We start from the raw sequence: 57,671 nt of genomic DNA on the forward strand, positions 1-57,671 counted from the left end.
TGGCCTGAGGCTGATTTATGCAACAACGCCCATTCACGGTTGCAAACCGTAATTCTGGCGGAAAGCAGCTGGAGTCGAACCAACCCAGGAGTGACTGACACCCCTCACCGGGTTTGAAGCCCGGCCGCGCCACCGGGCACGATTGCCTTCCTTTGAGTCAAGAGTGGCGACTGCCACTCTTGTAGAAGATAGGACCGTGATTGTAGCCAGCAATCCGGCATCCGATGACAAAAGCACGTCAAGGCCGCATATCCCGCTCTACTCTGATTTGATAGCTTGTTGCGCAAGCGGGATAAGGAACCTGGACTGATTTCAGCTGGCATTCCTTGCAGGCTCAGCGTGGCGTGCTATTCCAATGCACGTCAGGGCGCAGCAGATGGGCGTCGCGCACGCGGCGCGTGTAGCCGGTGCGGTCGAAGAATTCGAGAATCTGGATGGCGCGCTTGCGGCCCAGACCAGTTGCGTCGCGGAATGCGCTGGCTTCCACTTCCCCCCTGGCGTGCCGACTGGCGATGTCGGCAACCAGGGCGGCGAGCTCATCCATGCGCGCCGGTGCATAGAACAAATCCTTGACGACCTGGAACAGCTGGCCCTGGCGCGAAAGCTTTTTGAGCAGCTGGCGCACCAGCTCTTCGCCTGCCGCATGGTCGTGCGCCAGATCGCGCACCCAGGGCGGGTCATAGCGGCCTGCAGTGATGGCGGGCAGTAGTTTTTCGGCCAGCGTCTGCTCGGCAGCGCTCAGTTGCACGCTGTGTTGCGGCAAATGCAGCCAGGCGCCGGTGCTGGCTAGCAGCTGGCTGCTGAGCAGGGCATCGACCAGGCCTTGATAGAGCGCGTCGTAGCTGCCTTGCTGCAGGCCGGGCAAGGCCATGCGCCGCAGTCTGGCCGCGTTGACGCCGGGCTCGTCGGGCGATTTTTCGTGAAAACGCGCCAGGCTGTCGATGACCTGGGTCTGCAGCTGCTGCCAGCGCTGCAGGCCCAGCACCAGGGCATCGCCGCCGGCGATGGGCAGCGGGATGGTGTCGGCAAGGCTGGACTCTGAGAGGGTATGGCCGCTCAGACGCACCAGCTGCGAGCGCGCAATGCCGTGCGGAGCCTGTGCAATCAGTGGCCCGAAGTCGCTGCGGGCTATGAGCTGCTCCATGGCGTCGAGGTAGGCCATGCGCTCTGCGCTGCGGCGCTTGCGGCTCGGGGCATAGGGGTCGAGCACCATGCCGCCAGCGATGGTGCGGCTGGCCTGGGCGTTGCGCAGAATCAGGCGATCGCCGGGCAGGGCGAAGACCGGTGCGTCCAGCACCAGTTGCACGCGGGCTTCGGTGCCGGGCTCTATGCCTTGATCCTGCAGCAGTGCCACATGGCCCGTGGTGCGCTTGGTGCCCAGATGCACATGCACTGGAGTCCATTGCTCGAGCGAGGGCGCTTCGCTGAGCAGGTGCAGATGAATATCGAGGCGGTCCGTGGCTTGTAGCAGGCGCGGGTCCATGATACAGTCGCCGCGCTCGATCTCGTCTTTGCCTATGCCTGCCAGATTCAGTGCGCAGCGCTGGCCGGCGACGCCGCTGTCGCTGCTCTGGTTCTGCGCATGAATGCTGCGCACGCGCACGGCCTGCCCGCTGGCCGAGTGCGCCAGCGTGTCGCCCACCCGGACCTGGCCATTGAAGACCGTGCCCGTGACCACCGTGCCCTGGCCCGGCAGCGTGAAGACGCGGTCCACGGCGAGCCGGAACAGGCCGTCCCGGGGACGTGCCTGCATCATCTGGGCCTGCACTTGCAGATGCTCGCGCAGGGCCTGTACGCCGGCGTTGCCGGGTTCTGCGGCATTGGTCTCGAAGATGGGGCTGCCCGCCAGCGCAGTGACGCCGAGAATGGCGTTGATTTCGCGGTGCACGTCGGCAATGCGCTGCGGCAGCACGCGATCGACCTTGGTCAGCGCCACGCTGCCACGCCTGACACCCAGCAGCTGCAGAATTTCCAGATGCTCTATGGTCTGGGGCATGACGCCGTCGTCGGCAGCCACGACCAGCAGGGCGTGATCAATGCCCACGGCACCGGCGGCCATGGTGTGGACGAATTTCTCGTGGCCCGGCACGTCGATGATGCCCAGCACATCGCCGTTGGGCAGCGGGCTGTAGGCGTAACCGAGTTCTATGGAAATGCCGCGGGCTTTCTCTTCCTTGAGGCGATCGGTTTCCACCCCCGTGAGCGCACGCACCAGCGTGGTTTTGCCGTGGTCGATATGGCCTGCGGTTCCGATGATCATGGTGTGCTTATAGTCTTGATAGCTGCTGGCGCTTGTGTCTCAAGCGATGCAAGGTGTTTTTTATGTAAATTCCAGGGGCGGGGCCATGGTGCTGGCTCAGGCCAACTGCGGCAGTTGCGCGGCAAACAGGGCCTGCGCCGGGTTTTCTAGGCAGCGCAGATCCAGCCACAGAGCGTCGTCATGCAGGCGTCCGATCACCGGCCGGGGCAGGCCACGAAAGCGCGCTTCGAGCCGGGTCAGCTGGCGACCCGCCTGCTTGCCGCTGGCCGGATAAATCCTGAGGCCGAAGCTGGGCAGATTTTCCACGGGCAGGGCGCCGCTGCCGATCTGGCTGTTCATGGCAGCGGTCTCCACCACATAGTCCTGGCCCAGTGCCTGCTGAAGCAGAGGCTGCAACTGCTCGGCCTGGGCCTGCATGTCGGCGGCCTTGCGCGTGAACAGGCGCAGCGTGGTCAGCTCCTGGGCGAGCCTTTCGGGGTTCAGATACAGGCGCAGCGTGGGCTCCAGCGCCGCCAGCGTGATCTTGCCCACGCGCAGCGCGCGCTTGAGCGGGTTCTTCTTGATTTGGGCAATCAGCTCCCGCTTGCCGACGATGATGCCGGCCTGCGGGCCGCCCAGGAGCTTGTCGCCGCTGAAGGTGACGATGTCGGCGCCGGACTCGACCGTCTCGCGCACCGTGACTTCATAGGGCAGGCCCCAGTCGCGCATGTCGATCAGTGTGCCGCTGCCCAGGTCGACGATCATGGGCAGATTGCTGTCGTGCGCAATGCGGGCGACATCGGCGTCGCTTACCGCCTTGGTGAAGCCGGTGATGGCGTAGTTGCTGCAATGCACCTTCATGAGTGCGGCTGTGTTCTCGCCTATGGCCGCTGCATAGTCTTTCTCGTGGGTGCGGTTGGTGGTGCCGACTTCGACCAGCCGGGCGCCGGCACGGGTCATGACATCGGGGATGCGGAAGGCTCCGCCAATTTCCACCAGCTCGCCTCGCGAGACCACCACTTCCCGGCCCGTGGCCATGGTGGACAGCACCAGCAGCACGGCAGCGGCGTTGTTGTTGACAACGGTCGCGGCTTCGGCGCCGGTCAGCTCGCAGATCAGCGACTCGACCAGGTCGTCGCGATCGCCGCGGCTGCCGTCCTCAAGGTCATATTCCAGATTGGCCGGGGAGCTCATGGCCTGGACCACGGCATCGATGGCGGCCTGCGGCAGCAATGCACGGCCCAGATTGGTGTGCAGCACCGTGCCGGTGAGATTGAAGACGGCTTGCAGGCGTGGCGCAAACCGGGCTTGAAGCTGGCGTTGTGCAGCTTGCACGATGCTGCCGATGTCGGCCTGCACACTCTGGCCGGGCTGATCGGCAAAACCAAGGAGCTGCTGGCGCAGCCCCGTCAGCACATCGCGTACTGCTTTGGTGCAGGCGTCCAGGCCATAGGACTCGCGCAGCACCTGCATCTCGATCGCGAGCAAGACCTTGTCCACGGCGGGAAGCTGAGATGGGTGCGAAATTTCAGGGGCGGTCGCTGCGGTATTGCTCATGGCCAAGGTGTGTCTGGTCGTCGAAAAAATGAAAAAGGCGGCAGGAGTTCCTGCCGCCTTCATTATGGTGGCGGTTGGAGCCGGCAGGTTTACGCCGCAGGGTCCACCAGCTCGTGATCGGCCTCGCCTTGCTGCTCTTCGGCCACGGCCACAAACAACAGAGGATTGGCGCTGGCGCGCTGAAACTGGGTCTCGCTCATCAGCAGATCCAGCATCAGGCTGGCCAGATCGTCGACGAGGGGCTCGACCATGGGGTTCTTTTCCTGATTCACGACCTTGCGGTAGCTGCCGCATTCGTCGCAGGTCTCGGCCAGAACTTCTTCGCCCGCACCGTCAATGCCCTGGTAGTGGATGCCCTTGGTCGATTCGCAGTGCGTGCACTTGATGCGAACCATATGCCATTCGCAGGCACAGGTGCCGCAATGAGCGTAACGGTGACCGGCCACTTTGCCGCCAATGCGGATGACGCTGGCCACAGGCTCGCTGGCGCAGACGGGGCAGATGCTGGCGGGGTCTGTGTATGGAACGTCTCTGGGGCTGAGTTTGGACGAACGCTTGGCGAAAGCCACCTGCAATGCTGCCATGATGAAAGGAGCCAGGCCCACATGGCGTGCGGCTACTTCTTTTTGCAGCAGCTTTTTGGCGATGTCTTCTCGGATTTCTGGTTCGAGCGCGCGTAGTTCCTTGAGCAGGGGCTGCAGGGGCTCGGGTAGGCCCTCGCTGCCTTGCAGCGTGTCGAGCATATTGTCCAGCACTGTCTGCCAGATGGGATCGATGTTGTCCACAGCAGGCAGCAGGGGCATGGAATGCTCCTGGGCACGTGCCATCAGGGCGGCATCGGCGGGCTCGACCTCCACAGCGCTCACGGCCTTGTGCTGTGCGTCCATGATCTGGGCCACAAACAGCAGATAGTCTGCAATGGGATTGCCGTTGGCCAGCTGGCGCAGGCGTGCAGCGCGTTCGGCGAACAGACTGCTTACCTGGGGCAGCAAGATGCGGGGAAAGCTGGTGTGATCCAGTGCTTCGATTTCACCGGGTTGAAGAATGCGTTGCATTGACAGGGTTTCCAAATGAATCAGCCGCCGAGCGCCGAAAAACGCTTGGCGGCTGGGTTGTTAGGGGAGAGGACTAAAAACCTTAGTCGTTGTCACCCGTCATCTTGCGGTACCAGCCGCGGTGGTGTTGCTTGGCCCAGGCTCGCGTTACTGTGCCATAAAGCATGGCGCGAATGGTGCCCCGGGTCCAGATGGCGGCATACACGTGCATGATGATCAGACCGATCATCCACACGGCAGCGATGGCGTGAACCACCGAAGCGGCTCGCACCACGTTGACCGGCAATGTCCACCAAGCGCGCCACATCAGAAAGCCGGTGATCACGATCAGCAGCATGCCGATTACCAGGCCCCAGAACAACAGCTTCTGACCACCGTTGTACTTGCCCTGTTCGGGCATGTCGTGGTCGTCGCCATCGATCATCTTGTTGACGTTCTTGAGCCATTCGATGTCGCGCGGCTCAACGATGTTGAGCTTGGCGAAACGGCAGGCCATGATGACGAAGAATGCGCCCATGACAACCCCGATGTAGGGGTGCAGGATGCGCGTCCAGGGGCCGCCACCGAACAGATTGGTCAACCAGAAGAAGGCCGGGTGAAAGAACGCCAGACCGGACAGGGCCAGCAAGATGAAGCAAATGCCTACCACCCAGTGGTTGGCGCGCTCCGATGCGTTGTAGCGCACGAGGTCGCGAGGATTGCGTTTCATTTGCCGTTCTCCTTGTTCAGCGCTTCGGCGTCCTTGCGCTCCATTTCATCCTCAAGGTCCTTGGACACGTCGTTGGGTCCCTTGGTGATGTAGTGGAACAGGCTGCCGATTGCGGCTGCACCCAGTGCGGCCATGGCCAGAGGCTTGGCTACACCCTTCCACAGCGACACCATGGGGCTGATGGATGGATCGTCCGGCAGGCCCTTGTACAGCGAAGGCTTGTCCGCGTGATGCAGCACGTACATCACGTGCGTGCCGCCCACGCCCTGCGGGTCGTAGAGACCTGCCTTTTCGTAGCCGCGTTCCTTGAGGTCCACGACACGGCGGGACGCTTGCTCCTGCATGGCTTCCTTGGTGCCAAACTGGATGGCGCCGGTGGGGCAGGTCTTGACGCAGGCGGGCTCCTGGCCAACAGCCACGCGGTCCGAACACAAGGTGCACTTATACGCCTTGTTGTCCTTCTTGGAGATGCGCGGAATGTTGAACGGGCAGCCCGTGATGCAGTAGCCGCAGCCCACGCACTGGTCTTGCTGGAAGTCCACGATGCCGTTGGCATATTGGACGATGGCACCAGGCGAGGGGCAGGCCTTCAGGCAGCCTGGGTCTTCGCAGTGCATGCAGCCGTCCTTGCGGATCAGCCATTCCAGGTTGCCTGTGGCTTCGTTTTCGTATTCGGCAAAGCGCATCACGGTCCACGACTCCGACGTCAGATCCGTCGGGTTGTCGTAGACGCCTGCGGCAACTGTGCCGATTTCGTCGCGAAGGTCGTTCCACTCCATGCAGGCGGTCTGGCAAGCCTTGCAGCCAATGCATTTGGAGACGTCGATCAGCTTGGCGACTTCCCCCGCGTGCGCACCGCGTGCGCTGGGTGCGGGGGTCGTCGTGGCAGAACGGCGTTTGATATCGAGAGACATGGTTGAGGACATCAGCGTGGCTCCTTAGATCTTTTCCACCTTCACGAGGAAGGTCTTGGATTCAGGGGTCAAGCTGTTACCGTCACCCACGGAGGCTGTCAGGTTGTTCGCCAGATAGCCCTTGCGTCCCGTCGTGGAGAAGCCCCAGTGAATAGGCACACCCACATGATGGATGGTCTTGCCATCGATCTTCATGGGCTTGATGCGCTTGGTCACCACGGCAACCGCCTTCACGAAACCGCGCTTGGACGAAACCTTGACCTTCTGGCCGGTCTCTATGCCCAGTTCCTTGCCCAGTGCCTCGCCGATTTCCACGAACTGCTCGGGCTGAACGATGTTGTTCAGCTGAACGTGCTTGGTCCAGTAGTGGAAGTGCTCGGTCAGGCGGTAGGTCGTGCCCACGTGCGGGTAGTCCTTGGGATCGCCCTGGGTGCCCTTGGCGGTTTCCAGGATGCGTATCACGGGGCTGATGACGGCCAGCTTGTTGTTGGGGTACATGGGGTTGTAGCCCAGCGGGTTGTCAAACGCCTCGTAATGCGTGGGGAACGGACCTTCTGCCATACCCTTGCGGGCAAACAGGCGTGCTACCCCTTCGGGGTTCATGATGAAGGGGTTGATCACCTCGGGATCCAGGCCCACGGCCACGTCCGGCACGTCCGCACCGCCCCATTGCTTGCCGTTCCACTTGATCAGCACGCGTTCGGGGTTGAAGGGCTTGCCCTGGCGGTCGCAGGATGCGCGGTTGTACAGCACACGGCGGTTGGCAGGCCAGGCCCAGGCCCAGTTCAGCGTGTTGCCTATGCCTGTCGGGTCGCTGTTGTCGCGGCGCGCCATCTGGTTGCCGGACGAGGTCCAGCTGCCAGCCCATATCCAGCAGCCGCCAAGGGTGGTGCCGTCATCGCGCATTTCGCCGAAGCCCGCCAGTTGCTCGCCGGCCTTGCGGATGAGCTTGGTGGGGTCCTTGGGGTCGAACAGATCCACCAGCGCACGGCCGTTGTATTCCTTGGCCACTTCCTCGGAGGAGGGGTGATCGGCTTCGGCATAAGGCCAGTACAGATTGGTGATGGGCTCGAAGAACTTGCCGCCGTCCTTCTGATAGAGAGCCTTCAGGCGCAGGTGCAGACCGGACATGATGGCAATGTCGGTCTTGGCCTCTCCTGGGGGCTCGGCTGCCTTCCAGTGCCACTGCAGCACGCGCGAGGAGCTGACCACGGCGCCATCTTCTTCGGCGAAGCAGGTGGTTGGCAGGCGGAACACTTCGGTCTGGATGGAAGCGGAGTCCACGTCGTTGAATTCGCCGTGGTTTTTCCAGAACTCGGAAGTTTCTGTGACCAGCGGATCCATGATGACCAGGAACTTCAGCTTCTTGAGACCTTCGCGCACGCTGTTGCTGTTGGCCAGAGCCGCCAAGGGGTTGAAGCCTTGAGCGATGTAGCCGTTGACCTTGCCCTGCGTCATCATCTCGAAGATCTGCAGCATGTCGTACTGCTTGTCCAGCTTGGGCAGATAGTCGAACGCCCAGTTGTTTTCAGCAGTTGCAGCCGCTCCCCACCACGCCTTCATCAGGCTGACATGGAACTTGGGCGTGTTCGACCAGTAATTCATCTGGCCAGGGCGCAGCAGCTTGGGCGTGCGGGTGGCGATGTACTGGTTGTAGTCCTGTTCGGCTTCGTTTGGCAGCGTCAGGTACCCGGGAAGCGAAGCAGACAGGATGCCCAGGTCCGTCAGGCCCTGGATGTTGGAGTGGCCGCGCAGCGCGTTCATGCCGCCGCCAGCGATACCGATATTGCCCAGCAGCAGCTGGATCATGGCACCGGTACGCAGAATCTGCGCACCTGTGGTGTGCTGAGTCCAGCCCAGAGCGTACAGGATGGTGGCAACACGGCCGGCTTCGGCGGTCGAAGCAAGCTTCTCGCACACGTGCAGGAATTTTTCCTTGGGTGTGCCGCAGATGGATTCCACCTTCTCGGGGGTATAGCCTGCGTAGTGCTTCTTGAGCCATTGATAGACGCAGCGAGGGTGTTCCAGCGTGGGATCGACCTTCACAAAGCCATCGTCACCGAGCTCATAGTCCCAGGAGGCCTTGTCGTACGTGCGCTTTTCGGGGTCGTAGCCCGAGAAAATACCTTCGTCGAACGCAAAGTCCTCGCGCACGATGAATGAGAAGTCCGTGTAGTTCTTCACATACTCGTGGTGAATCCTGTCGTTTGTTAGCAGGTAATTGATCACGCCACCGAGGAAGACGATGTCCGAGCCGGAACGGATCGGCGCATAGAAGTCAGCCACGGATGCCGAGCGGTTGAAGCGCGGATCGACCACCATGAAGTGAGCCTTGTTGTGCTCCTTCGCTTCGGTCACCCACTTGAAGCCGCAGGGGTGTGCTTCGGCGGCATTACCGCCCATGATCAAAATAACGTCCGCGTTCTTGATGTCGACCCAATGGTTCGTCATCGCTCCACGGCCAAACGTCGGGGCAAGACCTGCCACCGTCGGGCCGTGTCAGACACGTGCTTGGTTATCGAGTGCAAGAAGGCCCCAGGAGCGGGCCACTTTGTGCGTGATGTAGCCGGCTTCGTTGCTGGAGGCCGAAGCGGCCAGCATGCCGGTGGTCAGCCAGCGGTTGACCTTCTGGCCTTTTTCGTTGGTTTCAACGAAATTGGCGTCGCGGTCTTCCTTGAGCAGCTTGGCGATGCGGTTCAGTGCCTCGTCCCAGGACATGCGCTTCCACTCGGACGAGCCGGGGGCGCGGTATTCGGGGTACTTGAGGCGGCTGGGGCTGTGGACGAAGTCCAGCAGCGATGCACCCTTGGGACACAGCGTGCCGCGATTGACCGGATGATCCGGGTCGCCTTCCACGTGCATCACGGACAGGCGGGAGTTTTTTCCGCCGTCGCCCAGGGCGTACATGAGGATGCCGCAACCTACGGAGCAGTAGGTGCAGGTTTGACGGGTTACGGTGGTGGCTGACAGTTTGTACTGTCGCACCTCAGCAAGGGCGGCTGTGGGTGAGAAGCCCATCAGCGCCAAGCTTGAACCCGCCAGAGTCGAACCAGTCACTTTCATGAACTGGCGTCTGGAGAATTGGTCCATTGTGGGGTACCTTTTCGTATGAACGCTTATGTGAAAGCAAATTTTACGACCCCCCTCATTTTTGATAGCAGTTACAAACCCTTAATTCTTGAGTAACGTTGAGCGACTTTGAGTTTTATGTTTCGTTTTTGTTTTTCTCAATGGCGGCGATAGCTTTCAACCTACGCCTCTCAAGCTATCAACTTTCAGCTCGAAAAGCCATCGGTCAGCAGGCCGAATTGAACAGGAAATTCCTAGTCTGTGTCGCTTTTCCGTGTTTCGATAGGCGGGGGGGCGACGGTGGGGGCAGGGCCTTCTGCAGGCTGTTGCGGATCGGCCGTTGTGCGTTTTTGCGCGATTGCCCGACTCAGCAGCTTCTCTTCCTGCTCCTGCATGGTGGCAAACAGCTCCCAGGCCGCCATGAACAAGGCGGCAATGGCCGGACCGAGCACAAAGCCCGAAAGACCGAACAAGGCCATGCCCCCCAGAGTGGAGATCAGCACCACATAGTCAGGCATCTTGGTGTCCTTGCCGACCAGCAGGGGACGCAGCACGTTATCCACCAGGCCGATGACCAGCACGCCATAGGCCGCCAGGATCAAACCCTTGGTGACGGCGCCTGTGGCCAGGAAGTAGATCGCAACCGGTCCCCAGACCAGGCCCGCCCCCACTGCGGGCAGCAAGGACAGAAAAGCCATCACCACGGCCCAGAGTACCGCGCCCTGAATGCCCAGAATCCAGAAAATCAGGCCCCCCAGCGCACCCTGAGCCGCAGCGACGGCCAGATTGCCCTTGACCGTGGCCCGGATGACGGTGATGAACTTGGTGGCCAGCTCGCGCTTGTGTTCGGCGGCGAGCGGCGTGGCAGCCCAGATGCGTGCGACCAGCTCCTTGCCGTCACGCAGCAGAAAGAAGATGAGATAGAGCATGACGCCGAAGCCCACGACAAAGCCCAGGGTGTTCTGTCCCAGCCCCACGGCCTTGGTGGCCGCGAGCTTGCTGGCCTGCAGCGCGATGTTGGAGAGCTTGGCCTGGATTTCATCCAGAGTGCCCAGGTGCAGCTTTTCCATCCATGGCGTCAGCCAGGAGGGAAGTGCATTGAAGACTTGCTCCACATAGCTGCCGGCGGAGAGGTTGCCGCTGCTGACCTGGTCATAGATGGCCGAGGTCTCCTTGATGAGCGACAGCCCTATCAGAGACAGCGGCAAAATGACCATTACCAGACTAATTAGCAAGGTTGCCAGTGCGGCCAGGGTCGGCCTGTTGGGCATGCGCATCAGCAGCTTGCGGTGCAGGGGGGCGAAGACGATGGCAAATACCACGCCCCAGAAGATGGCAACGGCATATTCCTCGAGAACCAAGCCAAATCCGGCGGTTACTGCTATCAAAAGAAGAATGAATGCACGTTTGTGAAGCGGCAAAAGCGGCATGCGAATCCTTGTTTATGGAGTTCCCGCAATGTAAGCGACTCCCAGGGGTGTAAACATCTTGTCTTTTATAAGACCAAGACTTTGAACAGTGGCACAATGGCTGCCGCAACTTCAGGCCCTTCCCCAGCCACAGTCGCATCCGCCAATCGGTACAGCCGTGTCGCGGGAGGTTCTACAAACCAGCTAATGCTTTCCGAAGGAAAGCGGAGGTCAGCGAGATATGAGCGATCAGTCAACGATCTATCAAGCCTATCAAGGCAACACCTATCTGTTCGGCGGCAATGCGCCCTATGTCGAAGAGATGTACGAGAACTACCTGGCCAACCCCGGCAGCGTTCCCGATTCCTGGCGTGAATACTTCGATGCCCTGCAGCATGTGCCTGCAGTGGATGGCACCGACAACAAGGACGTTCCCCACCTGCCCGTGATCAATGCTTTCGCAGAGCGCGCAAAGCAGGGTGGCACCAAGGTGGTGGTGGCTTCCGGCGCTGACTCCGAACTGGGTCGCAAGCGCACGGCCGTGCAGCAGTTGATTGCAGCCTACCGCAACGTGGGTCAGCGCTGGGCCGATCTGGATCCCCTCAAGCGCACCGAGCGCCCCGAAATTCCCGAGCTGGAGCCTGCCTTCTACGGCTTCACCGACGCCGACCAGGAAGTGGTGTTCAACACCAGCAACACCTTCTTCGGCAAGGAAAGCATGACGCTGCGCGAGCTGATGAATGCTCTGCGCGAAACCTACTGCGGCACCCTGGGCGCCGAGTACATGTATGCCACCAATCAGAATCAAAAGCGCTGGTGGCAGCAACGCCTGGAATCGATCCGCTCCAAGCCCGTCTTCAATGCGGACGAGAAAAAGCGCATCCTGGACCGCCTGACCGCTGCCGAAGGCCTGGAGCGCTATCTGCACACCAAGTATGTGGGCCAGAAGCGCTTCTCGCTGGAAGGTGGCGAGTCCTTCATTGCCGCCATGGACGAGCTGATCAACTCCGCCAGCGCCAAGGGCGTGCAGGAAGTCGTGATCGGCATGGCTCACCGTGGCCGTCTGAACGTGCTGGTCAACACCCTGGGCAAGGCGCCCAAGGATCTGTTTGCCGAGTTCGACCACACCGCTCCCGAAGATCTGCCTGCCGGTGACGTGAAGTATCACCAGGGCTTCAGCTCCGACGTGTCTGCCAAGGGCGGCCCCGTTCACCTGTCGCTGGCCTTCAACCCCTCGCACCTGGAAATCGTCAACCCCGTGGTGGAAGGTTCGGTGCGCTCGCGCATGGATCGTCGCGACGACCCCATGGGCAAGCAAGTGCTGCCCGTGCTGGTGCACGGTGACGCAGCCTTCGCCGGCCAGGGCGTGAACCAGGAAACCCTGGCGCTGTCCGAAACCCGTGGCTACACCACCGGCGGTACGGTTCACATCATCATCAACAACCAGATCGGTTTCACCACCTCTGATCCCCGCGACCTGCGCTCCACGCTGTATTGCACCGACATCGTCAAGATGATCGAGTCGCCCGTGCTGCACGTGAATGGCGATGATCCCGAAGCCGTGTGCCTGGCCATGCAACTGGCGCTGGAGTTCCGTATGGAGTTCTCCAAGGACGTGGTGGTCGATATCATCTGCTTCCGCAAGCTGGGTCACAACGAGCAGGACACACCTGCACTGACACAGCCTCTGATGTACAAGAAGATCGCTGCCCACCCCGGCACGCGCAAGCTGTACGCAGACAAGCTGGCCACTCAAGGCCTGGGCGACACGCTGGGCGACGATATGGTCAAGGCCTATCGCGCCGCCATGGACGAAGGTCGTCACACCCAGGACGTGGTGCTGACCAACTTCAAGAGCAAGTACGCCGTGGACTGGAGCCCCTTCGTGGGCAAGACCTGGACCGACGCTGGCGACACAGCTATTCCCTTGACTGAGTGGAAGCGCCTGGCCGAGAAGATCACGACTTTGCCTGCCAGCGTGAACCCTCATGCTCTGGTCAAGAAGGTGTACGACGATCGCGCAGCCATGGGCCGCGGCGATGTGAACGTGGACTGGGGCATGGGTGAAACCATGGCCTTCGGCTCCCTGGTCGCTTCGGGCTATCCCGTGCGTCTGTCGGGTGAAGACTCGGGTCGCGGCACCTTCACGCACCGTCACGCCGTGGTTCATGACCAGAAGCGTGAAAAGTGGGACGAGGGCACATATATTCCCTTGCAGAACGCTGCAGAGAATCAGGCTCCGTTCGTCGTGATCGACTCCATCCTGTCCGAAGAGGCAGTGCTGGGCTTCGAATACGGCTATGCATCGAACGATCCCAACACCCTGGTGGTGTGGGAAGCCCAGTTCGGCGACTTCGCCAACGGCGCCCAGGTGGTGATCGACCAGTTCATCGCATCCGGTGAAGTGAAGTGGGGCCGTGTCAACGGCCTGACACTGATGCTGCCTCACGGCTATGAAGGCCAGGGCCCCGAGCACAGCTCGGCGCGTCTGGAGCGCTTCATGCAGTTGGCTGCCGACACCAATATGCAGATCGTGCAGCCCACAACGGCCAGCCAGATCTTCCACGTGCTGCGTCGCCAGATGGTTCGTGGCCTGCGCAAGCCGCTGGTCATCATGACTCCCAAGTCGCTGCTGCGTAACAAGGACGCCACGTCGCCTCTGTCCGAATTCACCTCTGGTGGTTTCCAGACCGTGATCCCCGAGCAGGACGAAACCATCGTCAAGAACGCTGCCAAGGTCAAGCGCATCATCGCCTGCTCGGGCAAGGTGTACTACGATCTGGTCAAGAAGCGTGCCGAGAAGGAATCCAAGGACGTCGCCATCATCCGCGTCGAGCAGCTGTATCCCTTCCCCCACAAGGCGTTCGCAGCCGAAGTGAAGAAGTACGCCAACGCTACTGACATCGTGTGGTGCCAGGATGAGCCTCAGAACCAGGGTGCCTGGTTCTTCATCCAGCACAACATCCACGAGAACATGCGTGAAGGCCAGAAGCTGGGCTACTCCGGTCGCGCCGCGTCCGCTTCGCCCGCCGTTGGCTACGCGCATCTGCACCAAGAGCAACAAAAGGCACTGGTGGAAGGCGCATTCGCCAAGCTCAAGGGCTTTGTCCTGACCAAGTAATACAGGCGACACCCCCTGTCCGAGGACAGGGGGCACAAGAAACATCTTTGGAAAGAATTCAAAATGGCAATCGTTGAAGTTAAAGTCCCCCAGCTGTCCGAATCCATCACTGAAGCCACCATGCTGACCTGGAAGAAAAAGGTCGGCGAGGCAGTGGCCATCGATGAAATCCTCATCGAAATCGAAACCGACAAGGTCGTGCTGGAAGTGCCTGCTCCTTCGGCTGGCGTGATCACCGAAATCCTGCAAGGCGACGGCGCAACCGTGGCGGCCGAGCAAGTGATCGCCAAGATCGACTCCGAAGCCGTCGCTGGTGCTGCTGCTCCTGCTGCCGCCCCCGCTGCTGCTGCGACTCCCGCTGCTGCCCCCGTGGCCGCCGCTCCTGCCGGCGCCGACAAGAGCGGCGTGGCCATGCCTGCTGCTGCCAAGATCCTGGCCGACAACAACCTGTCCGCTGCCAACGTGGCTGGCACAGGCAAGGACGGCCGCGTGACCAAGGGTGATGCACTGGGTGCCATCAAGGCCGGCGCAGCCATCCCCACCGGCGCTCCCAAGGCGGCTTTGCCTCAGGTTGCGGCTCCCGTGACCAAGGAAAACCTGGGTGACCGTCCCGAGCAGCGCGTGCCCATGACACGTCTGCGCGCCCGTATTGCCGAGCGTCTGCTGCAATCCCAGGCGACCAACGCCATCCTGACCACGTTCAACGAAGTGAACATGGCTCCCGTGATGGAACTGCGCAAGAAGTTCCAGGACCAGTTCACCAAGGAACATGGCGTGAAGCTGGGCTTCATGTCCTTCTTCGTCAAGGCTGCAGTGCATGCCCTGAAGAAGTTCCCCGCAGTGAACGCCTCCATTGACGGCAACGACATCGTCTACCACGGCTACTTCGACATCGGTATCGCTGTGAGCTCGCCTCGCGGTCTGGTGGTGCCCATCCTGCGCAATGCAGACCAGATGAGCTTCGCCGACATCGAAAAGAAGATTGTCGAATTCGGTCAGAAGGCCAAGGAAGGCAAGCTGGGCATTGAAGAGATGACCGGCGGTACCTTCTCCATCTCCAATGGCGGCACCTTCGGCTCGATGATGTCCACCCCCATCATCAACCCCCCTCAGTCCGCCATTCTGGGCGTGCACGCCACCAAGGATCGCGCCGTGGTCGAGAACGGTCAGATCGTGATCCGTCCCATGAACTACCTGGCCATGTCCTATGACCACCGCATCATCGACGGCCGCGAAGCCGTGCTGAGCCTGGTGGCCATGAAGGACGCGCTGGAAGATCCTTCTCGCCTCCTGTTTGATCTGTAATTCAGCAGATCGAGCTTCTACAAAGCCCACCACCAAAAGCGGTGGGCTTTTTTCGAGTTAAACAGAGAAAAGATTCAAATCATGAGCAAGCAATTTGACGTCGTCGTGATCGGCGCAGGCCCCGGCGGCTACATCGCTGCCATCCGCGCTGCACAACTGGGTTTCAACGTCGCCTGTATCGACGAGTGGAAGAACGCCGCTGGCGGCGCTGCTCCCGGCGGCACCTGCACCAACGTGGGCTGCATTCCCTCCAAGGCGTTGCTGCAGTCTTCCGAGCATTTCGAGCATGCCAAGCTGCACTTTGCCGACCACGGCATCTCCACCGGCAAGGTCGAGATGGACGTGGCCAAAATGATCGCCCGCAAGGAAGCGATCGTGAAGCAGAACAACGACGGCATCCTGTACCTGTTCAAGAAGAACAAGGTTACTTTCTTCCACGGCCGCGGCTCCTTCGTCAAGGCTGTCGAAGGCGGCTATGAAATCAAGGTTGCCGGCAAGGAAGAGGAAGTCATCACCGGCAAGCAGATCGTGGTGGCCACTGGCTCCAACGCCCGTGCTCTGCCCGGCGTGGCTTTCGACGAAGAAAACATCCTGTCCAACGACGGCGCTCTGAGCCTGGGCAAGGCTCCCAAGAAGCTTGGCCTGATCGGTGCCGGTGTGATCGGTCTGGAAATGGGCTCGGTCTGGCGCCGTCTGGGCACGGAAGTGACCGTGCTCGAAGGCATGGACAAGTTCCTGCCCGTGGTGGACGAGCAGATCGCCAAGGAAGCCAAGAAGGCGTTCGACAAGCAAGGTCTGAAGATCGAGCTGGGCGTGAAGATCGGTGAAGTCAAGTCCGGCAAGAAGGGCGTGACCGTTGCCTACACCAATGCCAAGGGCGAAGCCCAGACGCTGGAAGTGGACAAGCTGATCGTCTCGATCGGCCGTACCGCCAACACCAACGGCCTGAACGCCGAAGCCGTGGGCCTGGCCCTGGATGAGCGCGGCGCCATCGTGGTGGACGATCTGTGCAAGACCAATCTGCCTGACGTGTGGGCTGTGGGCGACGTGGTGCGCGGCCCCATGCTGGCGCACAAGGCCGAGGAAGAAGCCGTGGCCGTGGCCGAGCGCATTGCCGGCCAGCACGGCCATGTGAACTTCGCCACCCTGCCTTCGGTGATCTACACCAGCCCCGAAGTGGCATGGGTGGGCCGCACCGAACAGCAGCTCAAGGCTGAAGGCGTCAAGTACAAGGCAGGCTCCTTCCCCTTCCTGGCCAACGGCCGCGCGCGCGCACTGGGCGACACGACCGGCATGGTCAAGTTCCTGGCCGATGCCGAGACTGACGAGATCCTGGGCGTGCACATGGTGGGTCCCATGGTGTCCGAGCTAATTTCCGAAGCCGTGGTGGCCATGGAGTTCAAGGCATCGAGCGAAGACATCGCCCGTATCTGCCACGCTCACCCCTCGCTGTCCGAATCCACCAAGGAAGCGGCTCTGGCTGTGGACAAGCGCACCCTGAACTTCTAAGTTTTTTTCAGTCTTGCGCGCAGGTTTTGACATGGCTGTGAAGTGCCCGCGCGCAGGCTGAGTTTCTTTTAGAATTCAGAACAAGATGGCTGCTAACGCTTAGTGCATAAGCGGTAGCAGCTATTGTTTTTTGAGCATCTGGAGACAAGACGGTGAATGTAAGACAAGCCTACGAGGCGGAACTGGCCGCCAAGGGTTTCAAAAGCGATCCCGCGCAGTTGCGTGCAGTCGATGCGTTGCAGCGCTGTGCTGACGAGTGGGCCGTGTACAAGGGCAAGCGCTCCAATGCTCTCAAGAAACTGATCAATCACCCCGGTCTGCCCAAGGGCGTCTACATGTACGGTGGGGTGGGGCGCGGCAAGAGCTTTCTGATGGAGTGCTTCTTCAACGCCGTGCCTCTCAAGCGCAAGGTGCGCCTGCACTTTCACGAATTCATGCGCGAAGTGCACCGCGAGATGCATCTCATGCAAGGCACGCAGAATCCGCTCGATGCCCTTGGCGCCAAGATCGCCAAGAAGTACAAGCTGATCTGTTTTGACGAGTTCCATGTCGCCGATATCACCGATGCCATGATTCTCTACAAGCTGCTCGAGTCGCTGTTTGCCAACGGCGTGGGCTTTGTGACGACCTCCAACTTCGAGCCTGATGGTCTCTATCCCGGTGGCTTGCATCGCGACCGGATCCTGCCTGCGATTGCCCTGCTCAAGGAGCGCATGGAAGTGGTGAATGTGGACAACGGCACCGACTATCGCCGCCGCACTCTCGAGGATGCCAAGCTCTATCATTGCCCGTTGGGCCCGGAGGCCGATGCTGCGATGAAGGAGACCTTCGATCGCCTGGCCGAAGCCCATGATGAAGAGCCGGTGATGCAGATCGAGACTCGCAAGATTGCGGCCAAGCGCCGTGCCGGCGGCGTCGTGTGGTTTGACTTCCGTGAACTCTGTGGCGGCCCACGCTCGCAGAACGACTATCTCGAAATCGCCACGCAGTTTCACACCATCTTGCTGTCCGACGTGCCCGAGCTGCATGTGAACATGGCTTCGGCCGCGCGGCGCTTCACGCTGCTGGTGGACGTGCTCTACGATCGCCATGTCAAGCTCATTGTGTCGGCTGCCGTGGCGCCCGAGAAGATCTATACCGAAGGACCTCTGTCCCACGAGTTTCCGCGCACCGTCTCGCGCCTCAACGAGATGCGCTCCAAGGAGTATCTGGCGCTTGAGCGCCGCGTGGTTGACACCAGCTTGACCTGATCGCCTGCAGGCAACTGCCCGCGGCTTTAAGATGCCAGCCTGTACTTCGAGTTCCGAGTTGATGACGATGCCCACTATCCTTGCCCAGCTGATCCGCCGCCGCATTGCGGGCTTTGCACTTGCGCCCCTGGCCGCCGTCTGGCTGGCTTGTGCGCCGGCCATGGCTCAGGTAAAGGCGGATTCGGCACAGCAGACCGACAGGCAGGCTCAGAAGGCGGCGGCCGAGAAGGCGCGTCAGCATCTGCACCAGCAGCGCGAAGCAGAGCGCGACGAGATTCTCAGCAAGCGCGCCGTCATCGAGCAGCAGCGCGTGGCTGACGAAAAGCTCTGCTACCAGAAGTTTGCCGTGGAGGGCTGTCTGGCCGATGCCCGCAGGGCGGCACGTGAAAAAGATGCGCCGCTGCGTGCGCGTGAGCTGGAAATCAACGATACGGAGCGCAAGGAAAAGGCGGCGGCCAAGCTGCAGGCCATCGAAGAGAAAAAAGCCGAAAACGCTGCCGTGCCCATGAAGTCGCAGCAACGCGATAAGAGTGACAAGAGCTTGCCGCAGCCCGCTGGCTCGGGTGCCAAACCTGCAGTTGACGAGCAGGCGGCGCGGGCCCAGCGCCAGACCGAGGCTCAGCAGCGTGCCAGCAAGCAGGCCGACTATGTGCGCCGCCACGAGCAAAGCCGTGCCCAAGCCGATCAGGGACGAGCCGAGCGTGAAGCCAAGGCCCGGGCAGATCATGAGGCCAAGCTAAAGGCTGCAGCCGAGCACAAAGCCAGAGCCTTGCAGCAGGCCAAGGAGCGCGGTCAGACTGCAGCGCCGCTGCCAGCACCTGCTCCCTGATGCATTCGAGGATCGATAGTGCTCAACAGCAGGGTGCTGCCGGAAGCATTGCTGCAAGCGCGCGTTTCCAGGGCGTTTCCAGGGCGTTTAAAGATGTCTTGTCTGGGCCGAGAACTCTTCAAGCGCTTGCTGCTGCGGCTGAGGTATCCAGCTTGAGTATCGCCAGCGAGAGGTTGTCACCACCACCAGCCGCGCGCCGCCTGGCTTTTTCAATCAAGAATTGAGAGGCTTCGCGTGGCGAGAGTCCGTCAAGCACAGTGCCCAGCTCCTGTGCGGTGAAGTAATGCCACAGGCCGTCCGAGCAGGCCATCAGGCTGTCGCCCGGCAGCAGTTTCTCGATCATGTGGTGGCTCATGGGCGGCGGCGGCTCGGCTCCCAGGCAGCCCAGCAAGATATTGGACCGTGGGTGGCGCTGGGCCTCGGTTTCAGTGAGCTCGCCGCGGTCGACCAGTGCCTGTACATAGGAGTGATCGAGCGAGCGGTGCACCAGGGCGGCGCCGCGAAAATGGTAGAGCCGTGAATCGCCGGAGTGCATGAAGTGGCAGCGATTGTCGGGCAGCACCACGAAGGCCGCGATGGTGCTGTGGGGCTCCTGTTCCGCTGCTATGGCGGTAAGGCGAATGACGGTGTGGGCATCTTGCACAATGGTGCGCAGCATGCGTGTGCAGTCTTCCTTGGCGGGCTCAAAGCGCTCGAAAAGCTGGCGAGCCGTCAGCATGACCTGATCGGATGCCTTTCTCCCGCCGCTGCGCCCGCCCATGCCATCGGCTACCACGCCGAGAATGCAGCCCTTGGCATAGGGGTGCGCCATGAGCAGAACCTGGTCCTGCTGGTATTCTCGGTCACCGCGATGAATGCCGGTGGCCGCCTCAATGCGGTAGCTGGATGACATGAGTGTGTGCGAGAGCGCTCGCAGAGCGAGATTTAACGTTACGTTACATTTTATCGGCCAGAGGCAGGGCTTCGGCGAATATTTGCGATCTTATGTGAGCTTGAGCTGACTTGGCTTGTTGGAAGGTGAAACGGTTTTGACTCATTTGCAGGAGGCGGTCGCGCAGGTTTTTGCGCAGCAAGGTGCGCTCTCGCTGGCCGAGCCCGCATTCACGCCGCGCCCAGGCCAGACCCGCATGGCGCTGGCAGTGGTTCAGGCCATAGAGGAGGGCGGGGTGCTGGTGGTGGAGGCAGGCACGGGTGTTGGCAAGACCTACGCTTATCTGGTGCCTGCCTTGCTCAGCGGTCAGCGCGTGCTTGTGTCCACGGCCACCAAGGCGCTGCAGGACCAGTTGTTTGCCCGTGATCTTCCGCGCCTGGTTCATGGCCTGGGCCTGCCTTTGCGCATGGCCAGACTCAAGGGGCGTTCTTCCTATCTATGTACGGAGCGGCTGGAGCGTGTGCGCCAGGGCCGTACGGCTCCCCAGGATCCACAGGTGCTGCGCGCCGTGGCGGATGTCGAGCGCTGGGCCAGGGTCACGCGTACCGGTGATCTTGCCGAGCTGACGGCGCTGGATGAGCGCTCCCCTGTGATGCCCTTGGTGAGCTCCACCAAGGACAATTGCATGGGCTCTGACTGCCCGCACTGGCAGGGCTGCCATGTCAACCAGGCGCGTCAGCAAGCGTTGGAGGCCGATGTGGTGGTGGTCAACCATCACCTGCTGTTTGCCGATCTCGATGTGCGCGACAGCGGCATGGCTCATCTTTTGCCCAACACCGGCGTGGTGGTGATCGATGAAGCCCATCAGCTCAACGATATCGGCGTGCAGTTTGCCGGAGAGGCTGTGTCCAGTCAGCAGTTGGTGGGGTACGCACGTGATGCCCTTCGGCTGACGCAGGAGCATGCACGCGGCATGGCCGACTGGCTGGTGCTCTGTGCCACGCTGGAGCAGGCCATGCGTGAGCTGCGCCTGCAGGCGGGCAAGCCTCCGGTCGGAGGGCGGCTTGCGTGGCAAGCGGTGACCCCGCAGGGACTGGATGCGGTGAAATGGCGTGCGGCACTGGTGCGGCTGGGGCAGAGCCTGCGTGCCCTGTTGATTCCACTCTCAAGCCTGGAGGGTGCAGGGGCCGAGTTGCAGCGCCTGTATGAGCGCGGCGCAGAGTTGCTCGCGCGACTGGCACGCTTTGCAGCACCTGCAGATGATGAATGCGTGCGCTGGCTGGAGGTCGGTGCGCAGTATCTGCGCATGCTGGAGTCTCCGCTGTCGATTGCCCGCATCATGCAGCAGCGGCTGCTTCGGCGCTCGCTGGAGGATGCCGGCGCGGACCAGGGCGAGGAGTCCGATCCTTCAAGGAAGAAGGCCTGGATTTTCACCTCGGCCACATTGGGCAATGACGCTCAGCTGAGCTGGTTTGTCGAGTCCTGCGGCCTGCGCGGCGCTCAGGTGCTACAGGTGGAAAGTCCGTTTGACTACCATCGGCAAGCCGGCGTCTATGTGCCCCAGCCCTTTGCTGCGGCTGGCAGCGCACAGCACAGCCAGCAGGTCGCCCAGCTGGTGCTGGATGCAGCGCAGCGCATAGGCGGCCGCACCCTGGTGCTGACCACCACACTCAAGGCCCTGCATGCGATCAGCGCATCGCTGCGCACCAGCCTGGGCCTGTTTGCAGATCTGGATGTGCTGGTACAGGGCGAGGCGCCCAAGCTGGCCTTGATTCAGCGCTTTATGGCCGCCGGGGCAGTCGCTGGGCGAGGAGCTGTTCTGGTGGCTTCCGCCACTTTCTGGGAGGGTGTGGACCTGCCCGGCGACATGCTGCAGCTGGTGGTGATCGACAAGCTTCCGTTTCCGCCACCTGACGACCCCCTGGTCGAAGCCCGTTCGCGACTGCTGGAGAGCGTGGGGCGAGGGGCGTTTCATGATTACATGCTGCCCGAAGCGGCCCTGGCCCTCAAGCAAGGGGCCGGACGTCTGATCCGTAGTGAAGCCGATCGTGGCGTGCTGGTCATCTGCGACAGTCGCTTGATGACGATGGGCTATGGAGCGGAGTTGATGTCGGCATTGCCTCCCATGCGCGTGCTGGGCAGTCAGCCGGAGTTCGAGGCGGCGCTGGAGCAGTTGGCGGCGCAACACGCCAAGCGTGACGGCGAGCAGACGCCGGTGCAGGATTCAGAGGCGTAGAAATGAAAAAGGATGCGCTTGACGCATCCTTTTGTCCCTTGGGCGGCAAACGCTGCTTACCAGAGCTTCCACCAGGATTCTTTTTTCCTCTCTACGTTTTGCTCGGCGTTGGCGCCATAGCTGCTCTCCAGCACACGCTGGGCGTCGTCACGCAGCTGAGTCATGCCCAGGGCGTCATAGGATTTGACGAGGATCACCATGGCTTCGCGTACCGAGGGCACGTTCTGGTAGTCCCTGATGGCAGTCTGCGCACGGGCAATGGCCGCCACATAGGCGCCTCGGCTGTAGTAATACTTGGCGACATGGACTTCGTACTGGGCAAGCGAGTTCACGATGTACTGCATGCGCTGGCGGGCATCATCGGAGTACTTGGAGTCTGGAAAGCGGGTCACCAGTTCGCGGAAGGACTCAAACGAATCCTTGGCGGCCTTCTGGTCGCGCTCGGACAGATCCTGGCGGGTCAGCCAGCCAAACATGCCCAGGTTGTCATTGAAGTTGACCAGGCCCTTGAGGTAGAGGGCGTAGTCCATGGCGGGGCTGGCAGGATGCAGCTTGGTGAAACGGTCCAGAGTGGCCAGAGCCTGCACTTTTTCGCCGGCCTTGTACTGGGCATAGGCTTTTTCCAACTGGGCTTGCTGGGCCAGTGGCGTGCCGGCAGCACGGCCTTCGAGCTTTTCAAACAGCGGCACGGCCTTGTCATAGGCGCCGGAGGAAGATTCATCGCGCGCTTCGGTATAGATGCGCTCGGGTGTCCACTTGGCCGTCGGGTCGTCCTTGGTGCTGGAGCATCCCGCCAGCGTGGCGGCGATTAACACGGCAGGGACTAGAGTCAGTGAAATACGCGGCATGGTGGACAGTTTTCTGACAATCATTAGCGGTAATAGGAGGCAGGCCCGTCGCATCTGGCGGCAAGGCGCAAAACCTACACCATACACCACCAGGCCCGGACCTTCCTGAAAAAGGATCGACGCATTGTAATGGGCCGCCGGATCGCGCTGGCGAGTTGCTGGCGTCTTTACGCTACGGCCACAGCGAATCTAGAGGCATTGAGTCCGCAGGGACGAAGCGCTCTTCCTACAATAGCGGCCATGTTTGTCCATCTGCGCCTGCACACCGAATTCTCCGTCGTCGACGGAACCACCCGCGTCAATGCCATGATCAAGGCCGCTGCCGAAGACGGGCAGGTGGCGATGGCCATTACCGACTTCAACAATCTATTTGGCGGCATCAAGTTCTACCGCGAAGGTCGCGGCAAGGGCGTCAAGCCTCTGCTGGGTGCCGAGATCGTGCTCGAAGGGCTGGGCGACGCGCCGCCTTCGCGGATCATCGTCCTTGTGCAGAGCAAGCAGGGCTACCACAATATCGCCGAGCTGCTGGCCCGCGGCTGGACGCGCAATGTGGTGCGTGATCAGGCGCAGCACAAGTGGGAATGGCTGCAGGAGCTGGGCGAGGGACTGATCGTGCTGTCCGGTGCGCAAGCCGGCCCCGTGGGCATTGCGCTCACCCGTGGTGATGAAAAAGGGGCGGCCGAGATTGCCCAGCGCCTGGCCACCATGTTCCCGCACCGCTTCTATATCGAGTTGCAGCGCGCGGGCCGCTCCGATGACGAGTCGCATGTGCTGGCGGCCGTGAAGCTGGCCAGCCGTCTGAATCTCCCGGTAGTGGCGACGCACCCGATTCAGTATGCCAAGCCCGATGATTACGAGGCACACGAGGCCCGTGTCTGCATCGCCGAAGGCGAGATCCTGGGCAATGCCAAGCGGGTGCGCAAGTTCACCCGCGACCAGTATTTCAAAACCGCTGCCCAAATGCAGCAGCTGTTTGCCGACATTCCGAGCGCGATCGAGAACACGGTGGAAATTGCCCGCCGCTGCAGCCTGACGCTGGAGCTGGGCAACCCGCAACTGCCCAACTTCCCCGTGCCCGATGGCATGACCATGGACGAGTTCTTTCGTCATGAGTCGTTCCAGGGATTGGAAGAACGTCTGGTCCACCTCTATCCCGATGCGGCCAAGCGCGACGCCCAGCGTTCGCGCTATGTGGAGCGGCTGGAGTTCGAGCTGGGCACCATCATGAAGATGGGCTTTCCGGGCTACTTCCTCATCGTGTCGGACTTTATCAAGTGGGCCAAGGCCAATGGCTGCCCAGTGGGGCCGGGCCGTGGCTCGGGTGCCGGCTCGCTGGTGGCTTACGTGCTCAAGGTGACCGATCTCGACCCGCTGGAATACAACCTGCTGTTCGAGCGTTTCCTGAACCCCGAGCGCGTGTCCATGCCCGACTTTGACGTGGACTTCTGCCAGCAGAACCGCGACCGCGTGATCGACTATGTCAAGGACCGCTACGGCCGTGATGCCGTCAGCCAGATCGCCACCTTCGGCACCATGGCCGCGCGGGCGGCCATCCGCGACGTGGGCCGCGTGCTGGACATGAGCTACACCTTCTGCGATGGCATCTCCAAGCTGATCCCGAACAAGCCCGGGCTGCATGTCACGCTCAAGTACCCGCCCAATCCGCCCAAGGAAGGCGACAAATACACCTACGCCATCAAGGAAGAGCCGATTCTGGCCGAGCGCATCGAGCGCGAGGAGGACGTCAAGACCCTGATCGAGATGGCGCAGAGCCTGGAAGGCATGACCCGCAACATCGGCATGCACGCCGGCGGCGTGGTGATTGCGCCGGGCAGGCTGGCCGACTTCTGTCCGCTGTACCAGCAGCCCGGCAGTACCTCGGCCGTGGCCATGTATGACAAGGACGACGTGGAGGCCGTGGGCCTGGTGAAGTTCGACTTCTTGGGCCTGGCCACGCTGACGATCCTGGAGATTGCGCGCGAATTCATCATGAAGCGCCACAAGGGCCAGGAGAACTTCCAGTTCGAGAACATTCCGCTGGACGACTACCCGACCTACAAGCTGTTCTCCGACGGCAAGACCGAAGCCGTCTTCCAGTTTGAATCGCGCGGCATGCAGCAGATGCTCAAGGAGGCCAAGCCCTCGCGCCTGGAAGACCTGATTGCGCTGAACGCCCTCTACCGCCCCGGCCCAATGGACCTGATTCCCACCTTCATTGCCCGCAAGCACGGGCAGGAAGTCGTGGAGTATCCGCACCCGCTGGTCGAGTCGGTGCTGGCCGAAACCTACGGCATCATGGTCTACCAGGAGCAGGTGATGCAGACCGCCCAGGTGCTTGGCGGCTACTCGCTGGGTGGCGCCGACTTGCTGCGCCGTGCCATGGGCAAGAAAAAAGTCGAGGAGATGGTCAAGCACCGGGGCATCTTCCGCGAAGGCGCAGCCAAGAACGGACTGAGCGAGGAAAAGGCCGATGAGGTCTTTGACTTGATGGAGAAGTTCGCGGGCTACGGCTTCAACAAGTCGCACGCGGCAGCCTATTCCCTGCTGGCCTATCACACGGGCTGGCTCAAGGTGCACTACACGGCCGAGTTCTACTGCGGCAATATGACCGTGGAAATGGACAACACCGACAAGCTCAAGGTGTTGTACGAGGACGCGCTGAAGATGGGCATCACTTTCGAGATGCCCGATGTGAACCGCGGCGTGCACCGTTTCGAGCCGGTGACCGACAAGGTCATACGCTATGGCCTTGGAGCCATCAAGGGAACAGGGCAGGCTGCTATCGAAGCCATAGTGGCCGCGCGCAACGGCGAGGGCACGGGGCCCAACGGCCACGAGAAGGGGCCGTTCAAGAGCCTGTTCGACTTCTGCCTGCGCGTGGATCGCAGCCGCATCAACAAGCGCACGGTGGAAGCCTTGATCAAGGGCGGCGCCTTTGACACGATAGACATGAACCGCGCCTCGCTGATGGCGACGCTGGACACGGCCTTCGGCTTTGCTGCCACGTCGATTGCCAACGCCGACCAGGGTGGTCTGTTCGACATGATGGGCGATGACGCGCTGGGCTCGAGCACGGCGGAGCCACCCATGGCCGATGTGCTGCCCTGGGGCGTCAAGGAAAAGCTGACGCTGGAAAAAACGGCCATCGGCTTTTATCTGACGGGCCATCTGTTCGACGAGGTCGAGGCCGAGGTGCGCCGCTTTGTACGCACCCCGATCGGCGAGATGCGCGACAGCCGCGAGCCGCAGACCATGGCCGGCATCATCGGCGGTCTGCGCACCATCAACGGGCAGCGCGGCAAGCTCAGCATCTTCACGCTGGACGACAAATCGGCAGTGATCGAAGCTTCCGTCGACGAAAAAACCATGGCTGCTTGCGCCGAAGTGCTCAAGGAGGACGAGTTTGTCGTGGTTTCGGGCCGTCTCCAGCCCGACCGCTTCAGCGGCGGCTTGCGCATGAAGGTGCAGCAGATGTGGAGTCTGGCCGATGCACGCTGCCGTTTTGCACGCTATCTGCAGGTCAGCGTGGGAGAGCGAATGCCCGATGTGCCGGCGCTGCTGCGCCAGTTCCCGGCCAAGGTCGAGGAAACGGAGAGCGGCAATATCAACCATGGCGTGAAGGTGCGTCTGGACCTGATCTGCCGGGATGGGCGCGGATCGGCCAGTTGCGAGCTGGCGCTGGGCGAGAGCAGCCGCTTTTATCCGTCGGATGCCGCACTGGCCGCCTGGTATGGCTCGGCTGCTGCGGGTCAGGTCAAAGTGGTCTATGAATAGACGGCATGGCTGGCCTTGCGAGTTACTTGCACTCGAATGTCGGATAAGAGCCTGATTTTTTGATAGCGCAGAGCGCTTGCTGGGTAAGGGATTTCCATGGAATTCCCTTGGTTTTGCCAATTTTGCTTTCAGCCGCCTTGAAATCCCTAACAATGCTATGCATATGCCAGCGCAAAAACATTGCAACGGCTCGCTAGAATGGATTTCATGGCTACCCAACTCCCATCAATTCCCCCGGTCTCGCCAGCGATCAGAACGCCTGACGATGGAGATTCCTTGGTGCTTGAACGGCGCCGCCAGCGGCTGCAGCCGCCACGCATGTATCAGGTAGTGATGCTCAACGACGACTTCACGCCCATGGAGTTCGTGATTGCCGTTTTGCAGGAGCTGTTCGGCAAGGACCGCGAATCGGCCACGCAGATCATGCTCAAGATTCATTTGGACGGCCGCGGTGTCTGCGGCGTCTACAGCCAGGATGTGGCGGCGACAAAAGTCGAGCAGGTATTGCAGGCGGCCCAGAAAGCGGGCCATCCGTTGCAGGCCACATTCGAGCCTGTTGAATAAGCGCAGTCCGCCCTCAGATTAGTTAGCAGAGAGTCAACCAAGCAAGCCGAAAGGAGTCGCACATGATCGCTCAAGAACTGGAAGTCAGCTTGCACATGGCGTTTGTCGAGGCCCGTCAGCAGCGCCACGAGTTCATCACCGTGGAGCATCTGCTGCTCGCCCTGCTGGACAACCCCAGTGCAGCTGAAGTGCTGCGCGCATGCGCGGCCAATATCGACGACCTGCGTTCATCGCTGTCCAACTTCATCAAGGACAACACACCTCAGGTGGACGGCACCGAAGAGGTGGATACGCAGCCCACGCTGGGATTCCAGCGTGTGATTCAGCGCGCCATCATGCATGTGCAGTCCACAGGCAATGGCAAGAAGGAGGTGACGGGCGCCAATGTGCTCGTGGCCATCTTCGGCGAAAAGGACTCGCATGCCGTGTACTACCTGCACCAGCAGGGCGTGACGCGCCTGGACGTGGTCAACTACATCGCCCACGGCATCAAGAAGGGCGAGCCGCCCGAGCCAGCCAAGGCCGAATCGCCTTCCGAGAGCGAAGAAGGCGCGGCTGGAGAGCGCAATGAAAAGGCCTCGCCGCTGGAGCAGTTCACGCTGAACCTGAACCAGGCCGCCAAGGAAGGCAAGATCGATCCGCTGATCGGGCGCGAGTACGAGGTCGAGCGCACCATCCAGATCCTCTGCCGCCGCCGCAAGAACAACCCGCTGCTGGTGGGCGAGGCCGGCGTGGGCAAGACCGCGATTGCCGAAGGTCTGGCCTGGCGCATCACCGAGGGCACGGTGCCCGAGGTGCTCAAGGAAGGCGTGGTCTACTCGCTGGACATGGGCGCGCTGCTGGCCGGCACCAAGTACCGCGGCGATTTCGAGCAGCGCCTCAAGGGCGTGCTCAAGTCGCTCAAGGACAAGCCGCATGCCATCCTGTTCATCGACGAGATCCACACGCTGATCGGCGCCGGTGCGGCCTCGGGCGGCACGCTGGATGCGTCCAATCTGCTCAAGCCCGCGCTGTCCAGCGGTCAGCTGCGCTGCATCGGTGCGACCACGTTCACGGAATACCGTGGCATCTTCGAAAAAGACGCGGCCCTGTCGCGCCGTTTCCAGAAGGTGGATGTGGTCGAGCCAACCGTGGCCGAGACCGTGGACATCTTGAAGGGCCTGAAGTCGCGCTTCGAGGAGCACCACAGCATCACCTATGAGCAGGACGCCCTGCAAGCGGCGGCCGAGCTGTCGGCCAAGTACATCAATGACCGCCACCTGCCCGACAAGGCTATCGACGTGATCGACGAGGCGGGCGCTGCCCAGCGCATTGCCCCCGAAGCTCAGCGCAAGCAGACCATCGGCAAGGCCGAGATCGAAGCCATCGTGGCCAAGATCGCCCGCATTCCGCCGGCCAACGTCAGCAACGACGACCGCAGCAAGCTGCAGACGCTGGAGCGTGACTTGAAGAGCGTGGTCTTCGGCCAGGACAAGGCGCTGGAGGTGCTGGCGTCCGCCGTGAAGATGGCGCGCTCGGGTCTGGGCAAGCCGGACAAGCCGATCGGCTCCTTCCTGTTCTCCGGCCCCACGGGCGTCGGCAAGACGGAAGCCGCCAAGCAGCTGGCCTATATTCTGGGCGTGGACCTGATCCGCTTCGACATGTCCGAGTACATGGAGCGTCATGCCGTCAGCCGACTGATTGGCGCGCCTCCCGGCTATGTGGGCTTTGACCAGGGCGGTCTGCTGACCGAGGCCGTGACCAAGAAGCCGCATTCGGTGCTGCTGCTCGACGAAATCGAGAAAGCGCATCCGGACATCTTCAACGTGCTGCTGCAGGTCATGGATCACGGCACGCTGACCGACAACAACGGACGCAAGGCCGACTTCCGCAACGTGATCATCATCATGACCACGAATGCGGGCGCCGAGACCATGAACAAGGCCACCATCGGTTTCACGAATCCGCGTGAGGCCGGTGATGAAATGGGCGATATCAAGCGCCTGTTCACGCCCGAGTTCCGCAACCGTCTGGATGCCATCGTCAGCTTCAAGCCGCTGGACGAGCAGATCATTTTGCGCGTGGTCGACAAGTTCCTGCTGCAACTGGAGCAGCAACTGGCCGAGAAGAAGGTGGACGTCACCTTCAGCGACGAGCTGCGCAAGCATCTGGCCAAGAAGGGCTTCGATCCGCTCATGGGTGCACGCCCCATGCAGCGCCTGATCCAGGACACCATCCGCCGCTCGCTGGCCGATGAGCTGCTGTTCGGTCGTCTGACCAACGGCGGGCGCCTGGAAGTGGATTGGGACGAAGCGGGCAACGAAGGCAAGGGTGATGTCAAGCTCACCATTACCGAGCAGCCCAAGGACGCCTCCAAGGCCGAGCCCGAGCAGGCAGTGGCTGATTGAGGCAAGCCATGAAGGCTTTTGCCGGCGTCCGCGAAGGGCGCTGAGACCAGAAACCGGCAGTGGAGACACTGCCGGTTTTTTGTTGTCCTCCTGGTCCGCGTTTGCTCTCTTTATAGGAGCTTCTATCGCTTGTTCGGCATGCAATTCAGGTGCTTTTGTGTCTGAGTTCCCTTCAAGTAGAGCGAAGCCAGCTATGAATGATGATTCACCTATCGGTGCCCGTGGACTGGCTCTGGAGGATGCAGCCGCCGCCACGGCTTTTTCGGCATGGGGCGGTCTGAACGGAGGCAAGCTTTGGCGGGATGTTCTGTGCTGCGGCCCACGATCGGGCTGCGCGCAGGGCAGCGCCGCAGGTCGATGCCCGGGCACAGCAGCCTGATCAATCGTGCAGGTACAGAAGCAGCATGAAGATCGGTGTGCCGATCAGAACGCCGAGGATGGAGAACAAGGGGCCGTAAACAAGCAGGCTTATCTCCAGCGCACGCAAGCATCCCGAGATGCCTTCATTGAGGCAGCTGACCCCGTCGGGCGGCAGGAAGATGCTGTGAAACGGCAGAAAAAGCGCCGCCACGGCCACGCTGGCAAGCAGTGCCAGCAAGGCGGAGAAAACAAGTCGGCCCAGGGTTTTCATGATGTGCATCTCCGCAGCAACTATAGGTGGTGGAGTCGTGAATGTCGGGCTGCCGCGAGAAAACGGTACTGGATCCGGCGCCTGCCTAAGGCTTGCCTCCGGTACCGCGCGCGACCATGCTGATGAAATTGAGCGCGGCGGCGATGATGCCCTTGCTCAGCGGCAGCAGGGCAAAGAACAGAAAGAAGAGGTGGTTGAGCAGCCACAGCGGCAGGGTTCGCAGATGCGCCAGCACGCGCTGGCCATGCCCACCCGCTGCGATGAAGGCGATGGCTGCGGCGACCAGGGCCAGGAGCAGCAGCGCTGCCGCCCGGGCAGGCCCTGGCGCGCGCTGCAAGGCGATGGTTAGGGGACGGATCAGGCAGCAGCCAAAGATCAGGGCGCAGAGAAAAGGCACCAGGTGCACGGCTTCGCCGCGCACGAGCCAGGGCAGGGCCGTTGCATAGGACAGAGCCAGCAGGCCGAGGCCGATGGCTCCTATGAGCCGGGGTTGCCGCTGTTGCTGCTGTTGCTGCTGTTGCTGCTGTTGCTGTTTCATGGGCGCCTGCCGGTGCGCTGGGACGAGGCCATGAGAATAATGAAAATAATGAAAAAAGGAGCTGTCATCGCTTTCTGCATAACGATTTCAGATGCTTTTGTATTTGAAAGGTAATGCTGAAGAGCGGTGTCAGCTATCAATACTGCTACTTGAGCCTGACTCCGGTCACTTGACCTGGCGCTTTTCCAGCTTGCGCGCCAGCGTGCGCCGGTGCATGCCCAGGCGGCGTGCGGCCTCGGAGATGTTGAAGCCGGACTCGGCCAGGGTCTCGTGGATATGCTCCCATTCCAGCGTCTTGATGGAGGTGGTCTGGCTGCTGACCTCCACGTCGGTGCGGCCCTCGACCCGCCCGAAGGCGGCTTCGATATCGTCGGTATTCGAGGGCTTGGCCAGGTAGTGGCAGGCGCCGAGCTTGACGGCTTCCACGGCCGTGGCAATGGAGGCGTAGCCGGTGAGAACGACAATGAGCGCATCGGGGTTGTGCAGATGCAGCATCTGCACGCAGTTCAGGCCCGACGCATTGCCGGCCAGCTTCAGGTCCATGACCGCATATTGCGGCCGGTGCTGGGTCAGCAGCAGCTGCACTTCCTCGCCGCTGGTGGCATGCAGCACGCGGTAGCCCCGGCGCTCGAACGAGCGCTTGAGCGTGCGTGCAAATGCCGCGTCATCTTCAACCAGCAGCAGTAAACGGTCTTCTTCCATGCAAACCACAATGTCTTAAATCGCGAGAGCGGACTGGGGCAGGCTGACCTCCACCAGAGCACCTCCGCCTTGCTGAGCCGGCAGATTGCCGGCATGAACGCGGCCGCCCAGGGCGCGGGCCACGTTGGTCACCAGAAACAGGCCCAGGCCGCGACCGGGGCGCTCTTGCTTGGTGGAGACATGGCACTGGCCCAGCTGCTGCAGCACGGCGGCATCAAAGCCCGGGCCGTGGTCGCGCACCTGGATGTGTATCTGGTCGTGATCGCTGCTCAGGGTCAGCTCCACCCAGTCGGGCGAGGCTTCGAGGGCATTGTCCAGCAAATTGCAAATCATTTGCTGCAATGCAGTATCCGAGAGCATGGCGAAGTCCTTCACGCCCTGCTGGTGCAGCGCAAAGTGCTGCAGGCTGTTGTGCGCCTGCCAGTGGCTGACCACGCCTTGCACAAAGCTCGCAAAGGTGGTGCTTTCCGTGCCTTCGGCCCGGGTCTCGCCGGCAGACAGCAGCACGCCCGAGACGATGGACTTGCAGCGCAGCAGCTGGCGCTGCATTTCCTGCAGGTCCTCGCGCAGGTCCCCGTCCTGCATGAGGGCCGGCATATGCTGCCAGTCGCCCAGGATCACGGACATGGTGGCCATGGGGGTGCCCAGCTCGTGGGCCGCGCCGGTGGCCAGCAGGCCCAGGCGCACGATATGTTCTTCCTCGCTGGCGCGCTGGCGCATATTGGAGATGCGCTTGTCGCGGCGACGCGTGTTCTCGACGATGCGGGTCAGAAAGACGATGGTCAGGATGCTGGTCAGCGCAAAACTGATGAGCACGCCCACGACGTAGAGACTGGGCAGGCCTTCCTGACTGGCGAACTGCACATGCAGGGGCTGGTGAAACAGGGTCAGGCCCAGGACTCCGACAAAGGAGGCCGCCACCACGCACCAGGTGTAATGAGCGGGCAGCAGCACGGCGCTCAGAATGCCCTGCAGCAGATACAGATAGATGAAGGGGTTGCTGGCACCGCCGCTCAGGTACAGCTGAATGGTCAGGGCCAGCACATCGGCCAGCAGCGCATAGAAGACGCTGCGCGAGGTCACGGGGCGGTGCAGGCCCTGGCTCCAGTAGATATAGGCCAGGTTGGTGGCCACCAGGGCCACCAGCACCAGCGCCATGGGCAGCAGGGGCAGGGCAATCTGAAAGCCGTAGTGCACCAGCGAGATGGTGACGACCTGGCCGACCACGGCAATCCAGCGCAGCTGAATCAGCAGCTGCATGTTCTGCCGCTCGGTCAGGCGCTGTACGCGAAACAGGGAATCGGAAATTTGGCTCACCGCGCAATTGTCACCGAGCAGGCCTGCCACGGACGCCTCTGGGGCTATGCATTCCTGATGTAGGAGCAGTCTGCAGGGGCCAAAAAAAAGCGCTCCGGGGAGCGCTTTTCAGGGGGAGGCATCAGCTTTTGGCAACCGCCTTGTCATGCCGGCGTACCAGCCAGGCCGCTCCGATCACCATGATGGCCAGCCCATACCAGGTAAGCGCATAGACCAGATGACTGTTCGGGAAGCGGATGACCGTCATGCCGGGGCGCAAGACGTCGGTGCCGGCCTCTGCCCGGGCATAGGCCGGGTTGCTGGCAGGAACGCCCTGGTCTATGAAGTAGGGGGCGGGCCTGCTCAGGCCCTGGGCCTGGGCGATGGCGGCGACATCGCGCGAGTACCACTGGGCGTTGGCGGGATCGTTCTTGCGCAGAAAGCCGCCGCCGGGCTCGCTCATGCGCATCAGGCCGATGACGGTGACGGTCTCGGCGGATGGCCCGGCTTCGGCAATCTGCTTGAGCCACTGGCTGCGCAGTTTCTCGGGCGTGAAGCCGCGGTTGACCAGAACCTGCGTGCCATCGCTCAGCTGCAGCGGCGTCATGAGCCAGAAGCCCGCGCCGGCTTCGGTCAATGCCTTGGCCAGCACGCTTTGCCTGTCCAGCCATCGGCCTTGCGCCGTGACGGGCAGGTACTCGTGGCTGGCCGCATTGATCTGCGGCCATTGAGCAGGCTCGGGCAAAGCCACGGGGGCGCTGTGCACGCGCTGCTCCACGCGCTCGATGAGGTCGAGCTTCCAGGCGCGGCGCTGCACCTGCCAGGTGCCCAGAGCCATGAACCCTAAAAACAAGGCGATGCCCACAAACGCGAGCATCGCCTTGGCGAAGGGAGAGCGCTGCCGCGCAGCGCTCTGGTTCTTCATGAGGTCAGTCAAGGTGTGACAGCAGCGGGAGCCGTGTGACCTGCGTGATCTGCATGGCCTGCGGCCTGGTGCATTTCATGACCGGGCATCATGTTGGTGTTCATGTGGAACATGACCCAAAGCGTGCCGGAGATCGCAATCGCCAGGAAGATCACCGTGAAGATGGTGGACAGCATGGTCCAGCCGCCCTGGATCTTGCCGTTCATGTGCAGGAAGTACACCATGTGCACGAGCACCTGGATCACCGCGAACAGGCCCAGCACGGCCACAGCCGTGGTGCGGTCGGTGATGATGTTGTTCATGACCAGGTAGAAGGGGATGGCGGTCAGGATGACGGCCAGGATGAAACCCTTCACATAGTCGCCCATGGTGACGTGCAGGTCGTCGTGATCGTGGTGATCGTCATGACCGGCGTGGATATCGTGTGCGCTCATTTACAGCACCCCCATCAGATACACAAAGGTGAACACACCGATCCAGACCACGTCCAAGAAGTGCCAGAACATGGACAGGCAGTTGATACGGCGCACATTCTCGTTGATCAGGCCGTGCTTCTTGATCTGGATCATCAGGGTGATCAGCCAGACCAGACCGAAGGTCACGTGGATACCGTGGGTGCCCACCAGCGTGAAGAAGGACGACAGGAAGGCGCTGCTCTGAGGCGTTGCACCTTGATGGATCAGGTGGTGGAACTCATAGAGTTCCACGGCCAGGAAGGCTGCGCCCAGCAGGCCGGTGACGGCCAGCCACAGCAGCGTGCCGTTCACGTTCTTCTTTTGCTTTTGCAGCATGGCAAAGCCGAAGGTGATGGACGACATCAGCAGGAAGGCCGTGTTGACCGCGACCAGCGACAGATCGAACAGGTCCTTGCCCGAGGGGCCGCCTGCATAGCTGCGGCCCAGCACGCCATAGGTGGCGAACAGTGCGGCAAAGATCAGGCAGTCGCTCATCAGGTAGAGCCAGAAGCCCAGCGAGGTGCCGTTTTCCGGATGAGGCTCGTGCGCGAGGTGGTACTCGCGAGTAGCCAGGGCGGCTGTGCCGCCAGCGTTGATATGTGTATTAGACATGGGCTGCTGCAAGCTGCTTGGTACGTGCTTCTTCCGATGTGGCCACTTCGGCCGCAGGGATGTAGTAGTCACGCTTGTAGTTGAAGGTATGAATGATCGAGGCCAGGATGGTCGCGGCGAACGAAGCGATCACCAGAGGCCACATGTGCCAGATCAGAGCAAAGCCCAGAACGGTGGACAGGCCGGCAATCACCACGCCGGCGCCGGTATTGGCGGGCATGTGGATGGGCTCGAAGCCGCTCAGCGGACGCTGATAGCCATGCTTCTTCATGTCGGTCCAGGCGTCGATGTCGTGCACCACGGGGGTGAAGGCGAAGTTGTACTGGGGAGGGGGCGAGGAAGTGGCCCATTCCAGGGTGCGGCCTTCCCATGGGTCGCCGGTCACGTCACGCAGTTCGTCGCGCTTCCAGATGGACACGGCCAGCTGGATGAAGAAGCAGCCGATACCGGCAGCGATCAGGGCAGCACCGCAGGCAGCGATGATGAACCAGATCTGCAGCGAGGGATCGTCGAAGTGGTTGGCGCGGCGAGTCACGCCCATCAGACCCAGGATGTACAGGGGAGTGAAGGCAACCCAGAAGCCGACCAGCCAGAACCAGAACGAAGCCTTGCCCCAGAACTCGTTGAGTCGGAAGCCGAAAGCCTTGGGGAACCAGTAGTTGATGCCGGCAAACACGGCAAACACCACGCCGCCGATGATCACGTTGTGGAAGTGGGCGATCAGGAACAGCGAGTTGTGCAGCACGAAGTCTGCGGGAGGCACGGCCAGCAGCACGCCGGTCATGCCGCCGATGGCGAAGGTGACCATGAAGCCCACCGTCCACAGCATGGGCACCGAGAAGCGGATGCGACCGCGGTACATGGTGAACAGCCAGTTGAAGATCTTCGCGCCCGTGGGGATGGAGATGATCATCGTGGTGATACCGAAGAAGGTATTCACGCTGGCACCCGAGCCCATGGTGAAGAAGTGGTGCAGCCACACCAGGTAGGACAGGATGGTGATACACACGGTGGCGTAGACCATCGAGGTGTAGCCGAACAGGCGCTTGCGGCTGAACGTTGCCACGATTTCGGAGAACACGCCGAAGCAGGGCAGGATCAGGATGTAGACCTCGGGGTGGCCCCAGATCCAGATCAGGTTCACGTACAGCATGGGGTTGCCGCCCAGCTCGTTCGTGAAGAAGTTGGTGCCGACGTAGCGGTCCAGCGACATCAGCACCAGGGCTGCGGTCAGCACGGGGAAGGAGGCCACGATCAGGGCGTTGGTGCACAGGGCAGTCCAGGTGAAGACGGGCATCTTCATCAGGTTCATGCCGGGAGCGCGCATCTTGATGATGGTCACGATCAGGTTGATACCTGACAAGGTCGTGCCCACACCGGCGACCTGCAGGCCCCAGATGTAGTAGTCAAGACCCGTGCTGCCACTTTGGTGCCCCAGATTGGACAGCGCCAGCCAGCCGGAGGTGGAGAACTCGCCCAGGAACAGGGAGATCATGACCAGCACGGCACCGCCGGTGGTCATCCAGAAGCTGAAGTTGTTCAGGAACGGGAAGGACACGTCACGTGCGCCGATCTGCAGAGGAACCAGGTAGTTCATCAGGCCGGTCACGAAGGGCATCGCCACGAAGAAGATCATGATCACGCCGTGGGCCGTGAAGATCTGGTCGTAGTGGTGAGGAGGCAGGTAGCCCATGTTGTCGCCGAAGGCCATGGACTGCTGCAGACGCATCATCACGGCATCGGCAAAGCCGCGCAGGAACATGACCAGACCGAGGATCATGTACATGATGCCGATCTTCTTGTGGTCGATGGAGGTGATCCAGTCGTTCCACAGCGGAGCCCAGAGGCGGAACTTGGTGATGCCGCCGACCACGACGAGGCCGCCAAGCACCACGGCAATAAAGGTCAAGAGCACGATGGGCTCATGCGTCATGGGAATCTGGTCCCATGTGATACGGCCCAACAGCCAGTGGGAGGCCGGGGTTGTTGTTTCAGACATGTTGAGTCTCTTTTGTCGTATTGGAGCGGCTGAGCGGTGAGCGCATCCGCACCGTGAACTACTTATTGCTGTGCGACAGCTCCGGAGGCGGCGACTTCGTCGAGCAGGGCGACAACGCGGTCAGCGTCTTTGGAAGTGCAGACATCCAGGGGCAGGGTCACGCTGGAGGTCTTGCTGTGGTGTGCAGGTGGCCTGCCGCCGGCAGCGTCGATGGCCATCATTTCGTTCATGCACATCTTGCCGTCTTCCACGCAGCGGTTGAGGACCTTGTGGTACAGGCCTTCGTCCACGCTGGCGAAGCGTTCAACGGGGTTGCGCTCGCTGGGCTTGGCCAGATCGATATAGGCATCGCGTGTCAGGGCCTTGCCTTCGGTCTTGGCCTTGGCAATCCACTGATCGAACTGCTCGTTTTCCAGACCGTGGAACTTGAAGGTCATGCCCGCAAAACCAGCGCCGCTGTAGTGAGAGGACTTGCCGCCATAGACACCGGGCTTGTTGATCACGGCGTTCAGCTCGGTCTGCATGCCGGGCATGGTGTAGATCATGCCGGCCAGATCAGGAACGTAGAACGCGTTCATGGTGTGGGTGGAGGTCAGCTTGAAGTGAATGGGGCGATCCACCGGGGCAGCCACTTCGTTGACGGTGGCAATGCCTTGCTCGGGGTAGAAGAACAGCCATTTCCAGTCCAGAGACACGACCTGGATCTCCAGAGGCTTGACGTTGGGGTCCAGAGCCTTGGTGGAGGAGATGCGGTCCAGAGGACGATAGGGGTCGAGCTTGTGGGTGCTGATCCAGGTAATGGCGCCCAAAGCGATGATGATGAGCAGGGGAACCGTCCAGATCACCAGCTCCAGCGCAGTGGAGTGGTGCCATTCGGGGTCGTATTTGGCTTCGGTGTTGGACTGGCGGTATTTCCAGGCAAACAGCAGCGTCAAAAAGATGACGGGGACGATGATGAGCAACATCAGCAAAGTGGCCGTAATGACCAAGTCGCCTTGCTGCTTGGCGACATCGCCAGCTGGGTTGAGGACGACGGCCTTGCTGCAACCGGCGAGGGTTGCGGTCAAAGCGGCCGCTGAGAGCCACGCGGGCCCACGGATTTCCTTGATTTTTAACATGCTTTAGGCGTGACAAAGTCGCGCTTAGGTGTAAACGCGGATTACTGGATCTCGGCAAATGTAATACCAAACAGTGACTTGTCCATTGGACATTTTGTCCAAGGTCAACAGCTCGGGATTGGAAATGCGCTATGCGACAAGGGTTTAGCGGCTTTGGCGGGTAGGCAAACTTTGAGCTGACAGGGCTTGAAATTGTCAAATCAGCCCTCAGAAACGGCTCCTGCACAGGGCTGGTCTGACAGTGCTCAGGGCAAAAACTCTATTGCAGCTGCACATGCTTGGGCGTAGAACTGAAAGCGTCCCCGGGACTGAAAAGTAAGACAAGGAGTTGTACCTTTATGACAAGCATGAACCCGTCCGTTGGTCTTACTCAGCAAGACTATGAGAACTCGGAAACCTTGGCCTATGCGGATACCGACGAGGATGTGACCCCCGGCGAGATTGCCGTGGGGGTGATCATCGGGCGCTCCTCCGAGTACTTTGACTTCTTCGTGTTCGGCATCGCCTGCGTGCTGGTGTTTCCCTCACTGCTGTTTCCCTATCTATCCAAGCTCGATGGCACGCTGGCCGCGTTTGCCATCTTCTCGCTGGCCTTCGTGGCCCGCCCCGTGGGCACGGCGCTGTCCATGGCCGTGCAGCGGGCCTGGGGGCGTGCCACCAAGCTGACGCTGGCCCTGCTTTTGCTGGGCGTGTGCACGGTGGGCATGACCTTCCTGCCCAGCTATGAGACAGCCGGCATGAAGGCCGTCTGGGCGCTGGTGATCCTGCGCATCGGCCAGGGCCTGGCGCTCGGGGGCTCCTGGGATGGCTTGCCCTCGCTGCTGGCCATGTCGGCGCCGCCGAACAAGCGCGGCTGGTATTCGATGATCGGGCAGCTCGGGGCGCCGCTGGGCTTCATCATTGCGGCGGCGCTGTTTGCCTATCTGTACTCCAGCCTGACGGCCGACGAGTTCATGAGCTATGGCTGGCGCTACCCCTTCTGCGTGGCGTTTGCCATCAACGTGGTGGCGCTGTTTGCCCGCCTGCGTCTGGTCGTGGGCCAGTCCTATACCCAGCTTCTGCAGGAGCGTGAGCTGGAGCCCATCAGCGTGACCAGTCTCATGGCCAACGAAGGCCGCAATGTGATGATCGGCGCTTTTGCCGCGCTGGCCAGCTTTGCGCTGTTCCACCTGGTGACCGTGTTCCCGCTGTCCTGGATTTCCATGTATTCCAACCAGTCCATGACCGAAGTGCTGGTGGTGCAGATCATAGGGGCGCTGCTGGCAGGCGCGGCCATCATGCTCTCGGGCTGGCTGGCGGACCGTGTGGGTCGCCGCAACACCCTCGGCACCATGGCCTGCCTGATCGGCATCTTCAGCTTTCTGGCGCCCTGGCTGCTGGGCAGCGGCAGCACCGGCAACAATGTGTTCATCCTGGTGGGCTTTGTGCTGCTGGGCCTGTCCTACGGCCAGGCCTCGGGCACGGTGACTTCCAACTTCTCGTCGCGCTACCGTTACACCGGCGCGGCCCTGTCCACGGACATGGCCTGGCTCATCGGTGCGGCGTTTGCGCCTCTGGTGGCCCTGGGTGTCTCGGCAAAGTTCGGACTGGTGGCTCTGGGCATCTATCTGCTGTCGGGTGCCTTGTGCACGCTGGCTGCCTTGGGCATCAACCGTGCCATCGAGGCCCGCGATCAGTAAGAAGCTTGCTCGCTTCTCTGCAAAACGCCCGGTGCTGTGCATCGGGCGTTTTTCCTGATGCCGCAGCGCATGAAAAAGCCGCCCTCAAGAGGCGGCTTCTTTACGGATGGGCGGGCTGGATCAGTCCAGAGCCAGACCAGCCTTCTTGATCACCTCGCCAAAGCGCTTGCTCTCGGAGGCCATGAAGGCCTTGAATTCTGCGGGCGTGGGGTTGAAGGACTCGTAGCCGAAGGCGGCGAACTTTTCCTTCACGTCCTGGCCGGTCAGCGCCTGACGGACGTCGGTGCGGATCTTCTCGACCACGGCGGCAGGGGTGCCGGGGCGCACGGCCAGGGCGTTCCAGCCGATGGCTGCGAAATCCTTGGGGCCGCCCGATTCGGACACGGTGGGCACGTTCTCGAAGCCGGCAATGCGGCTGGGAGCGGCCACTGCCAGGAAGCGCAGCTTGCCGCCACGCACCAGAGGACCTGCAGTGCCCAGAGAGCCCAGGGCAAAGGTCAGCTCGCCATTGGCAACGCCCTGGTACAGCTGGCTGGTTTCCTTGTAGATCACGTGCTCCATCTTGGTGCCGGTCTGGTTTTCTAGCAGCGCCGAGCCCAGGTGCACGGGGTTGCCCACGGACCAGGAGCCGTAGTTCAGCTTGCCGGGATGCGCCTTGGCATCGGCGATCAGATCGCCGATGGTCTTGTAGGGGCTGTTGACAGGCACGCAGACAAAGAAGTAGTTGCGGAACAAGGGCATCAGGATGTCGAAGTCCTTGTTCAGGTCGTAGGGCAGCTTCTTGAACAGGTGGGGGTAGGCCGCGATGTGGACGTTGTCCAACTGGATCATGTCCGTGCCGTCGGTCGCGCCACGCTTGAATTCGTTGATGGCGATGAAGCCGTTGCCGCCGGGACGGTTTTCCACCACCACGGGCTGGCCCCAGGCACGGCCCAGCTTGTCGGCCACCAGGCGCGAGATGCCATCGGGGCCGCCGCCTACGGGGAAGGGGTTGATGATGCGCGAGGACTTGGTGGGCCACTTGTCGCTCTGGGCGAAAGAGGGGGCTGCCACGGCTGCGGCAATGGCGCCGAGTGCGAATGCAGCTTGGCGACGGCTCATATTGAGCTTATGGGTCATTTTGTCTCCCTGGAAGGATGTCGATGATGAATTGCGTGTGGACCACGCATTGTTGATATCGTCGGCTGTTATTTTTAGATATTCAGGCCCAGTTGATTACATTGTGTCACTTGGGTCATAAACACCTAGGTCTAGCTGAGGCTAGCAGCTATAGCAAAATAGCATAGCTTGTTTTGAAAGGTGTGAGCATGAATCTGCAGCAGATAGAGACCTTTGTTCGGGTGGCCGAAGTGGGGAGCTTCAGCAAGGCTGCGGTACTGCTGGACACTGCCCAGCCGGCACTCAGCCGTCAGGTGCGGGCCCTTGAAACCGAGTTGCGCGAGACCTTGCTGATCCGCACCGGGCGCGGCGTGACGCTGACCGATGCGGGGCGCCGCCTGCTCGAGCATGGTCACGCCATCATGCAGCGCGTGGCCATGGCCAAGGAAGATCTGGGCAGTCAGCGCGACGAGCCCGTGGGGCGCATCACCGTGGGCCTGCCGCCGAGTCTGGCGCGACGCCTGACCCTGCCCCTGATCGACGGCTTCAGCCGCGAGATGCCCAAGGCCAGGCTGGCGGTGGTCGAGGGTTTTTCCATGAATATCTCGGAGTGGCTGACCTCGGGGCGCATGGACCTGGGGCTGGTCTACACGCCCGAGCCCCATCCCCAGATCGAGGTCTCGCCCGTGCTCGAAGAGCGTCTGTGTCTGATCGGCCCGGCCAGCACGCTGGCAGGGCGCACCAGCATCCCGTTCGAGCATCTGGCCGAGTTCCCGCTGATCATGCCTCAGCACGGGCAGATTTTCCGCAAGCTGATGGAGGCCCAGGCCACGCTGTCCCAGGTCAAGCTCAATGTGGTCTGGGAGGTGTCCAGCGTGCCCGCCATTCTGGATCTGGTGCGCGGCGGCTATGGCTATGCGGCACTGACCGATAGCGCCATGCACAGTCATGCCACGGACGCTGCGCTGGTGGAGGTGCCCATCAAGTCGCCCCATATTGTGAGCACCTTGTGCCTGGTGCAGCCCGCCAAAAAGAAGTCCACGCCCCTGATGCGCCGCACGGCCGAGCTGCTGCGCCGCCTGAGCATGCAGGTCTGCTCGGTGGAAAGCGGTCATATCTGAGCGACTGGCCTGCACCGGAGCATTGCCGCTGACGATTCAAGCTCCTGTTAAGGGAGCTTGTTGTGCTGATTGAATAACGATTTCAGATATATATCTATCTGAAATCTAATGTGAGCGTGCGTTATAAGCTTCTGAAATGATAGCGTCAAAGCTGGGGGCGCAAGGTTCTGGCGGCCTCCTGCAGCAGCGGCAGTATTTCCTGCTGCATGGTTTGCGGGCTCATGCGCTTGGCCGAGGTCACCACATTCAACGCTGCCACGGTGCGCCCGCGCATATTGCGCAGCGGCACGGCCACGGCCTGAATGGCCAGTTCATGCTCTTCGAGCGCCATGCAGTAGTCGAGGCGGCGCACCTCTTCGAGCAAGCCCTTCAACGCATCTTTATCGGACACCGTGTGCGCCGTCAGCTTGGGCAGGTCATAGGTGGCCAGCCAGTCGTCGAGCTCCGAGCTCGAGAGCGAGGCCAGCAGCACCCGGCCGGTGGACGTGGCGTGCGCCGGCAGACGCGTGCCCAGGTGCAGTCCGTGGGCCATCAGACGCTCGCCTTTTTCATGAACGGCGCTGCGCGCGACGATGACGACTTCACGACCCTCGCGCACCACGCAGGAGTAGGACAGTCCGGTCTGCGCTGCCAGTCTGTGCAGCACGGGCTGCACGATGCGCGGCAGCCGGGCCGAAGCCAGATAGCTGCCCGACAGGCGCAGTACCTTGGGAGCCAGCCAGAAATAGCTGCCATCGGACTCCAGATAGCCGAGATAGGCCAGCGTGAGCAGGTGGCGCCTGGCTGCGGCGCGCGTGATGCCTGCGCGATCGGCCGCCATGGTGGCATTCAGACGCTGGCGTTCGGTGTCAAAGCTCTCGAGTACGGCCAGGCCCTTGGCCAGGCCGGCAATGAAGTCCGCCGGGGCGATGGAGGGGGAGCCGGGATCATTCATGAAAGGGGCCGCCGTTCTTGTTTTGCGCGATCATCGTTCTCATTGTGCGATTATCGCGCAAACAACGATTCTCTCCTTTGTCTTGATGCAGCACAAAACTTAGTCTTTGCTCCATAGCGCAACCGGCGTTGTCACGCTCGCCGATTGACAGGTTTTTGAGCCATAACAAGGAGTCACAATCATGCGTACACAAGTCGCCATCATCGGTGCCGGTCCCTCAGGTCTGCTGCTGGGGCAGTTGCTCTACAAGGCGGGCATCGACAACATCATCATCGAGCAGCGCAGCGCCGACTATGTGCTGGGCCGCATCCGCGCCGGGGTGCTGGAACAGGTGACTGTGGATCTGCTCAAGCAGGCTGGTGCCGACAAGCGCATGAATGAGGAAGGTCTTCCCCACGACGGCATCGAGCTGCTGTTCAAGGGCAAGCGTCACCGCATCAATCTGCATGAGCTGACCGGCGGCAAGCGCGTGATGGTCTACGGCCAGACCGAAGTCACCCGCGATCTGATGGAAGTGCGCGCCCAGGAAGGCCTGACCACGGTCTATGAAGCCAGCCATGTGCAGCCTGTGGACTTCGAGAGTGACAAGCCCAAGGTGCGTTACGAAAAAGACGGTCAGGTGCACGAGATCGAGTGCGACTTCATCGCCGGTTGCGACGGCTTTCACGGCATCTGCCGCGCCAGCGCCCCTCAGGACAAGATCAAGACCTTCGAGAAGGTCTACCCCTTCGGCTGGCTGGGCCTGCTCTCCGATACGCCGCCCGTGTCGCATGAGCTGATCTACGCCAACACCGAGCGCGGCTTTGCGCTGTGCAGCCAGCGCAGCGCCACGCGCAGCCGCTACTATTTGCAGGTGCCGCTGACCGACAAGGTGGAGGACTGGAGCGATGAGGCGTTCTGGGAAGAGCTCAAGAAGCGCCTGGATCCCGAAGCCCGCGCCAATCTGGTGACCGGCCCTTCGCTGGAAAAAAGCATTGCACCGCTGCGCAGCTTTGTGACCGAGCCCATGCGCTTTGGCCGCATGTTCCTGGCAGGCGACGCCGCGCATATCGTGCCTCCCACCGGTGCCAAGGGCCTGAACCTGGCGGCTTCCGACGTGGGCTATCTGTCGCAGGCCTTTGTCGAGTACTACAAGGAGCGGTCCGAAGCCGGTATCGACCGCTACTCCGAGCAGTGCCTGCGCCGCGTCTGGAAGGCCGAGCGCTTCTCCTGGTGGATGACTTCCATGCTGCACAACTTCCCTGGCGAGGGCGAGTTCAATACCAAGGTGCAGGAAGCGGAGCTGGACTACATCGTCCACTCCGAGGCCGGCTCGACCTCGCTGGCCGAGAACTATGTGGGTCTGCCCCTGGTTTAAGCCCCAGACTGCCTGGCTTTCGTCACCGTGGTGATGCAGGCCCGGTGCGCGGTCCCGGTGCCTTGCGCTGTGCCTGCATTGCTGTGTGCGATGCAGGCATTTTTTTCATCCATGCAATTTGGTTGATGCTGCCTTGCGTAAATTTTGATGCCGGGCCACAAGCCGGCGGGGCCTGCGAGGAGTAAGCTTGCCGACCTTATGGCGCACATCATGTTTTCCCCTCCCTATATTGCCGCTGCCGAGGCAGCCCAGTCCTTGCGCACGCGCGGTTATGCCGTGCTGCAGCCCGAGGACTTTGCCCAGTGGATGGGCCTTAGCGTGAGCGATCTGCATGCCATGGATGCGGACTGGCAGGGTTTGCCGCCCGATGCTTTCCTCAAGGATGGCGGCCGCTATCGCCGTCGTCGCCATTCCTGCTTTGTCAGTGAGGGCGATCAGGTGCAGCAGGTGCCTCACCGTGCCCACTGGCAGCCCGTGGAATACAACGCGCTGCATGGCGGCATGCAGCGCATGTTCGAGCCCATGCTGGAGAGCACGACGACGAGCGCGGCATGGCTGGAGATGATCAATGCTCTGGGTCAGCTGGCCGATCAGGTGTTTTGCACCGACGAGCGGCATGAGCGCTGGTTTGTCGAGGCGCACCAGTTCCGCATCGACACCACGGACGGCATCGGACGGCCCACGCCCGAAGGCGCGCACCGCGACGGCGTCGATCTGGTCGCCGTGCTGCTGGTGGGGCGCAAGGGCGTCAAAGGGGGTGAGACCCGCGTGTTCGAGGCGACCGGCCCCAATGGCCAGCGCTTCACGTTGACCGAGCCCTGGTCCGTGATGCTGCTCGACGATGCGCGCATGATTCATGAGACCACGCCGATTCAACCTGCCGAGCCCAGTGGCGTGCGCGACACGCTGGTGCTGACCTATCGCCGCGGCAACTTCCAGGGTGCCGAGCTCCAGCAGCAGCAGTGCCAGGCCGCTTGAGCTTGATGGAGCCGGACGGCTTTGTTCGAAAAATTTGAGCAAAACTGTAACGTGCTCAATGCATCAAAGTGACGCCCTCGACACTGCATGATGCAGGCTTGTTGCGGCGAAGCTTTCGCCTCTTCGAGCCTTCCCTGCATCCAACAAGCCAGAACAGCTGGCCGACACCACGCCCTGCAGGGCGTGTTTTTTTATATGAATCGCTTTTACGCCCTTAGTATTTCAGTGCTGACCGCTCTTGTCACAGTAGCGGCCTGCAAGCCTTCGCAAGACCGTGCGGCGCAGGCGGCCTACACCAAGGAGCCCACGATCTACTTTCGCAATGGCCTTGAGATTACCCTCGGCGATGCCTCGGTACCGATTCACGGGGTGGAGGAATGCCCTTATGGTCTGGCCGCACCGGCCGGAGCCGTGGTCGAGCTCAATGATGCCAAGTGCATCCGGCTGTCGGACGATACCGAGCAGATTGTCGTGATGCTGGATATGCCGGACGGCATCGTCCAGGAGGAATGGACCGTGCGCCGCGACGCGCCCAGCAAACCCCATGAGCCGGCCTTCAAGAACGTCTCCCTGCTGCGTCCCGACGGCACGCGCATCACGATCACCGACAAGTCCGACACTCTGCTGGACAAGTGCTACGAGTACCAGGCGGCCCATGTCTGCATCTGAGGCAGATGGATTGGTGTGAACTTTAGGGTTGATTCATGTCAACACGCTGAGGCATGATGAAGGCAGACTGCATGCTATTCCAAGAGCGGCATTTGCCCCGGGTCCCTGGTCCGGGCTCCGTGTCGCCTGCAACCTAGAAGGAGAAACATATGTCCATGTTCAATCACATCCTGGTTCCGGTCGACGGCTCCAAGCCCTCCATGCTGGCCGCACGCAAGGCCGCCGAGCTCTCCAAGGTCTTCGGCAGCGCCGTGACGGCGGTGTATGTGGTCGATCCCTATCCTTTCACCGGCGTGGGCGCCGACTTTGCTTATGGCCAGTCGCAGTATCTGAGCGCGGCCACCGCTGAAGCCAACACCGCTCTGGATGCGGTCAAGGCCATCATGGACGAGGCGGGTGTGCCCGTGAAGACTCTGGTGGGTGAGGGTCATGCCGTGCATGAAGGCATTGTGCGCACCATGGAAAGCGTGGGCGCAGACCTTGTCGTCATGGGCTCGCAGGGGCGACGCGGCCTTGAGAAGCTGATGCTGGGCAGCGTCACGCAGCGCGTGCTGGGCGCCGTGCGTGTGCCGGTGCTGGTCGTGCGCGAGTGAGCGTAAGGCGGCGGCCCACGAAGCAACGGCTCCTCAGGGAGCCGTTTTTCTCGTGAGCCAGAGTGCTCAGCGATTGAGCAGCCGGGCCAGCCAGCCTTTTTTCTTGCGCTGCAATTCCAGCTCCTGAAGCACTTCGGCCTTGAGTTGTTCCTTCTGTGCAGCGTGTCCGCTTTCCTTGGACATCATGCGCAGATAGACCTTGGCCGAGTCCACATAGCCATGGTCTTCGTTGCGGATGTGGTTGAACAGCCAGCGCGAGAGCATGCCGTGCAGTTCGGCGGCCACATCCTCACCCGCATCGAAGCGGGTCTGCATCTCGATCACGCGGCGCGTGAACAGCTCGTGCACTTTTTTGTGCGGGCCGGCGAACATATAGCCGGCGCTCTCGATCAGGCTTTCCTCGAAGACGAAGTGCGAGACGGTGTAGTCGATCATCTCGCCGATGACATCGCCCAGCCCTTCGCGATCTGGCGAGCTGCGCAACTCGTAAAGCCTGTTGATGTAATCGACGATGCGGCGGTGCTGCCGGTCGATCTCCGCAATCCCGGTGTCCAGCTCGGGGACCCAGACCAGCAATGCCATGATGTTCTCCAGAAATTCAGGGGTTTCCGGAGAAGTATTCACGAACCTGTCATAGGCCGCATTGATGCAGATCAGGCCTATCCGCGCCGGGCAGGGCGGCGCCAATCCTGCGCGCCGCGTCGGGATGTCACTCGATCTTGGCGCCCGAGGACTCGACGACCTGCTTGGACTGCTTGAAGTCGGCCTGGAACATCTTGTCGAAGTTGGCCACGCTCATGGACTGGGGCTCGGCGCCCTGGGTCAGAATGGCGTCGCGCACCTCGGGCGTGGCCAGCAGCTTGTTCACTTCGACATTGACCTTGGTCACGATGGCTGCGGGCGTGCCCTTGGGCATGAACAGGCCGTACCAGGTGCTCACATCAAAGCCCTTGAGACCGGACTCGGCCAGTGTCGGGGTGTCTGGCAGCGAGGACGAGCGCTTTGCCGAGGTCACGGCGATGGCGCGCAGCTTGCCGGCCTTGATCTGGGCTATGGCCGAGGGTACGGAGGACACCAGCAGATCCACATTGCCGGCCAGTGCATCCATCATCGCGGGGTTGGAGCCCTTGTAGGGCACGTGGGTCAGATGAATGTCCGAGGCCTTTTCCAGCATCACGCCGGCCAGGTGGATGCTGGTGCCGTTGCCGGGCGAGCCGTAGGTGATCTTGGACGGGTTCTTCTTGGCTGCAGCCACCACGTCGGCCAGCGTCTTGTACGGCGAGTTGGTGGCCGTGGCGATCACGATGGGGGTGTAGGCCACATGAGCCACGGGGGTCAGATCCTTGCTGGGGTTCCAGGGCAGGTTCTTGTAGAGGTAGGGGCCAAGGACCACATTGTCCTTCTGGCCCATCACCATGTCATAGCCCGTGGGCGCCGCTTTGACTGCTTCGGTGATGCCGATGGTGCCGCCTGCACCCGCACGGTTGTCGGGCACCACGGTCCATTTGCTGACTTCGGTGAGCTTGTTGGCAATCACGCGCGAGAGGATGTCGGTGCCGCCACCAGGCGGGAACGGCACGATCATGCGCACGGGCTTGTTGGGGTAGTCGGCAGCGGGGTCTTGTGCAGCGGCTGAAAAGCTCAGGCCCGTGCTTGCGATCACGGCTGTGCTGATGAGAATTTGGCGAATCATGAAAAAGAAGCTCCAGAGACGAACGGGGGAGCGCTGGCCCGCAAACAAGGGCGGCGCAGTCGCGGCTGGTACCTGAGCCTTGAGCTCGGAAACCAGAGTCACGGAAGGTGGGCTTTTCGATGATCGGGGACGGTGGTTCCGCCATCAATGGGTATTTGTCTTTACCGGGGAGCGCGAGCCATGCCGTACGGACATGATCGCCATCTGCACACGCTGCACGACAGGGTTGCTGCCGTTGCTAGCACGGGGGCAGCGTACCGATCGGGTGTCGCTGCCGATGTGGCCCACGGGTGCGGATTGTGGTTCTGCGCACAGCCTCAGAGGCTGCTGCAGACCAGTGGAAACATTCTGCCACGCATGAAAGACTTGCCAGGGCTTGGCGCGAGAATAGGCCGCGCCTGCTCCCAGATTATTTGCTTGGTCCAGTCGTTCACAGCAACAGCAGCTGCAGGCGCCTTTAGCCCTTGGTTTGGATCAGGCGGCTGCAGCCATGTTTTGGAGCCCAACCGCTCTGAGTGCGATCTCAAGCCTGGCGTACGTCGGCAACCACTTGGTCGCCGAAGTCCGGTCGTGCCAGCCAGGCCAGCACGCGGGCTGCGGCGTCATCGGCCGAGGTCAGCTGCCCGTTGCTGTGCAGACCTGCAAAACGGCCCACGTCAGGGAAGTCGGTTGAAGCTGGGCTGCGCAGTTGTACCTGCATATCGGTGTCGATGACGCCGGGTGCCAGAGACACAATGCGTGCGCCGTTGGGCTTGGCCGCCTCTTCCAGCGCCACGCAGCTGCTGAACTGGTCCATGCCGGCCTTGGCAGTGCAGTAGCTCGCTTGCGAGGCCATGGCGCGGCGGCCCAGGCCCGAGGAGATATTGAGCACCTTGCGGGGAATCCTCCAGCTCTCGGTTGCTCCGAGAAAGGCTCCGGTCAGGGCCATGGGCGCTTCAAGACCCACGCGCAGGGCATTGATCATATCGGCGGCAGACACCTGGGACAGCGGCGCAATCTGCGGCATGACGCCTGCATTGTTGATCAGGGTGATGCTGGCCCATTCACGGGGATCCATCGTGCCCAGCCAGGTCGCCAGGCGCTGCGCAGCAGCAGCACTTTGTGCCAGGTCCTGTTCCCATTGCAATAGCTGTGCAGGCGTGCTGGCGCTGGAGGCGAGGGCGGCGCTGGTCTTGCGGGCAATACTCAGCAACTGATGGCCTTGTTGCAGCAGCTGCTGTCCCATGGACAGGCCCATGCCGCGAGAGCCACCGGTCAGAATCGTTAAATGCTTTGTCATGCCGGGCATCTTACGGGTGATTGAAGACAGAAAAGAGCAGACCCCGCAAGACTGGCGTCCGGCGGGGTCTGGCGATGACCTCAGATGAGGTCAGTGAGCCTTCAATGACCCAGATAGGCCTTGCGCACCTCGTCATTGCTCAGCAGGTTGACACCGCTGTCCTCCAGCACCACCTTGCCGGTTTCCAGCACATAGCCTCGGTCGGCAATCTGCAGGGCGCGGTTGGCGTTCTGCTCGACCAGGAACACCGTCACGCCCGCTGCGCGGATGGTCTGAATGATCTCGAAGATCTGCGCAATGATGAGCGGCGCCAGGCCCAGTGTGGGTTCGTCCAGCAGCAGCAGGCGCGGCTTGCTCATCAGCGCGCGGCCTATGGCCAGCATCTGCTGCTCGCCGCCGGACATGGTGCCCGAGCGTTGCGCTGCACGCTCCTTCAAGCGAGGAAAGAGCTTGAAGACATGCTCGACGCCGTCGGCGATCTCGGCCTTGTTCAGGAAAAAACCGCCCATCTGCAGGTTCTCGGTCACCGTCAGGTCCTTGAAGACACGACGGCCTTCGGGCGAGATGGCAATGCCGCGGCGCATGATGTGATGGGTGGACATCTGGGTGATGTCCTCGCCCTCGAACAGAATGCGCCCGCCGCTGGCACGAGGGTTGCCGCAGACCGTCATCAAGAGTGAAGTCTTGCCTGCACCATTGCTGCCGATCAGGGTGACGATCTCGCCCTGATCGACATGCAGGCTGACATGATTGACCGCGCAGATCGCGCCGTAGTGGGTGGAGACCTGCTCCAGTTGCAACATATGCTGGCTCATCAGGCCTCTCCCAGATAGGCCTTGATGACCCGTTCATCATTGCGAATCGCCTCGGGCAGGCCCATGGCGATGGGCTTGCCGTATTCCATGACCAGAATGCGCTCGGACACTCCCATGACCAGGCCCATGTCGTGCTCGATCAGCAGCACGGCCACGCCGTACTGTTTGCGCAGATCGTCGATCAGATGCTGCAGGTCCTTCTTCTCCTGCGGGTTCAGGCCGGCGGCGGGCTCGTCCAGCATCAGCACGCGAGGCTTGGTGATCATGCAGCGCGCAATCTCCAGCCGGCGCTGGTGACCGTAGGCCAGATTGCCGGCCTCGCGGTTGGCAAACTGGCGCAGGCCCATCACGTCCAGCCATTGCAGCGCGTTGTCGATCTTTTCCTGCTCGGCACGGCGATAGCCTGGCGTGTTGAACAGGCCGCCGAGCAGCGTGGCGCGCGATTGGCGGTGCTGTGCGACCAGCAGGTTTTCCAGCGCCGTCATGCTCTTGAACAGGCGCACGTTCTGGAATGTGCGCACCACGCCGTGGTTGGCGACCTGGTGGCTGCTGTGGCCTGCAATGCTCTGGCCTTCCAGAACGACCGAGCCGCCTGAAGGCTGGTAGAACCCGCTGATGCAGTTGAATACCGTGGTCTTGCCCGCGCCGTTGGGGCCGATGATGGCAAACACTTCCTGAGGGCGTACGTTAAAGCCCACGTTGTCCACGGCCAGCAGGCCGCCGAAGCGCATGCACAGGTCTTTGACTTCTAGCAAATACTCGCTCATGCGCTTGCCCTGCCTGTGGTTGTAGTTATTGAAATAATAGCGTTCAGGTGCAGCTTCATGACTTCACCTCCACTTGGTGTCGCTTCATGGGCAGCAGGCCCTGGGGGCGCCAGACCATCATCAAAATCATGACCAGACCGAAGATCAGCATGCGGTATTCGGAGAACTCGCGTGCCAGCTCGGGCAGCACGGTCAGGATGATGGCAGCCACGATCACGCCCAGCTGAGAGCCCATGCCGCCCAGCACCACAATGGCCAAAATCAGGGCCGACTCGATGAAGGTGAAGGACTCGGGATTGACGATGCCCTGACGAGCGGCGAAGAAGGCGCCGCCGAAACCCGCGAACATTGCGCCCAGCGTGAAGGCCGAGAGCTTGATTTTCATGGGGTTCAGGCCCAGCGAACGGCAGGCGATTTCATCCTCGCGCAGCGCTTCCCAGGCGCGGCCTATGGGCATGCGGATCAGGCGGTTGCTGATGAACAGCGTCACCATGGCCAGCAGCAGGGCCATCAGATAGACGAAGATCACCATGTGCATGGAGTTGAACTCCAGACCGAAGAACTGATGAAAGGTCGTGCCGTCCTCGGTTAGGGGCGAGCGGGTCATGGGCAGGCCCAGCACCGTAGGCTTGGGGATACTGGAGATGCCGTCGGGGCCGCCCGTGAAACTGGTCAGATTGGTCAGAAGCAGGCGGATGATTTCACCAAAGCCCAGCGTCACGATGGCCAGATAGTCACCGCGCAGGCGCAGCACGGGAAAGCCCAGCACGAAGCCGAACAGGGCCGAGGCAGCACCCGCCAGCGGCAGCGCTTCCCAGAACGTCCAGCCAGCCCAGTGGAACAGCAGCGCATAGGTGTAGGCGCCCACGGCATAGAAGCCCACAAAGCCCAGGTCCAGCAGGCCGGCAAAGCCGACCACCACGTTCAGACCCAGGCCCAGCATGACGTAAATCATGGCCAGAGTCGCGATGTCGACGGCATTGCGGCCAGCGAAGAATGGCCAGGAGGCGGCCATCATCAGCACCACGAAGATGACGACGTTGCGTGTGCCCGACTTCATCTGCGGCATGGCCGGCAGATTGACCTTGGGCAGCTTGCCAGCGAGCAGGGGCTTGAGCATCTGCACGATGAAGATGGCCAGACAGGCCCATCCGGTCATGCTCCAGTTGGGGTTGATGACGGTGCGCACACCGGCGCGCTCCAGGTGCAGGCTGAAGATGGGGGTGACGACGATGGCCGTCATCACGGTGGCGATCAGCGCATCGCGCAAAGCGGCAGAAAAGCTGTACTTCATCAGACTTTCTCCACTTCAGGTTTGCCCAGCAGGCCCGAGGGGCGGAACATCAAGATGGTCACCAGCAGGCCGAAGGCCACGATGTCCTTGTATTCCGACGAGATGTAGGCTGCGGCAAAGGTCTCGGCCACGCCCAGAATCACACCGCCCAGCATGGCGCCGGGGATGGAGCCGATGCCGCCCAGCACGGCAGCCGTGAAGGCCTTGATGCCGGCGAGGAAGCCAATGAAGGGGTTGAGCTTGCCCACGGCCAGCGCAATCAGCACGCCGCCCACGGCGGCCAGCACGGCACCCAGCACAAAGGTGAAGGAGATGACCTTGTTGGTGTCGATGCCCAGCAGATTGGCCATGTGCATATCCTGAGCACAGGCGCGCGAGGCACGGCCCATGCGCGAATGCTTGATGTACATGGTCAGCGCAATCATCAGCACCACGGTCACCGCGATGATGAGCACGCGGGTATAGGGGATGAAGACCTCGAAATTTCCCATGTGGAAATTGATGGCGCCCGGCAGCAGCGAAGGCACGGCCATATCGCGCGCGCCCTGGCCCAGGGCCACCCAGTTCTGCAGGAATATGGACATGCCGATGGCCGAGATCAGTGCTACCAGACGCGGGCTCTGGCGCACGGGCTTGTAGGCCACCTGTTCGACGACCAGGCCATAGACTCCGGTGACGAAGACGGCCACCACCAGCATCAGGCCGATCATGGCCCAGACCGGCAGACCGCTTTGCGTGCCAATCGCCGAAAGCGTCACGAGGCCTATATAGGCCCCGATCATGTAGATGTCACCGTGTGCGAAGTTGATCATGCCGATGATGCCGTAGACCATGGTGTAGCCAATGGCGATCAGGGCGTAAATGGCTCCGAGTGAGAGCCCGTTGAATAACTGTTGTATCAGCTGGGGGAGAAAGTCTGACATGTAACGCCACCCTTGAAACAGGAAAAGGCCCGAGGGCCAGATAACAAACATCCGGAGGCATGGCCCCTGCCATTGCCTCCGGAGAGAGTGGTGGAATTACTTGGCGAGCGATTTGCTGCCGTCCTTGTGCCACTGGAAGACCTGGAAATCGAAGGAGTTCAGGTCACCTTGCTTGTTCCAGGACACGGGGCCGAGCACGGTGTCCACGCCGGTGGATTTGTGCATCCAGTCCGCCACCTTGGCGGGGTTGTCGCCAGCGGCCTTGATGGCGGCCAGCAGCGATTGAGTTGCGGCAAACGAAGTCAGCTGGAAGGCACCCGAGGCATTGCGCTTCTTGTCCTGGAAGGCCTTGACCACGGCTGCGTTCTTGGGGTTGGCGGCAAAGTCGGCGGGCAGGGTCACCAGCATGCCTTCGACGGCTGGGCCGGCAATGGCGTTGACTTCGGGGTTGCCCACGCCTTCAGGGCCCATCATCTTGACCTTCAGACCTTGCTCGGCAGCCTGACGCAGCAGCAGACCCATTTCGGGGTGGTAGCCGCCGTAATAGACAAAGTCCACGCCTGCGCCCTTGAGCTTGGTGATGACGGCGGAGTAGTCGCTGTCACCGGCGTTGATGCCCTCGAACAGGGCCACGTCGATCTTGGCCTTCTTCAGGTCGTCACGCACGGAAGAGGCAATGCCCTGGCCGTAAGACTGCTTGTCGTGCAGCACGGCAACCTTTTTGGGCTTGAGCTTCTCGGCAATGAACTTGGCGGCCGCCGGGCCTTGCTGGTCGTCACGGCCAATGGTGCGGAAGATGAAGTGGTAGTTCTTGCCGTCGGTCAGAGCGGGCGAGGTCGCAGAAGGAGTGACGACCACCACGCCTTCGTTGTTGTAGATGGGGGCTGCGGCAATCGAGGCACCCGAGCAGACGGGGCCGACCACATAGCCGATCTTGCTGTTGACCACGCGGTTGGCTGCAACAGGGCCCTGCTTGGGTTCGCAGGCATCGTCCACAGGTACCAGCTCGATCTTCTTGCCATTGACACCGCCAGCGGCATTGGCCATTTCAACGGCGGTGGTGGCGCCTTCCTTGACCATGTCGCCGTACTGAGTCAGCGCACCGGTGGTGGGGATGACCAGGGCGATCTTGATTTGTGCATGCGCGGTGGAGACCAGGGCGGCACCAGCCAGGCCCAGGGCGGCAACAACGGTTTGCATGCGGAACGGAATGCTCATAAGGACTTCCTTAATCTCGAGAGATATTCGAAAAGCGCGATTGCTGCCATAGCAGTTCGCGCAAAGAAGCTCAGATTAATCGAGTGGTCAACGAAGGCAACAGGGTATGCAGGGGCTGGTGCAGGCTTTCGGTTTTTGCTATGTCGTGCATAGCAGCTAGTACGCAAGGGCTATGGCTCAGCCTACATTTGTGATGTCTATGCACAGTCCAGGCCTGAACGGTGCTGCAAGTGTCTGCATCAGCGATCTTTTTGTGCAGATTCCTGTCCTGCCTCAGTGCAGTGCTGAAGGGTTTTTTGTTGCGGCGCGGCAACGTTGAGCGCTTGACGGCTGCTGCCGATTTGATAGAGCTTAAAAAAGAGGCTCGCTTTTTAGCTGCAGCAGTCCACCGGTGACCGGGTGCGCCAGCTCCAGTGCTGCAGCATGCAGCAACAGGCGTGGGCTGGCGCTGACCACTGCTTCGCTGGCGTATAGCGCATCGCCCAGCATGGGGTGGCCTATGGCAGCCATATGCAGGCGCAATTGATGGGTGCGGCCCGTCAGCGGGCTCAGCAGCACGCGGGTGCAAGGCTTTCCCAACTGTTCGGTGTGCTCCAGCACCAGCCATAGCGTCTGGCTGCTTTTGCCGGTTTCGTGGTCGATGACACGCAGCGGTCGACGCTCCCAGTCGGCCGCTATCGGCAGGTCTATCAGTTGCCAGCCCCTGGCATCCGCTGCTTCGCTGTGCGCCTGCAACTCACCTGCCACTACGGCGATATAGCGTTTGTCGACCTTGCGCTCGGCAAAGGCCTGGCTGAGCTGGCGTTGGACGGCCGGATTTCGAGCCATGACGACCAGACCCGATGTGGCCTGATCGAGGCGGTGCACGACCAGTGCATCGCCGAAATGCTGGAGGGCGCGCAGGCTCAGGCAGTCTTGCTTGTCGGGGCCGCGACCGGGCACGCACAACAGGCCAGAGGGCTTGTCAAGCACCAGCAGGTACTCGTCTTCATACACACAGTTCAACGCACTCATTCAAACAGCTATCGATTGTTTCAGGGGTTGAGCAGTTCATGCACAGTGGCGCAGAACTCCTGCACATCGTTGGGCTTGTGGATCAAGGCTCGGGCTCCGGCGGCAATCGCGGCCTGCTCGATTTCTGCCGTCACATAGCCGGAGGCAAGTGCCACGGGCAGTTGCGGGCTGATCTGCAGAGCCTGTCTGAGCAGGTCCAGACCGCTGAAGCCGGGCATGTTGTAGTCGGTGACTATGAGGTCAAAGCGCTGTGGCTCCTCATGCAGAGCAGCCATGGCCTCATGAGGATCGGTAAAGCCCGAGACTTCATAGCCGCGCCGGCGCAGCAGGCGCTGAAACAGAAAGACCAGAGCCTGATCGTCGTCCACATACATGACATGGCTGGCGCGCGTGGCCAGGACCGGTTCGGGCGGTGGGGCTTCGGGCTTGTCCATGCGCATGGGCGGCAGCGCACAGTGGCTGGAAGTCGGGTCGCTGAGAGGAAAGTACAGCGTGAAGCAACTGCCCTGACCCAGTTCGCTGTGTACATCGACAGCGCCGCCATGGGTGCGCATCACGCCATGCACGACCGAGAGCCCCAGGCCTGTGCCCTGGCCGACCGGTTTGGTGGTGAAAAAAGGCTCGAAGATGCGCCTCTGAGTCACGACGTCCATGCCGGGGCCAGAGTCCTGCACCATAAAGACCAGGTATTCGGCCACGGCCAGACCCAGGCGCTCGCATTGGTAGCTGTCGGGAGCAATGCGCATGGCACGCATCTGGATGACGCCGCGCTGACTTCCAATGGCCTGCATGGCGTTGTTGCAGAGATTGAACAGCGCCTGTTCCACCTGAGTGGGGTCGGCCAGCAGCGGCGGCAGGTCGCCGGACTCCTGCACCTGAAGCTCTATGGAGGGAGGCAGAGTCACGCGCAGCAGGCGAGCCGTGTCGGACATGACTTCCTGCACCTGAACCGGACGGCGTTCAGGCAGGTCATTGCGGCTGAAGGTCAGAATCTGGCGCACCAGATCTCGGGCGCGGCGACCGGCTTTTTCGATCTCGCGCAGGCTTTCCATGGCAGCCGGGTTGCCGCAGCTATCGGCCTTGGCCAGCTCCACATTACCCAGGATTGCGCCCACGATGTTGTTGAAGTCGTGGGCAATCCCGCCGGCCATGGTGCCCACGGCCTGCATCTTGTGGGATTCGCGCAGCTGGGTCTCCAGCACATTGCGCTGGGCTTCGGCGCGATTGCGGCTGGTCAGGTCGCGCGCAAAGATGGTGGTGGTGTCGCCGCTGCTGTGGTGCTCGAAGGAGACGCTGATTTCCATCGGAATCTCACGCCCCGAGAGGGTCAGACCCGTCATCTCGCCCAGCACGGCCTGTGTGGTCAGCGAGGAAAAAGCCAGCGCCCGAGCAGCATCGGGTAAAAAGCGCTCCAGCGGGCTGCCCAGGGCATCCTGAGGCGAGCACAGAAACAGGGCGGCTGCCGTGGGGTTGAAGACGGTGATGCGCTGGTGCTGATCGACGCAGATGATGGCGTCCAGCGCGGAGTTGATGACCGACTCCAGCCGTCTCTCGCTGGCATAAAGCTGTTGGTTGCGCTCTTGCAGCGCCTTGCGCTCGGCAAGCAGCGGGCCCTGATTGACAACGGCACACAAATACTGCCAGGTGGCCGGGCCGTTTTGCTGGGGCACGACCACGCCGGCCACATGCAGGTCGCCGCAGAGCTCGAACTCTTCGGTGATCTGGAACAGCACCTCGTGTACCTCGGCGCGCCCCACCGCTTTGGCCTGCTCGAAGGCTGTGGTCACGCGCTGTGCGTCGTTGACATGCACAAAGGGCTTGAAGTTGATCAGCAACCGGTCTTTTTCGCTGGGCTGAAATGCGCGGTGAGCCATGGCATTGGCCTGGACCACCATATCGTATTCATCCACCACCAGCAGCGGCAGCGGAATGCTTGCAAACAGCGTTTCAAACCGCTCCGATGCGCTCTCGGCCACGGCCTGGCTGTAATTGAGCACCTCGTTTTGCAGCTCCAGCTCGTGCTGGTAGTTGCGCAACTCCGCCACCAGGGCCTGCAGCGGGTCTTCATCCTCCGGCACCAATGGCTGGGTGTTGGCGCTCAGGCCTAGCGGCACAGCACCGGGGGCCAGCAGGACATGCAGAGGCAGGCCGCCATCAATGACAGGCAGCAAGGGTGGGGGAGTGGGTTCAGAGGAGCTCATGAGACAGGCGCAAGACCTCGGCAGTGTAAGCCGGTCCCTGCACTTGCCCTTGAAAAAGGCGGGCAGTCAACCGGTATTGAGGCAACTCGATGCGCGGTTTGGCGGCAGCAACGCAG

Annotated in this window: 45 protein-coding genes and 1 tRNA gene; 15 read left to right on the forward strand and 31 right to left on the reverse strand. The window is 61.5% G+C overall.

Annotated elements, in window-relative coordinates:
- Positions 1–55: 55 nt before the first annotated feature.
- The 8 genes from P353_RS29385 to P353_RS25415 all read right to left on the reverse strand — a co-directional run bounded on the left by P353_RS29385 (position 56) and on the right by P353_RS25415 (position 10,973).
- Positions 56–151: transfer RNA gene (locus P353_RS29385), tRNA-Sec, on the reverse strand.
- A 183-nt stretch (positions 152–334) separates the two neighbouring features.
- Positions 335–2,260 carry a selenocysteine-specific translation elongation factor gene (gene selB / locus P353_RS25380; protein WP_034375823.1) on the reverse strand — a complete coding sequence of 642 codons (1,926 nt, stop codon included), beginning with the start codon at positions 2,258–2,260 and terminating at the stop codon, positions 335–337.
- A 96-nt stretch (positions 2,261–2,356) separates the two neighbouring features.
- The gene (gene selA, locus P353_RS25385) at positions 2,357–3,796 is read right to left on the reverse strand and encodes an L-seryl-tRNA(Sec) selenium transferase (RefSeq protein WP_034376161.1); all 1,440 of its coding nucleotides are present in this window, start codon (positions 3,794–3,796) and stop codon (positions 2,357–2,359) included.
- Positions 3,797–3,885: 89 nt separating this feature from the next.
- Positions 3,886–4,851, reverse strand: coding sequence for a formate dehydrogenase accessory protein FdhE (fdhE, locus tag P353_RS25390; RefSeq protein ID WP_034375824.1), 966 nt, complete (start codon positions 4,849–4,851; stop codon positions 3,886–3,888).
- A gap of 82 nt (positions 4,852–4,933) precedes the next feature.
- Complete coding sequence (locus P353_RS25395; RefSeq protein ID WP_003066500.1) at positions 4,934–5,560, reverse strand: formate dehydrogenase subunit gamma; 627 nt, start codon at positions 5,558–5,560, stop codon at positions 4,934–4,936.
- Positions 5,557–6,486, reverse strand: coding sequence for a formate dehydrogenase subunit beta (gene fdxH / locus P353_RS25400; protein ID WP_034375825.1), 930 nt, complete (start codon positions 6,484–6,486; stop codon positions 5,557–5,559). The genes P353_RS25395 and fdxH overlap by 4 nt, the downstream gene beginning before the upstream one ends.
- 12 nt (positions 6,487–6,498) lie before the next feature.
- Positions 6,499–9,564: a formate dehydrogenase-N subunit alpha gene (fdnG, locus tag P353_RS25405; protein WP_155500060.1), complete on the reverse strand. Its 3,066-nt coding sequence runs from the start codon at positions 9,562–9,564 to the stop codon at positions 6,499–6,501.
- A 233-nt stretch (positions 9,565–9,797) separates the two neighbouring features.
- Entirely contained in the window at positions 9,798–10,973 is a 1,176-nt protein-coding gene (locus P353_RS25415) for an AI-2E family transporter (RefSeq protein WP_034375830.1), read from the reverse strand.
- A 220-nt stretch (positions 10,974–11,193) separates the two neighbouring features.
- Here P353_RS25415 and P353_RS25420 point away from each other — a divergent pair, with 220 nt between their 5' ends.
- The 5 genes from P353_RS25420 (at position 11,194) to P353_RS25440 (ending at position 18,966) form a co-directional block, all read left to right on the forward strand.
- Positions 11,194–14,073, forward strand: a complete 2,880-nt coding sequence (locus P353_RS25420) for a 2-oxoglutarate dehydrogenase E1 component (RefSeq protein WP_034375832.1) — start codon at positions 11,194–11,196, stop codon at positions 14,071–14,073.
- 63 nt (positions 14,074–14,136) lie between these two features.
- The gene (odhB, locus tag P353_RS25425) at positions 14,137–15,378 is read left to right on the forward strand and encodes a 2-oxoglutarate dehydrogenase complex dihydrolipoyllysine-residue succinyltransferase (protein ID WP_003079542.1); all 1,242 of its coding nucleotides are present in this window, start codon (positions 14,137–14,139) and stop codon (positions 15,376–15,378) included.
- 81 nt (positions 15,379–15,459) lie between these two features.
- Positions 15,460–16,887, forward strand: coding sequence for a dihydrolipoyl dehydrogenase (lpdA, locus tag P353_RS25430; protein ID WP_034375834.1), 1,428 nt, complete (start codon positions 15,460–15,462; stop codon positions 16,885–16,887).
- 152 nt (positions 16,888–17,039) lie between these two features.
- On the forward strand, positions 17,040–18,137 hold the full coding sequence (zapE, locus tag P353_RS25435; RefSeq protein WP_034375836.1) for a cell division protein ZapE: 1,098 nt from the start codon (positions 17,040–17,042) through the stop codon (positions 18,135–18,137).
- 67 nt (positions 18,138–18,204) lie between these two features.
- On the forward strand, positions 18,205–18,966 hold the full coding sequence (locus tag P353_RS25440) for a hypothetical protein (protein ID WP_034375837.1): 762 nt from the start codon (positions 18,205–18,207) through the stop codon (positions 18,964–18,966).
- A 118-nt stretch (positions 18,967–19,084) separates the two neighbouring features.
- On the opposite strand, the gene P353_RS25445 is transcribed toward P353_RS25440, so the two are convergent.
- On the reverse strand, positions 19,085–19,858 hold the full coding sequence (locus tag P353_RS25445) for a PP2C family protein-serine/threonine phosphatase (protein WP_034375838.1): 774 nt from the start codon (positions 19,856–19,858) through the stop codon (positions 19,085–19,087).
- Positions 19,859–19,994: 136 nt separating this feature from the next.
- Here P353_RS25445 and P353_RS25450 point away from each other — a divergent pair, with 136 nt between their 5' ends.
- Positions 19,995–22,073, forward strand: a complete 2,079-nt coding sequence (locus tag P353_RS25450) for an ATP-dependent DNA helicase (RefSeq protein WP_052085020.1) — start codon at positions 19,995–19,997, stop codon at positions 22,071–22,073.
- Between the two features lie 56 nt (positions 22,074–22,129).
- On the opposite strand, the gene P353_RS25455 is transcribed toward P353_RS25450, so the two are convergent.
- Positions 22,130–22,921: an outer membrane protein assembly factor BamD gene (locus tag P353_RS25455; protein ID WP_034376165.1), complete on the reverse strand. Its 792-nt coding sequence runs from the start codon at positions 22,919–22,921 to the stop codon at positions 22,130–22,132.
- A 240-nt stretch (positions 22,922–23,161) separates the two neighbouring features.
- Between P353_RS25455 and dnaE the strand changes: the two genes are divergently transcribed.
- The 3 genes from dnaE to clpA all read left to right on the forward strand — a co-directional run bounded on the left by dnaE (position 23,162) and on the right by clpA (position 29,646).
- The gene (gene dnaE / locus P353_RS25460; RefSeq protein WP_034375839.1) at positions 23,162–26,695 is read left to right on the forward strand and encodes a DNA polymerase III subunit alpha; all 3,534 of its coding nucleotides are present in this window, start codon (positions 23,162–23,164) and stop codon (positions 26,693–26,695) included.
- 198 nt (positions 26,696–26,893) lie between these two features.
- Positions 26,894–27,259 (forward strand): ATP-dependent Clp protease adapter ClpS, encoded by a 366-nt coding sequence (gene clpS, locus P353_RS25465; RefSeq protein WP_034349666.1) that lies wholly within the window; start codon positions 26,894–26,896, stop codon positions 27,257–27,259.
- Positions 27,260–27,321: 62 nt separating this feature from the next.
- Positions 27,322–29,646: an ATP-dependent Clp protease ATP-binding subunit ClpA gene (clpA, locus tag P353_RS25470; protein WP_034375841.1), complete on the forward strand. Its 2,325-nt coding sequence runs from the start codon at positions 27,322–27,324 to the stop codon at positions 29,644–29,646.
- Between the two features lie 379 nt (positions 29,647–30,025).
- Here the strand turns inward: clpA and P353_RS25475 are convergent, their stop codons facing one another.
- The 9 genes from P353_RS25475 to cyoA form a co-directional block, all read right to left on the reverse strand.
- A complete protein-coding gene (locus tag P353_RS25475; protein ID WP_034376166.1) occupies positions 30,026–30,277 on the reverse strand; it encodes a hypothetical protein in 252 nt (83 codons plus the stop codon).
- Between the two features lie 85 nt (positions 30,278–30,362).
- Complete coding sequence (locus tag P353_RS25480; protein ID WP_052085021.1) at positions 30,363–30,815, reverse strand: hypothetical protein; 453 nt, start codon at positions 30,813–30,815, stop codon at positions 30,363–30,365.
- A gap of 165 nt (positions 30,816–30,980) precedes the next feature.
- A complete protein-coding gene (locus tag P353_RS25485) occupies positions 30,981–31,517 on the reverse strand; it encodes a response regulator transcription factor (protein WP_003069919.1) in 537 nt (178 codons plus the stop codon).
- A 15-nt stretch (positions 31,518–31,532) separates the two neighbouring features.
- Entirely contained in the window at positions 31,533–32,834 is a 1,302-nt protein-coding gene (locus P353_RS25490; protein WP_034376171.1) for an ATP-binding protein, read from the reverse strand.
- Between the two features lie 121 nt (positions 32,835–32,955).
- Positions 32,956–33,738 (reverse strand): SURF1 family protein, encoded by a 783-nt coding sequence (locus tag P353_RS25495; protein ID WP_034375843.1) that lies wholly within the window; start codon positions 33,736–33,738, stop codon positions 32,956–32,958.
- An 8-nt stretch (positions 33,739–33,746) separates the two neighbouring features.
- The gene (gene cyoD, locus P353_RS25500; protein ID WP_003079512.1) at positions 33,747–34,172 is read right to left on the reverse strand and encodes a cytochrome o ubiquinol oxidase subunit IV; all 426 of its coding nucleotides are present in this window, start codon (positions 34,170–34,172) and stop codon (positions 33,747–33,749) included.
- Entirely contained in the window at positions 34,173–34,805 is a 633-nt protein-coding gene (gene cyoC, locus P353_RS25505; RefSeq protein WP_034375845.1) for a cytochrome o ubiquinol oxidase subunit III, read from the reverse strand.
- Entirely contained in the window at positions 34,798–36,804 is a 2,007-nt protein-coding gene (gene cyoB, locus P353_RS25510) for a cytochrome o ubiquinol oxidase subunit I (protein WP_034375847.1), read from the reverse strand. The genes cyoC and cyoB overlap by 8 nt, the downstream gene beginning before the upstream one ends.
- A 62-nt stretch (positions 36,805–36,866) precedes the next feature.
- Entirely contained in the window at positions 36,867–37,922 is a 1,056-nt protein-coding gene (gene cyoA / locus P353_RS25515) for a ubiquinol oxidase subunit II (RefSeq protein ID WP_034375849.1), read from the reverse strand.
- Positions 37,923–38,260: 338 nt separating this feature from the next.
- On the opposite strand from cyoA, the gene P353_RS25520 reads away from it, so the two are divergent.
- The gene (locus tag P353_RS25520) at positions 38,261–39,601 is read left to right on the forward strand and encodes an MFS transporter (protein WP_034375851.1); all 1,341 of its coding nucleotides are present in this window, start codon (positions 38,261–38,263) and stop codon (positions 39,599–39,601) included.
- Positions 39,602–39,721: 120 nt separating this feature from the next.
- Here the strand turns inward: P353_RS25520 and P353_RS25525 are convergent, their stop codons facing one another.
- On the reverse strand, positions 39,722–40,720 hold the full coding sequence (locus P353_RS25525; protein ID WP_003055494.1) for a Bug family tripartite tricarboxylate transporter substrate binding protein: 999 nt from the start codon (positions 40,718–40,720) through the stop codon (positions 39,722–39,724).
- Positions 40,721–40,908: 188 nt separating this feature from the next.
- Between P353_RS25525 and P353_RS25530 the strand changes: the two genes are divergently transcribed.
- On the forward strand, positions 40,909–41,820 hold the full coding sequence (locus P353_RS25530) for a LysR family transcriptional regulator (RefSeq protein ID WP_034352381.1): 912 nt from the start codon (positions 40,909–40,911) through the stop codon (positions 41,818–41,820).
- A 145-nt stretch (positions 41,821–41,965) separates the two neighbouring features.
- On the opposite strand, the gene P353_RS25535 is transcribed toward P353_RS25530, so the two are convergent.
- Positions 41,966–42,754 (reverse strand): IclR family transcriptional regulator domain-containing protein, encoded by a 789-nt coding sequence (locus tag P353_RS25535; protein ID WP_034375853.1) that lies wholly within the window; start codon positions 42,752–42,754, stop codon positions 41,966–41,968.
- 181 nt (positions 42,755–42,935) lie between these two features.
- Between P353_RS25535 and pobA the strand changes: the two genes are divergently transcribed.
- The 4 genes from pobA to P353_RS25555 all read left to right on the forward strand — a co-directional run bounded on the left by pobA (position 42,936) and on the right by P353_RS25555 (position 46,351).
- Positions 42,936–44,111 (forward strand): 4-hydroxybenzoate 3-monooxygenase, encoded by a 1,176-nt coding sequence (gene pobA / locus P353_RS25540; protein WP_034375855.1) that lies wholly within the window; start codon positions 42,936–42,938, stop codon positions 44,109–44,111.
- Positions 44,112–44,309: 198 nt separating this feature from the next.
- On the forward strand, positions 44,310–45,089 hold the full coding sequence (locus P353_RS25545; protein WP_034375856.1) for a 2OG-Fe dioxygenase family protein: 780 nt from the start codon (positions 44,310–44,312) through the stop codon (positions 45,087–45,089).
- A gap of 195 nt (positions 45,090–45,284) precedes the next feature.
- Entirely contained in the window at positions 45,285–45,758 is a 474-nt protein-coding gene (locus P353_RS25550; protein ID WP_034375857.1) for a hypothetical protein, read from the forward strand.
- A gap of 155 nt (positions 45,759–45,913) precedes the next feature.
- Complete coding sequence (locus P353_RS25555) at positions 45,914–46,351, forward strand: universal stress protein (protein WP_029158699.1); 438 nt, start codon at positions 45,914–45,916, stop codon at positions 46,349–46,351.
- A gap of 66 nt (positions 46,352–46,417) precedes the next feature.
- On the opposite strand, the gene P353_RS25560 is transcribed toward P353_RS25555, so the two are convergent.
- From P353_RS25560 to P353_RS25605, 10 genes are all read right to left on the reverse strand, one after another.
- On the reverse strand, positions 46,418–46,933 hold the full coding sequence (locus tag P353_RS25560; RefSeq protein WP_034376175.1) for a bacteriohemerythrin: 516 nt from the start codon (positions 46,931–46,933) through the stop codon (positions 46,418–46,420).
- A gap of 127 nt (positions 46,934–47,060) precedes the next feature.
- The gene (locus P353_RS25565; RefSeq protein ID WP_034376177.1) at positions 47,061–48,044 is read right to left on the reverse strand and encodes a Bug family tripartite tricarboxylate transporter substrate binding protein; all 984 of its coding nucleotides are present in this window, start codon (positions 48,042–48,044) and stop codon (positions 47,061–47,063) included.
- A 523-nt stretch (positions 48,045–48,567) separates the two neighbouring features.
- Positions 48,568–49,332, reverse strand: coding sequence for an SDR family NAD(P)-dependent oxidoreductase (locus P353_RS25570; RefSeq protein ID WP_034375858.1), 765 nt, complete (start codon positions 49,330–49,332; stop codon positions 48,568–48,570).
- Positions 49,333–49,424: 92 nt separating this feature from the next.
- Positions 49,425–50,138, reverse strand: coding sequence for an ABC transporter ATP-binding protein (locus P353_RS25575; protein WP_034375859.1), 714 nt, complete (start codon positions 50,136–50,138; stop codon positions 49,425–49,427).
- Positions 50,138–50,905, reverse strand: coding sequence for a high-affinity branched-chain amino acid ABC transporter ATP-binding protein LivG (gene livG / locus P353_RS25580; RefSeq protein WP_034375861.1), 768 nt, complete (start codon positions 50,903–50,905; stop codon positions 50,138–50,140). Before livG ends, P353_RS25575 begins: the two co-directional genes overlap by 1 nt.
- Before the next feature lie 55 nt (positions 50,906–50,960).
- Positions 50,961–52,199: a high-affinity branched-chain amino acid ABC transporter permease LivM gene (locus tag P353_RS25585; protein ID WP_034375863.1), complete on the reverse strand. Its 1,239-nt coding sequence runs from the start codon at positions 52,197–52,199 to the stop codon at positions 50,961–50,963.
- Positions 52,199–53,122, reverse strand: coding sequence for a high-affinity branched-chain amino acid ABC transporter permease LivH (livH, locus tag P353_RS25590; RefSeq protein ID WP_034375864.1), 924 nt, complete (start codon positions 53,120–53,122; stop codon positions 52,199–52,201). The genes P353_RS25585 and livH overlap by 1 nt, the downstream gene beginning before the upstream one ends.
- 96 nt (positions 53,123–53,218) lie before the next feature.
- A complete protein-coding gene (locus P353_RS25595) occupies positions 53,219–54,340 on the reverse strand; it encodes a branched-chain amino acid ABC transporter substrate-binding protein (protein ID WP_034375865.1) in 1,122 nt (373 codons plus the stop codon).
- A gap of 351 nt (positions 54,341–54,691) precedes the next feature.
- Positions 54,692–55,354: an RluA family pseudouridine synthase gene (locus tag P353_RS25600; protein WP_034375867.1), complete on the reverse strand. Its 663-nt coding sequence runs from the start codon at positions 55,352–55,354 to the stop codon at positions 54,692–54,694.
- A 20-nt stretch (positions 55,355–55,374) separates the two neighbouring features.
- Positions 55,375–57,555, reverse strand: a complete 2,181-nt coding sequence (locus P353_RS25605; protein WP_034375869.1) for a PAS domain-containing hybrid sensor histidine kinase/response regulator — start codon at positions 57,553–57,555, stop codon at positions 55,375–55,377.
- Positions 57,556–57,671: the final 116 nt, after the last annotated feature.

Source organism: Comamonas testosteroni (assembly GCF_000761245.1).
GTDB classification, from domain to species: Bacteria; Pseudomonadota; Gammaproteobacteria; order Burkholderiales; family Burkholderiaceae_C; genus Comamonas; species Comamonas testosteroni_C.

Excerpts from the sequence above, each read along its gene's own strand:
- selB (WP_034375823.1), bottom strand. The coding sequence starts at position 2,260 with ATGATCATCGGAACCGCAGGCCATATCGACCACGGCAAAACCACGCTG.
- selA (WP_034376161.1), bottom strand. The coding sequence starts at position 3,796 with ATGAGCAATACCGCAGCGACCGCCCCTGAAATTTCGCACCCATCTCAG.
- fdhE (WP_034375824.1), bottom strand. The coding sequence starts at position 4,851 with ATGCAACGCATTCTTCAACCCGGTGAAATCGAAGCACTGGATCACACC.
- P353_RS25395 (WP_003066500.1), bottom strand. The coding sequence starts at position 5,560 with ATGAAACGCAATCCTCGCGACCTCGTGCGCTACAACGCATCGGAGCGC.
- fdxH (WP_034375825.1), bottom strand. The coding sequence starts at position 6,486 with ATGTCCTCAACCATGTCTCTCGATATCAAACGCCGTTCTGCCACGACG.
- P353_RS25415 (WP_034375830.1), bottom strand. The coding sequence starts at position 10,973 with ATGCCGCTTTTGCCGCTTCACAAACGTGCATTCATTCTTCTTTTGATA.
- P353_RS25420 (WP_034375832.1), top strand. The coding sequence starts at position 11,194 with ATGAGCGATCAGTCAACGATCTATCAAGCCTATCAAGGCAACACCTAT.
- odhB (WP_003079542.1), top strand. The coding sequence starts at position 14,137 with ATGGCAATCGTTGAAGTTAAAGTCCCCCAGCTGTCCGAATCCATCACT.
- lpdA (WP_034375834.1), top strand. The coding sequence starts at position 15,460 with ATGAGCAAGCAATTTGACGTCGTCGTGATCGGCGCAGGCCCCGGCGGC.
- P353_RS25440 (WP_034375837.1), top strand. The coding sequence starts at position 18,205 with ATGCCCACTATCCTTGCCCAGCTGATCCGCCGCCGCATTGCGGGCTTT.
- P353_RS25445 (WP_034375838.1), bottom strand. The coding sequence starts at position 19,858 with ATGTCATCCAGCTACCGCATTGAGGCGGCCACCGGCATTCATCGCGGT.
- P353_RS25455 (WP_034376165.1), bottom strand. The coding sequence starts at position 22,921 with ATGCCGCGTATTTCACTGACTCTAGTCCCTGCCGTGTTAATCGCCGCC.
- dnaE (WP_034375839.1), top strand. The coding sequence starts at position 23,162 with ATGTTTGTCCATCTGCGCCTGCACACCGAATTCTCCGTCGTCGACGGA.
- clpS (WP_034349666.1), top strand. The coding sequence starts at position 26,894 with ATGGATTTCATGGCTACCCAACTCCCATCAATTCCCCCGGTCTCGCCA.
- clpA (WP_034375841.1), top strand. The coding sequence starts at position 27,322 with ATGATCGCTCAAGAACTGGAAGTCAGCTTGCACATGGCGTTTGTCGAG.
- P353_RS25475 (WP_034376166.1), bottom strand. The coding sequence starts at position 30,277 with ATGAAAACCCTGGGCCGACTTGTTTTCTCCGCCTTGCTGGCACTGCTT.
- P353_RS25480 (WP_052085021.1), bottom strand. The coding sequence starts at position 30,815 with ATGAAACAGCAACAGCAGCAACAGCAGCAACAGCAGCAACAGCGGCAA.
- P353_RS25485 (WP_003069919.1), bottom strand. The coding sequence starts at position 31,517 with ATGGAAGAAGACCGTTTACTGCTGCTGGTTGAAGATGACGCGGCATTT.
- P353_RS25495 (WP_034375843.1), bottom strand. The coding sequence starts at position 33,738 with ATGAAGAACCAGAGCGCTGCGCGGCAGCGCTCTCCCTTCGCCAAGGCG.
- cyoD (WP_003079512.1), bottom strand. The coding sequence starts at position 34,172 with ATGAGCGCACACGATATCCACGCCGGTCATGACGATCACCACGATCAC.
- cyoC (WP_034375845.1), bottom strand. The coding sequence starts at position 34,805 with ATGTCTAATACACATATCAACGCTGGCGGCACAGCCGCCCTGGCTACT.
- cyoB (WP_034375847.1), bottom strand. The coding sequence starts at position 36,804 with ATGTCTGAAACAACAACCCCGGCCTCCCACTGGCTGTTGGGCCGTATC.
- cyoA (WP_034375849.1), bottom strand. The coding sequence starts at position 37,922 with ATGTTAAAAATCAAGGAAATCCGTGGGCCCGCGTGGCTCTCAGCGGCC.
- P353_RS25520 (WP_034375851.1), top strand. The coding sequence starts at position 38,261 with ATGACAAGCATGAACCCGTCCGTTGGTCTTACTCAGCAAGACTATGAG.
- P353_RS25525 (WP_003055494.1), bottom strand. The coding sequence starts at position 40,720 with ATGACCCATAAGCTCAATATGAGCCGTCGCCAAGCTGCATTCGCACTC.
- P353_RS25530 (WP_034352381.1), top strand. The coding sequence starts at position 40,909 with ATGAATCTGCAGCAGATAGAGACCTTTGTTCGGGTGGCCGAAGTGGGG.
- P353_RS25535 (WP_034375853.1), bottom strand. The coding sequence starts at position 42,754 with ATGAATGATCCCGGCTCCCCCTCCATCGCCCCGGCGGACTTCATTGCC.
- pobA (WP_034375855.1), top strand. The coding sequence starts at position 42,936 with ATGCGTACACAAGTCGCCATCATCGGTGCCGGTCCCTCAGGTCTGCTG.
- P353_RS25545 (WP_034375856.1), top strand. The coding sequence starts at position 44,310 with ATGGCGCACATCATGTTTTCCCCTCCCTATATTGCCGCTGCCGAGGCA.
- P353_RS25550 (WP_034375857.1), top strand. The coding sequence starts at position 45,285 with ATGAATCGCTTTTACGCCCTTAGTATTTCAGTGCTGACCGCTCTTGTC.
- P353_RS25555 (WP_029158699.1), top strand. The coding sequence starts at position 45,914 with ATGTTCAATCACATCCTGGTTCCGGTCGACGGCTCCAAGCCCTCCATG.
- P353_RS25560 (WP_034376175.1), bottom strand. The coding sequence starts at position 46,933 with ATGGCATTGCTGGTCTGGGTCCCCGAGCTGGACACCGGGATTGCGGAG.
- P353_RS25565 (WP_034376177.1), bottom strand. The coding sequence starts at position 48,044 with ATGATTCGCCAAATTCTCATCAGCACAGCCGTGATCGCAAGCACGGGC.
- P353_RS25570 (WP_034375858.1), bottom strand. The coding sequence starts at position 49,332 with ATGCCCGGCATGACAAAGCATTTAACGATTCTGACCGGTGGCTCTCGC.
- P353_RS25575 (WP_034375859.1), bottom strand. The coding sequence starts at position 50,138 with ATGAGCCAGCATATGTTGCAACTGGAGCAGGTCTCCACCCACTACGGC.
- livG (WP_034375861.1), bottom strand. The coding sequence starts at position 50,905 with ATGAGCGAGTATTTGCTAGAAGTCAAAGACCTGTGCATGCGCTTCGGC.
- P353_RS25585 (WP_034375863.1), bottom strand. The coding sequence starts at position 52,199 with ATGAAGTACAGCTTTTCTGCCGCTTTGCGCGATGCGCTGATCGCCACC.
- livH (WP_034375864.1), bottom strand. The coding sequence starts at position 53,122 with ATGTCAGACTTTCTCCCCCAGCTGATACAACAGTTATTCAACGGGCTC.
- P353_RS25595 (WP_034375865.1), bottom strand. The coding sequence starts at position 54,340 with ATGAGCATTCCGTTCCGCATGCAAACCGTTGTTGCCGCCCTGGGCCTG.
- P353_RS25600 (WP_034375867.1), bottom strand. The coding sequence starts at position 55,354 with ATGAGTGCGTTGAACTGTGTGTATGAAGACGAGTACCTGCTGGTGCTT.
- P353_RS25605 (WP_034375869.1), bottom strand. The coding sequence starts at position 57,555 with ATGAGCTCCTCTGAACCCACTCCCCCACCCTTGCTGCCTGTCATTGAT.